This is a genomic window from Phyllobacterium zundukense (genome assembly GCF_025452195.1).
GTDB lineage: Bacteria > Pseudomonadota > Alphaproteobacteria > Rhizobiales > Rhizobiaceae > Phyllobacterium > Phyllobacterium zundukense_A.
The window spans coordinates 57,672-115,141 of the sequence record NZ_CP104971.1; the positions used below are offsets into that span (position 1 = coordinate 57,672).

A 57,470-nucleotide genomic window follows, 5' to 3' on the forward strand; every position below is an offset into this window, starting at 1 on the left:
AATGCCGACGGCTCGATGACGGCGCTGACCTTCAATGCGACGGGTGGCCAGACCCTATCGGTCAGTCAGCTAAGCAAGGCCGGGGTGTTGACCTCGGCCACGCTCTACGATCCGCTCAATGCGCAGGGGTGGTCGCGGGTCGAGCAGGCGTTCGATGCGTTGGGCCGCAAGATTGGCGAAAACCAGTTCGGCGATGACGGCTCTCGCATCAACATCAGCTTCGATGCAGCGACCGGCCAACAGATTAGTGTCAATTTCTTCAACACCGCCGGTCAGCTGACGGCGCATACCGGCTATGATTTTAGCAATGCCAATCCCTGGGCCAAATACGAGCAGCAGTTCGATTGGGCTGGACGCGTGACCTACCAGCTCAACAGCAACGATGACGGGACCAAGGTTGCCTATACATACGACCAGGCCGGCGCGCAGACTTATTGGACGGTAACGCAGGTGTTCGACGTCTATGGCCGTCTGACGGTGCAGTACAATGCCAATGACAATGGCAGCCAGGACCATTACGGCTGGGATGTCAACAATACCTCGGACCGCAGCTGGTGGGCGGTGCACTACGATGTCTATGGCCGCCAGGAAGCCGCGACCATCTTCTATGACGATGGACGGCGCGACGACAATGGCTGGGACATCAACAATACCTCCAGCATCAGCTGGTGGGGTACGCACTATGACGGCAATGGCCGACTGGTCAACCAGGACGTGTTTTATGACGATGGCGGCCGCGATGCCAACGGCTGGGATGCCTATAACACTTCGGCCTATAGCTGGTGGGGCACGCACTACGATCCCAATGGCCGGCTGACCAATCAGACCGTGTTCTACGACGCCGGCGGGCGCGACGAAAACGGCTACGATGCCTATAACACCTCGTCGTTCAGTTGGTGGGGCATCCACTATGATGGCAATGGCCAGCGCACCAACGATACCTACTTTTACGATAACGGAGAAAGGTCGACCATTAGCTGGGACCCTTACAACAGCCAGGCATGGTCGCGCGTCGACAACGTTTACAACAGCGCCGGAACGCGGACATTTTCGGTCGAGTACTACGATGATGGCACGCGGCGGGAAACGACCTATAACAGTAACGGCAGTGTCAAAGAATGGATCAGGTACGATCGGCAAGGCAATGTCTCCAGTCGTGGTCCGTGGGAGGGTGGAAACCATCCTGTGTTGCTGGACCTGAACGGCGATGCTCATATCGATCTTCGTCCGTTTGACCCTGCCGAGTTTGCCAACAACACCAGTCCGCTGTTCAACTGGGATGCTGATGACGTCAAGGACGGAACGGCTTGGGTCGGTCCACAAGACGGATTCCTCGCGATCGATCTTGGTACGGGTGGTCAAGCCGGACCAGACGGTCTGATCGATCAAGCCCGGGAACTGGCATTTTCGCTTTGGCCGACAGATGAAGAGATTGCCGAACGGGGTTCTGTGACGGATCTCGAAGGTCTGAGGCTTGCCTTTGACACCAACCACGACAACGCTTTGGATTCACAGGATGCCCGCTGGAACGAGTTCCGTGTCTGGCAGGATATCAACCAGGATGGCGTCACCGATCAGGGCGAGCTCAGGACCATGTCGGAGGCGGGCATAAGGTTGGTCAACCTACTGCCATCGTCGCAGGGAGCCGCGCAGTTTGCAGATGGGTCGGCTATTACCGGCACGAGCTCCTACGAGATGACAGATGGAACGACAAGACTGGTTGGCGATGCGACGCTCGCATTCCGCTCATCGGTTTCAGCCAACAATGCCGCATAGCCCGATCGGCTCGACATGGAGACGACGACGCGATGTGGCGTCGTCTCCGGTCATCACATTCTGCTGAATTCGACCGTCTTCTCTCCGGTGCTCCCAACTCGAAACCTCGGAACACCACCTATGCAGCTGGTATTTTGCACGCGACGCTTCACCGCCGCCTCGCCGCGTGAACTCAGTCGGCTTTTGAAGAGGTTGGGCAAAAAACGGTTGCCTGTCGTGCTCGAATCTCCCGGCGGAGACGTCGCCGCAGCTATGGAAATAGGTCGGATGATCCGCAAAAAAGGCTTGGATGTTACGGTCGGCAAGACCGGTTTTGATGCCTGCACCGTTGCACAAACGAAATGCGGGGCCTCGAAATATGCTGATGGCTCAACGGCTGGCTTTCCGTCCCCAAGCAATGCCTATTGCTATTCCGCGTGCCCGTTCATCCTTGCTGGCGGGGTGCATCGTTTCGTGGGGAACGCGTCCCAGATCGGCGTTCATCAGATCACCAGAACCTATAGCGAGAAAAAGGTGAGCGTTCGCGAACGATACGTCGTGCGCCGCGGCAAGAGAATGCTGGAAAGGACGATCACCACGACCAAGTTCCTCGGAAATCTAACGACAACGGAAATAAGCATGGCATACCGGCGCAAGCTCAATGCCTATTTTAAGGGGATGGGGACCGACCTGCCATCGTTGATCGCATGCTTGCGACGCCGGCATCGGACATTTCCATTTTGTTTTATACGGACATGACGAAATTCAAACTTGTTACGGCGCAGTTGATTTGATGTCCGCGCATATTTGTGACCCGCGGGACAAGGCATACAACTGCATCGAGTTGAAAACGAATTGACCCAATCCGTGGTGAGAAATGTGTGTGCGGTGCATGCGCATTAACGCTCCTTTGCAATTGGCCCGGGCAATCTTCTCGGCTTTGTTTCAATGATTTGGCCGCAGTCTTGCCGCCAAAGAATAGAGTCCGAGAAATAAACGCTCACATCTTGCTGTTTACATCATATTTTCTTGCAAATCGGGTGGCTGAAGTGCTTAAGCTGACTTGGGTAGTAATTGGGCGTTAAACTGAGCCGCGGGGGCGTGGATATCTTCAATGGACAGCATTGCACCGGAGGAAATCGATTCCTCCGTATCGAGTGGTGCGTCCGGCGCAGAGGTGCCGGACACCGGTTTGATCGCGTTGACGGCGATTGCCGGATACTACCGCATTTCGGCGCGCGCTGAGACCCTTGCCCGCGAATTCGCCCTGAAAGGGAGTGCCGGACGTGAGGATATTTTGCGCGCGGCCAGCTCCATTGGCCTAAAATCCCGCATCGTTGATGTTCGAGGCGAACAGCGCCTGAAAACGCTGCCAACGCCAGCCATCGCCTGCCTTGCCGACGGATCGTTCGCCATTTTCGGCGGGGCTGCGGGCGAAGAAGCCTTCCGTCTCGTCGATCCGGTGAACTTCAAGTCGCGCGACGTTACTGCCTCAGAGCTTTTATCGCAAACCGCTGGCAAATTCATTCTGGTGCAGCGGCGGTTTTCAGGGCCAGGAGTCTCGCGGGAGAATTTCGGCTTCAGTTGGTTTCTGCCGTCGATCTGGCGTTATCGCCGCTCATTGGGACATGTGCTTCTCGCATCGCTGTTTGTGCAATTGTTCGCGCTGGTGACGCCCTTGTTTTTCCAGGTCGTTGTCGACAAGGTCCTGGCGCATCGCAGCTACTCGACCCTGATCGTCCTGGTCGTCGGTCTCGCAACAGTCGGGCTGTTCGATGTCTTCCTGCAGTACTTGCGAACCTATGCGCTGTCGCACACCACCAACCGTATCGATGTCGAACTCGGCCGGCGGCTGTTTCGCCATCTTCTCAATTTACCGCTCAGCTACTTTGAAACCCGGGCAGCCGGGCAGACCGTGGCGCGCGTGCGTGAGCTTGAGACCATCCGCAATTTCCTGACGGGGCAGGGGCTGTTTTCCGGGCTCGATTTCATTTTCACCATCGTCTTTATCTTCGTGCTGTTCTGCTATTCGACGAAGCTCGCCTGGATCGTTGTCGCCTCCGTTCCCTTCTACCTCGCCATCGGTTTCCTCATCCGCCCGTTCCTCAAAGTGCGGATCGACGAGAAATTCGATCGTGGCGCCTATAGCCAGCAATTGTTGGTGGAGACGGTCGTTGGTGTGCAGACTTTGAAAGCCTCAGCGGTCGAACCCATTGTCGCCGCCCAGTGGGAAGAGCGGCTGGCTGCCTATGTCCAATCCTCCTTCGCCGCAACCATGCTTGCAGCGAAGGGGCAGAATGCCATTCAATATGTCAGCAAGGTCACGAGCGCTGCGCTGCTGCTGTTCGGCGCGCAGGCTGTCATCAACGGCGAACTGACCGTTGGGGCACTGGTCGCCTTCAACATGATCGCGGGGCAGGTGGCCCAGCCCATATTGCGGCTGTCGCAGCTTTGGCAGGATTTCCAGCAGGTGCAGGTTTCTGTTTCGCGGCTTGCCGATATTCTCAACGCGCCACAGGAGCCGCGACCCGCCATTGCCGTCAGCCTTCCCGCACCGAAAGGGGCGATCGAATTCAAGTCGGTCAATTTTCGCTATGCCCCGGAGGGCCAGGATGTCCTGAAGGATATCACGCTCGGCGTCAGACCCGGCGAGGTCATTGGCATTGTCGGACCATCGGGATCGGGAAAATCCACCCTGACCAAGCTGGTCCAACGTTTCTATATTCCGAATAATGGCCAGGTGTTCATTGACGGGCAGGACATCGCCCAGGTCGATCCCGCGTGGCTGAGAGCCAGCATCGGTGTGGTCCTCCAGGAGAACATGCTGTTCAACCGGACGATCCACGACAATATCGTTCTGGCCAACCCTGCGATGTCACGTGAAGCCGCGATCCGGATGGCGAAACTCTCCGGGGCGGATGAATTCATCTGCAAGCTTCCGCGCGGCTACGACACCTTAATTGAAGAACGCGGTGCCAATCTGTCTGGCGGACAGCGCCAGCGGCTGGCCATCGCCCGCGCGCTTGCCACCAATCCGCCTATCCTTATCCTCGACGAGGCCACCAGTGCGCTCGATTACGAGAGCGAGCGCATCATCCTCCAAAACATGCGAGAGATCGTGCGGGGGCGAACGGTTATCATCATTGCCCATCGCCTTGCCACGGTCCGTCACTGTCATCGGATCATCGGGATGAAAGAGGGGCGGATCGTCGAAGAGGGAACGCATGAACACCTCTTGACGCGGCGTGACGGCCTTTATGCCCACCTCTGGCACCTGCAGAACGGGAGCGCGGGGATATGAGTACGGCAACGGTGGCGGCCATCAAGGCCAAGGCACTCAAGGGGGCGGCAAAACGCCAGCGCGCCGACAATGAATTTCTCCCGGCAGCCCTCGAAATTCTGGAGACGCCGGCGTCGCCAATCCGCACCGCTTTCATCTGGTTCATCTGCATTCTCGCCACGGGTGCACTGCTTTGGAGCTACCTTGGGACATTCGACATCGTCTCAACTGCGCAGGGTAAGGTGCAACCGACGGGACGGGTCAAGGTCATTCAATCGATCGAGATGGGCAAGACAAGATCTGTACCCGTTTCCAACGGAATGGAGGTGAAGGCAGGAGATGTTCTCGTCGATCTCGACGATACCGAAATCGAGACAGAGCAAACCGCGCTTGTCGCCAGCCTTGCCGCATTTCAGGCGGAAGTGTCACGAAGAGAAGCGGTTCTGTCGACAGTTGCCGGGTGGAAACAAGACGACAGCAGGACTTCGCGTGTGGTGACCGAGGGAAAGTTGGTCTTTCCCGAAAATGTTTCCGATGTTATTCGCCGCCGCGAACAGCTCATTTATAGAGCGGATATTGCTCAGTTGCGTTCATCGCTGGACAATCTCGCTGCGCAGCGCCGGCAGCGGCAGACCGAGATCGATGCGCTGACTGAAACAATAACCGCACAAAAAGCTTTGGTTGTGACCCTCGCCGAACGCGTTGCCATGCGCACGGAATTGATCCCGACTGCCGCCGGATCGCGGGCGCAGGTCATCGATGCGCTGCAATCACAGCAGGAAGCACAAGCCAACCTCGTAACACAGAACGGCCAGCTGGCGGCCGCCCGTGCTGCCCTCAACGTTGCAGCAAGCGAGGCAGCAAAGCTCGTTGACGGCTTTGTCGCGGACAATGTCCAAAAACAATCTGACGCGGCACGCCGTGTCGACGAGCTTGAACAGCAACTGATCAAGGCAAACAAACGGCGTCAGTCGATGACGATCAGGAGCCCGATCGACGGAACGGTGCAGGCGTCGGCCATTACCACCGTCGGCCAGGTAGCAACAGCGGGGAGCGAATTGATGCGCATCGTTCCCAGCAATGGCACTCTCGAGATCGAAGCCTATCTTCCCAACCGCGAGATTGGTTTCGTCGCCGCCGGCCAGCCCGCCGTCATCAAGATCGAGGCCTTTCCTTTTACCCGCTACGGCACCATCGAAGGCCGCGTCACACGCGTGGCAACGGATGCCATTCCCGAGCCCGACGCCCAGCAGCTCGAGGGCGCAGCGGCGAAAGAACTGCAAAGCATCATTCCCACCGGCAACGTTCAGCGCATGCAAAACCTTGTGTTCCCGGTGACGGTCAAACCTGACATCACCAGCATCGAGGTCGACGGCAGGGAAATGCTCTTGTCGCCGGGCATGTCTGTGACCGTCGAGGTTAAAACCGGTAAACGGCGGATCCTGGAATATCTGTTTTCGCCGCTTGCGGAGATTTCGTCGCAAGCCATGCAGGAGCGGTGATGGTGGTTGCAAGTTTCGTCGCGAGCGCCACTTCCATCGTCGCAGCTGGCCGCACAGATGACGACATGCAAGATTCAAATTCTATCCGGAAGCCAGCAACAGAGCCGAACAATGAGAATTCTGCGAGCGATGATCACGGACGCCGTGAAAGATTACACAATCATTGTCTATAGCGAAGACGTGAACGACCCTGTGTATTGGGGCCGCGATGTGGATAAAACCATCGCAGCGATCAAGGCCCACAACGAAATCAACGTCCTGATCCGTGATGCCGGCCGGCCCGATGGCACGGTTGGCTGGGTGATGGTTTTACCAGGGCTCCTTGAACACGAACAGATCGCGGATTACAGCGGCCGCTGGATCCACGAATGGCATGTCGTCCGGGGCTTGGTATGAGTCCGTTGCAAATGTTCCGTCTGGAATCATGATAGAACTCGTCATCGAAGAGCGGTGTTCAGGGCGCAATGTCTGCGTCGAAATATGTCCGACCAACGTGCGTGGAATTGGCATGACAGCGTTCCGTTTATTGCGCGACAGAACGAATACCAGGCATGTTTTATGTGTGAACTTTACGCAATCTACACTTAGACCCGACAGCGGCCGGGCCGATCCGGTCGACAAGGAATCGATCCTCGCCTCAGGATTACCAGGTGAATACGTCGTTATCACGGTGGGATGAGTGGGGCGCGGATCCCCGTTATCGCAATGAACATTGGCAGATGGAGAAGGTGTTTTTGCGTGCGCGGGACATGGCGATTGCTACGGCATCCAAATCAGCAGGCCAACCACCTGTCGGCACTCTCGTTCCATGCCTGGGACAATGAAGCGGACCAGGCACTAACCAGAATAAGCCTTATCGGCATATTCAAACGAGTGTTTGCCACCATCGGTTGTCGCCACTTTTGAGCGTTAAATCGTCACCTATGTTCCTGATATGTACTTCGATAATCGCATAAGGTCTCATCGGGAACTGCTCCTCGGGGTGAGAAAGGCTGGATCTAGGAGGCAAGCAACACGCATTGCTTTTACTCTACTCCAAAACCCGGAAGTTCGTTCCTAACGGAAGGAGGCTTCAGATTGTGATTATGAAGCAATTTGGTGAAGTCAATGAACGCATCTCTTGCAACGACTGCTGGAACCACTCGCTTCAAAGTGGAAATGCAGGCCTCAAACGCATCGATCCTAGCGGCACAGTCGTGATTCGGCTTGCTAAGAAGAAGCGTCAACGCTTCTTCCACCGATGAGATAGGCGTGACTTCGCTGTCGAAAACAAGTAGTGGTTCAAACGGATGGTTCTTCATAAACATCCCAACCAAGATGCCCAGGAAAAGTTCCCAGCGCGCGCCAGGCATCCACGTCCAGACGCAAAGCACGTGTGCAGCCAATTTATTCGTAATTACCGCCAACATTCGCGTGGTGTAGTTGTATTTAATCGGCAAAAAACATTTCAGCTGTTGAATGACGAAAAATTCTACAACTAATAATTACTGGCGTGGCCCCTCAGTCGTGCGAAGTGTCGGCAATAAAAAACACTGGTTACTACTAACAAGCGCCCAGAACTCGCACGTTGGTCGGAACGGTAAAGGGACGAATTGTGACGTCCAAGATCGCGGTAGCCCTATCCAAGCTGGGGGAAGCGAGCGGTCCCGCCGCCTCAATGGAGATTGCACAGTTGGGATGACTTCTAGCGCGGCTTCTTGCTATTGTAAGGCGCCTGGTTGAGAGGGCCGAGAGTAACACCGAGTTCTGAAGCTTTCTTGTAGATTGAGCTTGGCGTTCGTCCAAGCTTCTGGCCTATGACTCGAGTCGGTGTATTTTCTTTAGCCAGCTCCTTCAGGTGTCCCTCCTGCGCCTCTGTCCAAGCTTTATTGTAGTTCTCAGGTGGCTTCGCCATTTTCCACACCTCCGCTCTCCGGAGCATTCAACATCATCTCGAGCTTGGCAAGAGAGTGCGGAGCCTGCTCAAACGGGAAGATCACCCGGCATCAGAGTCCGGCTCTGGTTCGATTTCTAACCGATCCAGGATTCGCTAAGACAGCAAAAAATAGGCCGATAAGTCTCCTATCGTCGGCCTGTCCCCGGCGGGGCGCTCCACCTAATAGCGCCTGGCGCACTCGGCGTCGCCAGCATTGCCGGCGCTCGGCAAGGAGCCCACGTGCCGGAACGTTCAATCGCCACTATTTTCTCGGCCGAAAAATTGACAGTTTGCAGAGCGGCTTTTTCGACGTTCTTGCCGTAAGCGAGTTTCTGCCAATAGCCGGCGGGTGGTCTTGCAATGTCGTAAAGATCGCAGGCCTTGGCGATCTGCAAATCGCGGACACCATAGTGCTTTGCAATCTGCGTGATCGGGTAGGACCAGACGAGCTCGTAAAGCACGGCACGGGTCAGCTTCATCAACTCATTCCAATTGCCTTAGCCGAGCTAGCTGCCGGCTCTGTCATCGTCATCGGGTTTGAACCAAATCAGACGCCCTTCATAACACAGCCCGCTGCCAGGATGATGATGGCGAGGAGCAGCAGCCAGTAGCTCCGGCCCCAAGGATAGCAACTGCGACCCCAAACACAGGCAGCAGTGATATTACTGCCAGCGTAATGCATTGTAGGCAATTTACAACCCGAAGTTGCGATATTTCGGTGCGACATCCCCTTCGTGGCCTTGATCAGGAATACGATTCATTCAAACATAGCCAGGGTTTTGCGCCTGACTTTTGCTCCGTCGCAAAATAGGAACTTCAGCAGAGTGTCAAAGTGAGTTCAGCGCTCTATTGCCAAAGGGATCGCTGTCGCAACGTCGGTCGTACCCTTCCAGCAGCTGATCTTCCTTCACCGGAAATCCGCGCCTTCCAAGAGCTGCGCAAGAGCGGAAAGATTCTCGAAGACAAATCCCGGATGGGCTTTGCTGGCCGGTGGAAAATTACTCCAAACCCCAAGATGCACCTTGAATGTCAATTCCGCACGGAACTTTGACCCTTATCGGCATCCAATTTTGCGTGCCTAACACCTCAAGTCCTTCAGATTGCAGTCAAAGCAGCGGCGATTCCTTTATATGGCAAACGAAGCTCAGCGGTTTTCGAGTCCATTCTTCTGACGTTGACCGCGAATTTCGTCTGCCTCGCCCCGCACACGATTGCGCAGCTTGACAAGGCCAGCGCGCTGTTGCCGCCACTGCTCGGCGTAGACGGTTTTGGAAGTAAAGCGATTTTCATGCTGCTCGTCCCAGTCTAGGGCTTGCTGCATCGCTTCGCTCCATCCCTCGACGTTGCCGGCCGCATACTCATTGATTGGGCGGCCGACTACCTCGGACAGCGAGGCGAAAAGCGCTGGATCGCCATCTGCGGGCAGGCCAGGATGGGCGGCGAGATGAAAGCGATAGCGCAACTGGCCCGCGTAGAACCAGACGACCGCTTCATCGCGCTTACCGGCAGCAAGGAGCTTGGAGGCGAGGATGTAGTAGGCGGAAGGATGGCTGGAGGAGATATTACTTTTGAGTTGCGTAGGCGTCATCGCCACATAATCGCCTTCAGCTCTGACCTCGCTCGCGCCGACAGCCGACAAGATAAACAGGAAGGTGCTCAATAAAGCCGCTGACGCGGCAGTGACGCGCAACAGATCTTTCAGCCTTGCTATCATAAGCCTGCGCTCGATGCTTTTGCCTTCGACATGCCATGTAGTCTATGGAAACAACACCCCCCGTTCCATACAAATCGACGGGGTGGCTCCTCTAGAAATAGGTGGCTTGGACGGAATATGATCTGCTTTTCCGCCGAAGCAGGCTTGATTCATGGCCGAATTCTGAACGACGGGTCGATCCATCACCAAGCAACCTCCTCTCCAAACACCTTCGCCATTCACCATGTTGGATCGTCGGAAATAAGCTAGGGACAATAGTCCTTGGATGTCGGCAGACCTTTTACTTCCGTTCATCCGGCCCTTCGTCGTTGTCGAGACCAACTTCCGCGTTTGGCTCGACAGAGCCTGGTGGCGGATCTTGAACGGAACAAAATGCCAGTGCTGCCAGTAGTGCAAACATTGTAACAAGTGCTGGGAGCACCACGTATCGCTGTCTCATAACCAACTCCAGCATTCTTGAGGCGTGCGAAAAGTTGCCAGCAACCTACCGGCGGTCTCGGCGGTTGTGCCCTGAGGCTACGCGACCAGCTCCAAACCTGATCGATTCACCAATGTTGCCGACTTAGGAGCAGCCATAGGTGAGGCGCAAATGCCCTACCTGGGCTCGGAAGTGGGCGCCGGGGCCTGTGCCAGCCCTCTTCAGGCCAGCGCCTCCAACACCTGGTTGACCATCTGCGTTCCACATCAGAAACGATTGAGAGGCCCGGCGCTCGTCAAGGGCTTTGCTTTCGCGTCGGGCCTCAGCCGAAGACTGGCGTTTTCTGCTCCCTCAAGCTCAGTAAAGGTTCAGTCGGTCCTCACTCAATGCTCTGTCCGCCGCGGACATCGCGAACCTGGGCAACCTGAAGCCGACGAAGTTGACCCTCGCATCGAAATATCGCAACCTCGGGTTGTCAATTGCCGACAATGCATTACGCTGACCTCGGTTGACCCAATACCCCTCGGGTCGGCTCCCCTAGGCCGGACTTGTAGTCCGGCTTTTTCTTTTTGAGCCATTCGAGAGGGCGAACTCCGATCGCCGGTCATCTTTTAGATTGAGGCTTCGCCGCTTTGCTCACCAATAAAACACCTCGGCTTCAGATCGAACCACACCACGCCCTTCGCGGGACATGGTACCGAGATGATATTGCGCTACAGCGCTTCCCCTTTCGGCTTCAGACTTCAATAGATTTTGTTGTGTCTTGTTTGCCCCCGCTGCAACTGAATGGCGCCGACGATAATAACGATAGCATCAACAATACGAGTGCGATTCTCTTTTTTGCCAACTGAAACCACCTTAAGCTAATCACATGGCAGTCTTTTGCCCGATCAAAAAAGTTCGGCTGCCACACTTAGTCAATACGCCCTAGCGTTGCAGCCGCACCTTCATCGGCGTTCTTTTGTGCCACTTCGACATGATAACCGTCAGGTGGCTCTCATCAGAAAAACTGCTCAGATGAGCCACTTCCGCGATCGGCAAACCGTCTTTGGTGACAAATCTTATGCGAAATCAAGGCGCCGTTTGACGAGATAACGGTGCGGCGGATCGCCGAAGATTTTGTAAACTGGATGAAATGGTGTGGGAAAAGCCGCGAGGTCGGCCACCAACAATTTGCGGGTGAAATTCTCGTCCAAGAACCGTACTATCCGCGCGCTGCCAACCGAAAGATCGCCCTCATGGTGGGTATCGGCTTTTAAACCGCTTGGTCAAAGTTTGTTAACGCTAACAACGGAATAAACGACCCATAATTGTTCTTCCAAGTAATATGTGAGGAATAATCGTTCGGCGCATCGTACCTTTGCGAAGTGGTTGCGGTACGGACGAAGACGTTTTATGGGATACTTCCAGCAAAATCGAGGCATTCGCACTGCAATAACTTACCCTTGGATGGTTCCATTGCGCACCGTGTCGTTTATCGATCGACCTCTACAACAAATCGCCGGGTGTTAACCTATCGTCAGCGACGGAGTATTTTCAAGTTGTGCCCCGCAGCGTATTCGATAATCACGAACAAGGTAAAAAGAATGAAACCGCCGCTTTTTGCAGCCGATCACGGCAACAAATCTAAGATGTTGCACTATAGACACATGCACAGCATGATTTCTACTATAGGGTCGAATCATCGTGGGGGAGCGAGCCGGAATGCAGCGAAAATTGGTGCGACAGCAGTTACAAATGGGCCGCCAAAAACTACTCCGTCTATGGCGAGGTGTTGGTGAGCACCAGTCTCGCTGCAAGCAACAGCCTTCAGGGCAGTTCCTAATCAACGGTGAGATGGTAAATGGACAAAGTACTTAAATTTCCGGCCCTGTTTCTCGCAATCCTAGCGGCAACTCCGGGGTTCGCCCAAGCCCCCGTCTCAGCGTTGCCCGGGGGAGCGACATCCCTACAGGAGACCTATCAAGACTGGCGGGTTTCCTGCATACAACAGGCTGGATCAAAGCGTTGCGCACTATCGCAGCAGCAAACACAGGAAAACGGACAGCTGGTGCTTGCCATCGAGTTGCAACCGGGCGCCAAAGCAAACGAAGTTACGGGCAATCTCATGATGCCCTTTGGTCTTGCCTTGGCCAATGGCGTGACGCTTCAACCGGAAGAGGGTAAGCCATTGCAGCCGCTGCAATTCAAAACATGCGTTGCGCAGGGCTGTATTGTCCCTCTGCCCTTGGATGCGGCAACGGTTTCGGTACTTCGAAAAGCATCAGAATTAAAGGTTGGTGCAACAGCCGCCGACGCTGCGCAGCCGGTCCAGCTTAGAATCTCCCTGAAGGGTTTCGCGCCTGCGCTGGACCGGACGATAGAACTTGCGAAATGACAAGCAATCGCAGAATCGCTGACGCCCGCGAACATCAGAATGTGTTTGACTTCAGCAAGCGTAGCAAACCGAATTCGCAATCGCTGGTTTCGGGTGGTGAAGCTTGCGGGGCGACTCGTGACCGGTTTCAGCTTTTTCTGCTTTCGCCTTCCGCGGGTTTGCGCCAGCAGTCATCGCGAGGCAATTATGCGGCACCGATGCACAATAGTAACACGGCTTCCATCAGCACTTCTGATAAGGACGGTTTTTCTTGAAATACGCATGCGGCGGCCTGTGATTACCTAGCTAGTCTCGGGTTTTCGAGAACGTCTTATTATGCATTGACTTGGGGGGCAAAGCGACATGATGAGATCGAGCGGCGGCAAGACAACTCACGACTTTGCGCTGCCGGACAGACGCGAGCTGGGACCAGGCTCGGCAGCCTCGAACATCTGGGGGCATGACCCCGCACTTTCCGGGCGCGCATCCTCTCTGAAGGGCCCGGTCGGAGCAGGTAGGGCGGCTAGTCGTTCGCAAAGCTCCACGTTTGATTGGCGAATGATGCGTGGCGGCCGCATGACGAAGTGGAAAGGCGAGGTGGCGAGCTGCGCGCCTGCTGCGGCGCCGCTCGTTTCGTCCATGGTACGCGCGTGGGGCGCCCGGCTGCTGCCGGCAGCGTTGCTGATGGGACTTGCCGCGGGTTCGGCCAGCGGCGCCGACTTGTTCTGGGATGCCAACGGCACGAGCGTGGGGGCCGGTGGCGCCGGCACCTGGAACACCAGCACCGGCAATTGGAGCCTCAACAATGACGGGGTGAGCGGCCCGTACAATCCCTGGAACAATGGCGCCCTGGATAACGCCTTGTTCGCGGGCACCGCCGGCACGGTGACGCTCGGCGTGCCGATTACCGTCCATAACCTCACCTTCAACACCAGCGCCTATACGCTCACCGGCAACACACTGACGCTCGGCGGCGTGACGCCGACGATCACGGTGACCAGCGGCACTTCGACCATCAATTCCATCATCGCCGGCGCCGCGGGTCTGACCAAGGCGGGTGCGGGCTTCTTGACGCTGGGGGGTGCGAATACGTTTTCGGGAGGCGTGAACGTCAATGCTGGCACGTTGTTCCTTAGCGCTGCCAGTTCGTTCACCGGCAATATCAACCTCAACGGCGGCGTGCTGCGCGCCACCAACAACGCTGCCCTTGGCGCTGCCGGCAATACCATCACGACCACTGCCGACGCCACGCTCACCGTCGACTCCGGTACGACGAACAGAAATGTGTCGATCGCCGGCGGGAGCAGCCTCACCGTGACCGGGGCGGGGGTCGGTTCGGCGCTGTTCACCGGAAGCGGCAATCTCATTGTTACCAATGGGGTAGCGATGAGCAACGCCGCCAGTAACTACACCGGCACCACGACCTTCTACGCGGCCCCGGCCGGCCAGTTGGTTTTCGCGTTTAACTCGATCGGGAACCTCGGCGAAGCGAGTTCGCTGGGGGCTCCGACGACGGTGGCCAATGGCACCATCTCCTACATAGCCGGCCAGTTCGCCGACAATGTAAACTACACCGGGGACGGCGACAGCTCGAACCGCAACTGGTCGATCGCTCTCGCCAACTACGCGGCCTCGCTGAACAATAACGGCACGGGCACGCTGACCCTAACCGGCGACATTGGCATTGCGAATTCGGGAGCAGCAGGCTTCAGCGCGAGCCTTGCAGATTTGCAACTGCTAGGGGTGATCAGCGGCGGCGCCGGAGCAGGGGTGAGCTTCGGCGGCGGGGCCGGGCGCACGGTTACGCTCGGGAGCAGCAACAGCTTTACCGGTTCCGTGAGCATCGGCGGAGCCACCATCGTGGCGCCGACGCTTGCCAATTCGGGCATCGCCAGTTCGCTCGGGGCTGGCTCGATCGTTGCCCTGACCGATCGTGGCACCCTTAGCTACACAGGCGCCGGCGCGACCAGCAATCGTACCTGGACCAGCGATGGCGCGACCGCGATCAGCAACGACGGCACGGGCGTGCTGAACCTTGCCGGCAATCTTTCGTTCGTCGCCGGCGGGGTCGACACCCTTACCCTCGGCGGCGCCTATGCCGGCACCAACAGCCTCAATGGCGTGATTTCCGGTAGCGGCGGATTGGCCAGCAGTGGATCCGGCACCTGGGTGCTGAGCGGCGCCAACACCCGCAGCGGCACGATCACCATGAACGGCGGAACGCTGCGTGCCGGCAACGCGTCGGCTTTCGGCACGACGACCGGCCTGACGATCAATAGCGGCACGCTGGACCTCAACGGCTTCAACATGAGCACAGCAACGCTCGAGGGGACGGGTGGCACGCTCGCCCTGGGCAGTGGAAATCTGACGCTCAACGCTGCTTCCGGCAGCAAGACCTTCGCCGGCAGCATCACCGGTAGCGGCGGCCTCACCAAGCTGGGCGCCAGCACGCTGACCCTGACGGGTCAAAGCACCTATACCGGCGCCACCGCCATTGGTGGCGGCAGCACGCTGGCCCTGAACTTCGCCACAACAGCCGGAGGACCGACGAGTAATCTCCTTTCAAGCTCGTCCGCCCTGAATATGGGCGGCGGCACGCTCAACATCGTGGGCGCCGCCGGCGAGGCCGACAGCCAGACCTTCAACGGGCTGAACGTTACGTCCGGCAACAACCGCATGAACTCCACCGCCGGCGCCGGCGGGACGATGACCGTCAACCTCGGCGCGGTGACCCGCACCGGCGGGTTGATGGATTTCAGTTTCAACACCGGCGGCAGCTTCACAACCAGCAATGCCGACGGCGCACTCGGCGGCTGGGCAACGGTGAACGGCGAGGATTATGCGCAGGTTGCCGGTGGCGTCATCGCCGCATTCACGACCTATCAGAACAAGGACAATGCCGCGACCTGGGCGAATGGTGACATCGTCTCGGACGAGGGCGGCGCTGTCAACACCGCCTATAGTGGGACTGTAAGCGGCAGTGTCGCGCTGGGCGGTCTCAAATATACGGCGGCCGCCAATTCGACAGTGACAGTCGGCTTGGGAAATACGCTGAGCGTCGACGGCGCCATCATCGTTGCAAGTTCCGTCGGCAATTTCAACCAGACCATTCAGGGCGGCTCGATCACCGGCGGGCCGGGCGGCGGCACGCTGGGCGTCATCCAGAACAGCACGGGCACGGGCACCTTCACCATTGCTTCGACCATCGTCGACAATGGCGGGGCGACCGCCTTCGCCAAAGCCGGCACCGGCAAGGTCGCACTCTCAGGCGCCAACACCTACACTGGCGGCACGACGATCAGCGGCGGCACGCTTTCCGTCAACAGCATCGCCAATGGCGGACAGGCAAGCGCCATCGGCGCGTCCGGGAGTTCCTCGGACAACCTCGTCATCGAGGGTTCGACGCTGCAATATTCCGGCATCACGACCACGAGCGACCGGGGATTCACGCTGGTCACCAGCGGTGCCATAACGGCCGGGACGATCGATGTCGCCAACGCCGGTGCCAATCTGACATTTTCCGGTCTAGTGACCAGCCCGGACAATGCCGGTCTCACCAAAACCGGCGCCGGCACGCTGACGCTCGCCAACGCCGGCAATGACTATGTAGGCGTGACGACCGTCGCCGGCGGCACATTGGCGGCAACCACGCTCGCCGATGGCGGCGCAAACAGTTCCATCGGCGCGTCGAGCAGTGCCTCCTCCAATCTCGTGCTGCAAGGTGGCGGCAAGCTTGGTTATATCGGGGCCACCACCAACAGCGACCGCGGCTTCACGCTCGGCACCGGCGGTGGCGGTATCGACGTGAGCAGCGCGGCCACGACACTGACGCTTAGCGGCACTGCGGTGGGCACCGGATCGCTGACCAAGACCGGAGCCGGCACGCTGGTGCTGTCCGGCACCAATACATACAGCGGCGGCACCACCATCAGCGCCGGTACGCTACGCGCCGGGTCGGCTCAGGCCTTTGGCACGGGCCTCGTGACGCTGGCCAACACCAACAGCGCGACGCTGGACATCAACGGCTTCAACACCACATTCAGCGCGCTTCAAGGCGGGGGGCCTAGCGGGGGCAATGTGGCGCTGGGGGCAGCGACGCTGACGCTGAGCGGGGGGACCGGCACTTATGCCGGCGTCATCAGCGGCACCGGCAAACTGGCGCTCATCGCTGGCGCCAACCAGACGATGACCGGCTGCAACCACACCTATACCGGCGGCACCACCATCACCGGCAGCACGTTGAACGTCGATTGCCTGGCAAACGGCTTGCAGCCGAGCGGCATCGGCGCATCGGGCGCCGCATCCTCCAACCTGTCGATCGGCGGCGGCGGGGTGCTCCAATACTCGGGCCCCAGCATCGCCATTGACCGCGGCCTCACCGTCTCCGGCGGCGACGGCTACGTCAATGTCGCGGCCGCAACGACCCTCGGGCTCGGGGGAGCGGTGGTCGGTCCGGGCAGGCTGCGAGCCAGCGGCGGCGGCGTCCTGGTGCTCTCTGGCGTAAATACGTTCAGTGGGGACCTCGTCGTTGACGCAGGTGTGATGCGTGCCGGCTCGAACAGCGCGTTCGGCACTGGGTTCGCCACCGTGCGGTTTGCCGGATCGCTCGACCTGGCCAACTTCAACAATAGCGTCTACGGCCTATCGGACGGTGCCACCGCCGGTGGCTCCGTCACCCTGGGTTCGGGCACGCTGACTATCACTAACGGCGGCAGTGTAAGCTACGGCGGCGTGATCAGCGGCAGCGGAGGCCTGATCAAGAACGGTGCCGGAATACAGGGAATTTCAGGGTGCAATAACAGTTACTCCGGCTCTACGGTGATCAACGGCGGCGCGGTTAACGTCTACTGCCTGGCAAACGGAGGAACAAACAGTTCGATCGGCGCCTCGGCGGCCAGCGCCACCAATCTCGTCCTCAATGGTGGACTGCTGCGGTACTTCGGAGCCGCCGCCAGCACAGACCGGCAGTTCACCTTGGGGACGACCGCCGGCAGCGGTCTGGACGCACAGGGGTCGGGCCCGATCAATTTCACCAGCACCGCGCCGATCACGCTTACAGGGACCAACGCGGCCCGCACCCTGACGCTCACCGGGACGAACACGGCGAACAACTCCCTGGGCGCCCTTATCGCCGACAACGGCACGGGCAAGACCGCGCTGACCAAGAGCGGCACCGGCACGTGGATCCTGACCAACTCCAACAGCACGTATACTGGCGTCACCACGATTAGTGGCGGCGTGCTGGGCGTCGACAAGCTCGCGAACGGCGGCGAGGCAAGCAGCATCGGCGCCTCAGGCGCCGCAGCCACCAATTTGATCATCGGCAGCGGCTCGACCTTGCGCTACACAGGCGCCGGCGACACCACCAACCGGCTGTTCACGCTCCAAACCGGCGTCACCTTCATCGAGTCTTCCGGCACCGGGGCGATCGTCTTCACCGATACGGGTCCCGTAACGCTGCAAACCCCCAATGTGGCGCGCACGATCGCGCTCGGCGGCACGAACAATGGCCTCAATACGCTGGCCGGTTCGATTGGCAATGCAGGCACCGGCGTCACCACGCTGGCCAAGAACGACAGCGGTACCTGGGTGCTGACCGGCAACAACACCTTCACCGGCAACACCGTCATCAATGACGGCAATCTGATGATCGGCAATGGCGGCACATCAGGCAATGCCGGCGCCGGCAACGTCATCGTCAATGCCGCGAGCTCGACGTTGTCGATCAACCGCAGCGACACGTTCAACTTCACCGGTACGCTCAGCGGTCCCGGAGCGCTGGCGCAGATCGGCACCGGCACCACGGTGCTGACGTCGGCCGGCAACGCCATCGGCGCCACCAGCGTCAACGCCGGCACGCTGCAAGTGAACGGCGCCCTGACCACGGCGACGATCGCCATGAACGGCGCCGGCATCCTGACCGTGAATGGTACGGTGGGTGCGACCGCCGGCGGCACGACGAGCTTCACCGGCGATGCCGGAGCAAGCACGATCAACGTCAATGCCGGCGGCACGCTGCGGGGCAACGGCGATCTCGGAGGCGGCAACGACGTCATGAACGTGTCGGGTACGCTCGCCACCGGCGGCGCAGCGCTCAACCTGGGCGCCGGCAACGATACGCTGGTTCTCAACGACACTGCCGTGCTCAGCGGCGTTGGCTTCAACGCCGGCACCGGCGGCGAGACCGGCACTGGTGATACCCTGCAGGTGGTCACCACCGCGGGGCGGACCCTCGATGGCGCCAACGTCACCAGCTTCGAGAGTCTGCTCAAGCAGGGCAACGGCATTCTGACGCTCACTGGCGCGTTCGACTTCTCTGCGGGGACGACGGTCCAGGCAGGCGTGCTGGCGCTCGGCAACGGGACAACGGCGGGTTCGGTTGCAGGGGACATCGTCAACAACGCGCAGGTTTCGTTCAACAGCCCGGGCTCGCAGACCTATGCCGGAACGATCAGCGGGACCGGCAGCGTGGTCAAGAACGGCACCGGCACGATGGTGCTTACCGGCGATAACGCCTATTCCGGCACTACGGACGTGTTCCAGGGCGCTCTGATCGTCAATGGCGATCAGTCAGGTGCGACGGGCAATACCCTGGTGACCAACTCAGGAACACTGGGCGGGTCGGGCGTGATCGGCGGGAATGTGAATGTGGCGTCCCTCGGCCGGCTCAGCCCAGGAGATCCGGGCAACTCGCCCGGCACGCTCACGATCAACGGCAACCTATTGCTCGGATCGGCGACGAAGCTTGACTTCGACTTCGGCCAGGCGAACGTACCCGGCGGCGCGTTCAATGACCTCATCAATGTCGGCGGCAATCTGACCCTCGATGGTACACTCAACGTGACACAGAGCCCCGGCGGCAATTTCGGGCCGGGCGTCTACCGCGTCATCAGCTATGGCGGCGCGCTGACCAACAACGGTCTTAACGTCGGTTCGTCTGACTATTTCGTCCAGACCTCGGTCGCCAATCAGGTCAACCTGGTCAATTCGGCCGGGCTGGCGCTCAGCTACTGGGACGGCGACGCCGGTCCGCACTCCAACAGCATCGTCAATGGTGGCAACGGCACGTGGCGCGCTGCCGGCGACCAGAACTGGACCGATGCCACCGGCGTTTTCGCCGCTCCGTTCGCCAATGCCAGCTTCGCTGTTTTCCAGGGCGTCGCGGGCACGGTGAACATCGACAACACCAACGGCCAGGTACAGGCCGCGGGGATGCAGTTCGCTACCGACGGCTACCTGGTCCAGGGCGGCCCGATCGACCTGGTGGGTGGCTCAAGCATCATCCGCGTCGGCGACGGCACGGCAGGCGGCGCCTTCTATACGGCGACCATCGCCTCCAACCTTACCGGCAGCAGCCAGTTGGTGAAGACCGATCTCGGCACGCTAGTTCTCTCCGGAACCAACAGCTACACCGGCGGCACGATCATCAATGGCGGAACAGTCCGGATTTCTCTGGACACCAATCTCGGCGACGCGGCGGGCGGTCTGTCGTTCGGCGGCGGCACGCTGAACACGGTTGCCGACATGACGACCGGGCGAGTTGTTACGCTCGCCGGTGCCGGCACGTTCCTGACCAATGCCGGCACGACGACCACATTGACCGGAGGCATCACCGGGGCAGGCGGGCTTGCCAAGGACGGCGCCGGCGCGCTGGTGGTTGCCGGCGATGCCGTGCATTCGGGCGGCACGACGATCACGGCGGGCATCCTGCAGGTCGGCAACGGGGCGACGACCGGCACACTGGCCGGGGATGTAACCAATAACGCCACGCTCGCCTTCGATCGTTCCGATGCCCTCATCTTTGCAGGCGCTGTTACGGGAACCGGCGCTGTCGACCAAACAGGAACCGGCACCACGATTCTAACGGCCAACAGCAGCTACAGCGGCGGCACGACGATCTCCGCCGGCACGCTGCAGCTCGGCAATGGCGGGGCCACGGGCTCGATTACCGGGGATGTGGTGGACGACGGTACGCTGGCGTTCAACCGAAGCGATATCCATACGTTCGGGGGCGTGATCTCCGGCAGCGGCGCGGTGAACCAGATCGGCACCGGCACGACCATCCTGACCCAGAACAACACCTATGCCGGCGCGACCAATGTGCTGGCCGGCAGCCTTCAGATCGACGGCGACCAGTCCGCGGCGACCGGGCTTACCTCGGTAGCCAATGGCGGCACGCTCGGTGGCACAGGCATCATCGGCGGCGATGTCGTTGTCGCCGATGGCGGTGCAATGAACCCTGGCGATCTCGTCGGTGCGCCGGGAACGCTCACCATCAATGGCGGTCTCACAACCAGCAGCGGCTCGAGCTTCAACTACGATTTTGGTCAGGCGAATGTACCCGGCGGGGCCTTCAATGACCTGACCGAGGTCCAGGACGACCTCGTGTTGGATGGCACGATCAACGTGGCCGTTTCTGCCGGGGGAACGCTCGGCCCCGGCCTTTACCGGGTGATCAGCTATGGCGGCACTCTCACCGACAACGGCCTGGACATCGGCACCATCCCTTCGCCGGACTTCTCCGTGCAGACCTCGGTCGCCCAGCAGGTCAACCTGGTCAACACAGCCGGACTGACGCTGAACTATTGGGACGGCGCCGCCGGACCGAAGAACGACAGCGCGGTCAACGGCGGCGACGGGCTGTGGCAGAATTCGACAGGCAACGACAACTGGACCGACAGCGCCGGTAGCCTCAACGCTCCCTTCAGCGACAGCGCGTTTGCCATTTTTGCCGGCGCCGCGGGAACCGTAACGGTCGACAACAGCCTGGGCGGCGTCAGCGCCCTGGGCATGCAGTTCGCCACCGACGGCTACCTGATCCAGGGCAATGACATCGCCCTGGTCGGCCCGCAGTCGATCATCCGCGTCGGCGACGGTACGGCCGCTGGTTCGACCTATGTCGCGACCATCGCCTCCAGCCTGACCGGCAGCACCCAGCTGGCGAAGACTGATCTCGGCACGCTGGTGCTCTCTGGAACCAACAGCTACACGGGCGGCACTTCTATCGACGGCGGCACTGTAAGGGTCGCCGCGGACGCCAATCTCGGCGACGCGGCCGGCGGCTTGGTCTTCGACAGCGGCACGTTGCACAACACCGCGGCCTTCAGTTCCGCGCGCGGCGTGACGCTCAACGCCGGTGGCGGCACGCTTCAGACCGATGCCGACCTGACCTGGTCGGGCGTGATCGGCGGCACGGGGGCGCTTGCCAAGACCGGCAACAGCACACTCGTTCTCACCGCCGGCAACAGCTACACCGGCCCGACCACGGTCTCGGCGGGCAGCCTGTTCGTCAACGGCAACCAGAGCGGGGCGACCGGGCTAACCTCGGTCAGGAACAGCGCCACGCTCGGCGGCACCGGCACGGTCGGCGGTAACGTCACGATCGCCGACGGAGCCATCTTGTCGCCCGGAGCGGCCGATGGCACCCCCGGTACGCTCGCCATCGCGGGCAATCTGACGCTCTCCGGCGGTTCGACCCTGAACTACAGCTTCGGTGAGGCGAATGTTGCAGGCGGCTCGCTGAACGACCTGACCACGGTCGGCGGCAATCTCTTGCTTGACGGCACGCTCAACGTGTCGGTTTCTCCAGGCGGCACGTTTGGCCCCGGTGTCTACCGGGTGTTCAGCTACAGCGGCGCGCTGACGAACAACGGTCTTTCGATCGGCACGATCCCTTCGACCGACTATTTTGTCCAGACGGCAATCGCCAATCAAGTCAACCTCATCAACACGGAAGGCTTGACGTTGAACTATTGGGATGGCGCTGCAGGTCCGCAGAACAATGGCGTCATCGATGGTGGCGACGGGCTGTGGCAGAACGCAACCGGCAACGAAAACTGGACCGACAGCACAGGCGCGGTCAACGCACCCTATACGGATGCGGCCTTCGCGATATTCGCGGGCGCGGCCGGCACGGTGACAGTGGACAACAGCCTTGGCCAGATCTCGGCTTCAGGCATGCAGTTCGCAACCGACGGCTACCTCATTCAAGGCGGCCCCCTTGAGCTCGCCGGTCCATCATCGATCATCCGTGTCGGTGATGGCACCACGGCGGGAGCCGGATACACAGCGACAATCGCATCGGCGCTCGGCGGTAGTTCGCAACTTGTAAAGACTGACCTCGGGACGCTCGTTCTTACGGGCGCAAATACATATACGGGCGGTACGACAATCGAGGGCGGTACGCTTGAGGTCTCCAGCGATGCAAATCTGGGCGCCGCCGCAGGCGCTCTCACTCTCGAGAACGGCGCGCTCCACACGACCGCCAGTTTTGCCAGCGCTCGTTCGATCAGCCTGGGAACACTCGGCACCATAGTGACGGATCCTGGAACGGTGCTGACATTAAATGGAGCACTCTCTGGCGCCGGGAACCTCGTCAAGGACGGCTCCGGCACGACGATGCTGGGCGCCGACAGTTCCGGCTTCACCGGCACGACGTCCGTCGAGGCTGGCATCCTTGCCGTCAATGGCAGTTTGTGCGGCGACGTGAATGTGCTGGCCGGCGGGCGGCTGCAAGGCATCGGTACAGTCTGCGACACCAACAATGCGGGCACTGTCGCGCCGGGCAATTCGATCGGTACGCTGACCGTGGCTGGCAACTATGTCGGCAATGGCGGCCAGCTCGAGATCGAGACCGCGCTTGGCGGCGATGCCTCACCCACAGATAGGCTGGTGGTTACCGGCGACACGGCCGGCAGTACCAATGTAAAAGTAATCAATGTCGGCGGCATAGGGGCGCAGACGGTCGAGGGTATCAAGATCGTCGATATTGGCGGCGCGTCGAATGGCGCCTTCAGCTTGCTCGGCGATTATGTGATCAATGGCGAACAGGCGGTCGTTGCCGGCGCCTATGGCTATACCTTGCAAAAGAATGGCGTGAGCACGCCGAGCGATGGCGACTGGTACTTGCGATCGGGCCTGACATCGCCGAGCGCACCTGGCGAGCCCGGAAATCCTGGCGAACCCGGCGGTCCGATCTACCAGCCCGGAACGCCTCTCTATGAAGCTTATGCACAGGTGCTGCAGAGCCTCAATGGTGTCTCGACCTTGCAGCAGCGTGTCGGCAATCGCTATTGGGCAGGCGCAGGCAACAGCGCACTGGCACAAGGCGATGGCCCCGGAACGCTGGAAGCTGCTCCGGCACCTTCGCAAGGTGGTGACGTCGCTATCGACCAGCGGGGGATCTGGGCCCGCATCGAAAGTGCGCATGGCAAGTTCGAGCCAAGGACATCGACCACAGGCGCCGATTACGATATCGACACCTGGAAGGTAGAGACCGGCATTGATGGGCAGTTCTACGAGAGCGACGCCGGCAAGTTGATTGGCAGTCTGACTGCTCATTATGGCCATGCCTCGGCCGACATTACCTCGTTCTTCGGCGATGGCTCGATCGACACCGACGGTTATGGCCTGGGCGGCACGCTGACATGGTATGGCCAGAACGGCTTTTATGTCGACGGACAGGCACAAGCGACCTGGTATGACAGCGATCTGACTTCAAGCACACTCGGCACCAGCCTTACCGACGGCAACAATGGCTTCGGCTATGCCTTCAGCCTTGAGACGGGAAAGCGCATCGATCTTGACCAGAGCTGGACCCTGACGCCGCAGGCGCAGCTTGCCTACTCCAATGTCGATATCGACGACTTCACCGACCCGTTCGGTGCAGACGTGTCGTTTGGCAGCGGCGACAGCCTCAAGGGCAGGATTGGACTTTCCGCCGATTACCAGAATGCCTGGGAAGATGGCGCCGGCAAGCCAACCCGCACCAATCTTTATGGCATCGCCAATCTTTATTATGAGTTCCTCGACGGCAACGAGACCGATGTCTCGGGTGTGAACTTTGCCACGGCCAACGACCGCACCTGGGGTGGTATCGGTGCTGGCGGCAGCTATAACTGGAATGACGACAAATATTCGCTCTATAGCGAGGTTTCCATCAACACCAGCCTGTCCAACTTCGCCCACAGCTACAGTCTCAATGGCACGGCGGGGTTCCGGGTGAAGTTCTGAGGTACAGCCTGAGTGAAAACCCTTGGTGTAGCTCAGGAGTTTCCTGAGCTCCGCCGAGGGCACATTCTCCTACGAGTCCGTTCCGGGCTCCACCTCATCTTGAGACCGTTTCAAGCTCCACATGGCGCGCTGAATTTCATGGTCGGTCCAGCCGACAGCTACGGCATCCCGGACTAATCGATATATCGCCGCGGCTGACAGATCATTTTTAACGATCGCGTTAAATCGAGGCCCAATAGCTTTCTCGCACTCAAACCATCGGTTGGGATGTTCGATAGGAAGGAGAGGACGATCTATCTGAGCCATAGGCCTCTAAACCTCAAAGAAGGTCCTAGTCTTCAAATCAATATCGGCATCACTTAGAGCCTTGGCAACCAAAAGATTGCGCACACCGTCCCGAACTTCATCCTTGTTCCAGCCAACGGCCAGCGCCTCGTCTAGAAGGACCATCAGCTGCCGCTTTTCCATCAATTCGAAGAACCGCACTTCGAGAGCTTCCTCGCACAAGCCACGCCGATCTGGGTGGTCGACAGAAACGCGAGGTCCACGCATTACCATAGTCTCTCTCCAACTCTTAGCCGGCCCGACGTTCGTGCGAAATTTCGATGCTTTATTCGCCGAAACAAAGCATTCCCCTCACTCGCCATACGCTTTTTATTTTTTGGTGAATTTCGTCCGCAGTACGATGGGGAAAGTCCTTGCCGAGGGCCGCGGCCATTATCGATGCGTTGGTTATCTTGGGGCGGGATTCATAAGCGATTCTGGCCTGCGCCTTGATCTCAACCATAAGTCTTCTGTCGTCGTCGATCATGCTGTCGCCCCGTTGATTTTGCTACCATATCAGATGCTCCCCCTGTCGCCCAGCGGACGATGCCATATTCTCTAGCGCTGTTCGAGTGGCGACGAGGCAACGGGGACCCCAGGCACGAAAAAAGTCAGGGGCCGGCGGCTTGCGGGTGAGAATACCTACAATGGGAACGTGAATATGACGTTCACATTGTCAAACTAATCCGTCTAAAAATGACCTATTTGGAAGAGTCGGCGGGCAACCCGGGCATACGCCCCTCCGATATGAGCCGCATTTGTTAGCTTCAGAAACAGATCAAACCAAAACTGAAACTCGAGCGATTTTCGACCGTCATCCACCGCCACCGTACAATAGGCAACCGACGTCGTCGGGTCTTTGCCATATTTATCGATCGCAGTCTTGATCGCTTCTTCTTCGGTAAAGACATTCCAGCCTTCAACTACTGCCATGACATCTCACGCGGCCCGTTCCTGACTATTTCTCACACTGGACTTATTATTCACCTTCTGCTGGAGCAAAGATTTGCTTCCACCTTAGAACTTTATGTGAGACACGTTTGCTGATCGCACAAAAGGACAAACAATTGGCTGAACGATTGCAGACTCTTCAGGACCTTTTTCTGGATTCGGTGAGCAAACAGAAGAGTTCTCTGACGATTTTCCTTATTAATGGTGTGAAATTGACCGGAATTGTCACGTATTTCGACAATTACTGTGTGTTTTTGCGCCGTGACGGCCATTCACAGATTGTCTACAAACACGCTATCTCGACAATCATGCCGAGCCAGCCCGTGCAAATGTTCGAAGCTGAAGGCGACTGAGACAAATTTCACAAGAGAACTGAGGCGTAACGCACAAAAATTAGCGACAAAGTCCGTTCCCTGCTATTGCCTGCCTGACATTTCTAACGCTTTGGCTGACCGGGTAAACCGCGCTTGTCATATAAAATAAGAGCGACGGACCAGGTCTTTTGATAGATTTCGAGGCGGTGAGGTTTGGCCTTGGGCCAAGCCTTGGTACGGGTAAATACGTCGCAAATGTAAGAAGGCTGTTTTCTTCGTTGCCCGCGATCTGGTCGAAATTAATGGTCATGGTCGGTCGTTCGAGACTTTGAGGTTCAGATGCAAGCAATGCGATATAGTAGATTGCGAACGCCATGGCCGTCTCCCTCAACACAATCGGTGCGTTGATCGACAACGCACGCGCGTGGCCGCATGCCATTGGGTGAAACTGAATCTGGCTAGCGGCAGTCTTCTGACCCGACGGCAGAGATGTAATTGGCACGCGGCCATGTTAGTGTTTGGAGTTCGGTCCTGATTTCGATGGAGGAGAGCGATGGACGCAAAATCAAAGCCCACCTGCCGTATTGTTAAGCCGCATCACACCTATGGCGGCAAGCAGGGTTTCAACTATTTCGAGGGCATCGCCGCGGAGACAGTCGGATCAACGGGTATCTGCATGCATTTGCTCACTATCCCGCCAGGCGCGCGCGCCAAGGCGCATCTTCACGAGGCTCACGAGACGGCGATCTATGTGCTGTCCGGCGAAGCGCATACCTGGTATGGCGATCGGCTGGAGGAGCATGTCGTCGTGCATGCCGGGGAGCTTTTCTACATTCCGGCCGGCGTCCCGCATCTTCCAGCCAATCTCAGCAGTACGCCTTGCACGGCGATCATCGCCCGCACTGACCCCAACGAGCAGGAAAGCGTTGTACTGCTGCCGGAGCTGGATGCATTGGTGCCCGCTTAAGCCGCTACATCAATCAATGAATTCCGAGCGGTGAGGCTTGGCCTCATTGCGATTTGGAAGAATATCTTCGGACAGGTCTGTAAGCGTTGCGCTGTTAGCGGAAGACTGGCGGTAAAACTAAAAAACCTAAAGCCGCTTGTGTGTAATGTAAATGCCTGCCTCTTTGGCGGCTTGAATGAAGGGGTCTCGACAGGTCGTGTCAAGTGACGTTTCCAGCAAGCGCATTGAGACATGCTTGTTTTGCTGCTTGGAGCTCGTCGCCGTTCCTTATCGGCCAGCGCGCAACGAGCCATACCGCTGCTTCCCTCACAGACACAATATCTCTCGCTTGACCAAATTGATCGGCAATGGTCACAGACGGGAACGGAAACTCGCGCATGCCCATAAATGCGCGGTCACGTGTGAGACCGGTAATTTCTCTGGGGTGACTCAGCCACCAATTATTAACGTCGTAGGTTTCACCATCGTCGCATCACTCACGGAGGCGGCGATGGCGATGGAATGGACGATGACAATCGAGGGGAAGAACGAGTTCGGCGACGTTTCTAAGCGAACCGGCGAAACAGCGCCGGCGTGAAAGTCGATGTAGACGCATGTGCGCTCATCAACGTTTCTGTCGCTTCGGAACGAAACATCTGCAACGAAACTGCATAGCAACTGGTGTCCCAGCTTGATACGAAATTGTTGAACAAAATCTGCTAGCGCTTGCCAATTTGCGTCGGCGTCGCCGAGCACAAGCGGTGTTTCGCTCATTTCACGACCTTCACCTCGGATTGCAGGCTGCGCCAAGCCTCAAGGAAACGCGTAAAAACACAACGCACTGGGCAAGTGATGGTTGCGGAGCCTACGGGGTGTTATGGGATTTTGTCCAGATCGCCTCATGAAGCCTTTGCGCGAATTGAGGGTCGCTAGTCCGAATTCATCCGGTATCTGCTTTTCATGTATCAGACAGCAAGGCTTTCAGGATTGCCCGGTGCCCGCAAACTATCAAGGGATAAGCTTCCCGGTCCAACCGAGTGAAGATGCCTGGCTGGTTCTTAGCCGCCCGGATGTAATGGGCGACTGTCGCGGCGTTCACCGCGAACAGCCGGTCATTTGCGAAGCCAGCACGTTTTCGTGAATGAGATCCCCCAGCCATATCGTGATTGGACTTCACGATCCGCTGGAGTCACGCTTGGCTCGGGTATAAGTCGATAATGGGCGGACCAACTATCGTTCGAATAGGAGGCCAAAATGAAGCACCATGCACTCGAGCAACTGCTGAGCGTCGCCGCGGTCGATCAGGACTACCCGCGCCAGACTATGTCGCGAGGTGAACGTCTTGAACGCTGGGCGGAGCTCCTCGAACGGAATCCCGACCGGCGCCTCGCGACGCTGCACCAAACCGAGTATCAGCCGGCAAGAGAACGCGCGGCCATGCGCGGAGACAGCACGCCGATCTCGGTCGCTTTCGCGGATCCTGTCCTCCGCGCAGCCGGGTTGGAAAACGACAGTTACGGCGAAGCGAAGCGGTTCTTCGAACTTTCCGACGAGCAATTGCACGAGGTCATCTGCTATTGCCATTACGGTGCGACGGTGAACGCGGCGACGGCCGCCCGTCACATCCGAGAAGCCAGGTCCGACTGGTTGTAGTTGAATTTTGATCCGCTGGCTCGTGACTGAGCGTAACAATCTCGCCGGTCCGTGCGCGAGTTATTGAGCGATCGATCAGCGAGGGTTAGGTTGTCGAACGCCGCTGAACCGACTCAGCAACTGAATCATTTCTTCCGTCGGCTCGGCTGTGTGGACAAGAGTGAGCGTTATTTCTCCTTTGAAAGAGGATCAGCATGTTGGTGGCTATTGCAGCGATCAAGGCCATGATGGTTGAGCGCCGGAATTAGCCGATTGAACTGGCGGACGGATGGCTCGTCGTGGCGATGCTGAGCGTCGGACTTGCGTATGTTGAAGGCGGACGCGTTTCGCGCGAATTCGGCGGGACGGCGACCCTGTGCTGGGCTCAGCCGCTGCCTTCCGGTGAATGGGTAGTGTCTCGGTTTGAATTTCCCGATACGACACTAGCGGATATCGAAGCGTCGGATCAGGCCGTTCTCTATCCGAAAAATATGGCCGCGGGCTTGCAGTCTGTGGTTGCGAATTTTGTTAGCGGAAGGTTTTGTGCGATCTGGAACGAAGAGATTGCGGACGGCGGAGAACAGCGAAACGAAATGCTGCAAGCTTCCGATTGAACGGAAGCCCTGTCGCATTCGTTCCCGCTTTCTAAACGGCAGATGAGAGTTCTCCGCCCGGTTGTTCAAGCCTTTGTGTGAGCGATGCTCGACATCCGGCATGACCTGGCGCTTTGCTGCTCCATAGGAGCGGAGTTTATCGGTTATTATCCGCTTGGGTGAAAGGCCTTGTTTCTTCAAGAGCCGGGTCAGCAAACGTCTGGCAGCCTTGGTATTGCGGTGAACCTGCACGATTTCGTCAAGAACATAGCCATCTTGATCGACAGCCCGCCACAACCAGCATTTCATGCCATTGATGCGAACTGCAACCTCGTCGAGATACCAGACATCACTGCCGGAAGGTGGCTTTCGGAGAATGCGTTAAGCATAATCGGAGCCATGTCTCCTGCCCCACCGGCGGATCGTTTCATAGGAGACAGCGATCCCGTGCTCGAGCAACATTTCCTCAACGTGGCGCAGGCTCAACGGAAACCGGTAATAGAGCCAAACAGCGCGGGCGATAATCTCTGGCGGGAACCGGTGGTTTTTGTAATGGGCGATGGGCTGGCTCATCCAGAACCGTCTAACGATGTTCTCTTAAGCTAAAAACAATGTGACAGCACCAGGCAATCACCTGGCCGGCCCGACAGATCGCGAACAATGCCCGCGTTGAAGGCTCGGTCGTCATCGCCAAGATCCTCGAAAACGACAACAAGGCCTATGGCTACGATGCCCAATCGGGCGAGTACGGGGATCTGGTGTCGAAGGGCATCATCGACCCGGCCAAGGTGGTGCGTACGACGCTCCAGGGCGCGGCCTCGGTGGCGGGCCTCCTCATCATGACGGAAGCCATGGTGGCGGAACTGCCGGGCCCACCGCCGCCAGCGCTTCCCGGCCACGATTACGATCATCATCACGAGATGGATTCTGAGCGTCTTGCGGCCGGCGGAATCGCAGAAGTGTCCGGGTTTGGATCGCCGCGCCAAGCCCGCTGGAACAATTGATCAGACACAGGGTTTCATCATCGACGCTACCGAAGGAGGAACCAATGACCGCCGCCGACAATACCTTGAACGACTGGTTGCGTGACGCACACGCAATGGAGCAGCAAGCCTTGACAATGTTGAAGGCGCAGCAAAGCCGGCTCGAAAACTATCCGGAGGTGCGCAAAAGGATCACCGAACATATCGGGGAAACCGAACGCCAAGCTGAACTCATCCGAGGCTGCCTGAAGACCCGGGGCGAGGACATCAGTGCGCTGAAAGATACCGGGGGTCGCTTGATGGCGCTGGCTCAGGCGCTGGGCGGAATCTTTTTGAGCGACGAAGTCGTCAAAGGCTCGCTTGTCAGTTACGCGTTTGAACATTTCGAAGCCGCCAGCTATCGCATGCTGATAGCAGCGTCAGAGCATGTCGGTGATCAAAACACGCAACGTGTCTGTGAAGGGATCTTGGCGGAAGAGGAAGCGATGGCGCAGTGGCTTGCCGAACACGCCGACAGTGTCGTCGATACGTACCTCACGCGAGAGGCTCAGGGTTCTGACGCTGCCAAACGATGATGCCCGAAGCACGATTGGCCGATGATCGAAACGGGCGAGCCCCGGACCATGCAAAGTGAGGTGGACCATGATCGACGACTTCAGGACGTTCATTGAAAGGCGCAAGATCATTGCGCAGGCCTATGTCAACGGAGATGCCGAACCGCTGGCGAAAATCGCTATCAAAAATTCTGCCGCGACCTTTTTCGGTCCGATGGGCGGTGTGGTCGAAGGCGCGGCCGAAGTTATGTCGCGGTATGAAAGCGACGCCCGCTCTTTCGATACTGGCAGCGGGAGTGACCTGGAGATTGTGCACATGTCCGCTAACGGCGAAATCGGTTACTGGGCGGGCTTTCAGAATGCCAAAGCGCGGTTGAAGGGAAGAACCGAGACAATCCCGATGCGTTTGAGGGTTACAGAAATTTTCCGCAAGGAGGAGGGTGAGTGGCGCTTGATCCACAGACACGCTGATCCTCTTTCAAAGGAGAAGTAAAGCTCTCTCTGTCCGCACCGCCAAGCCGAATTTGGCGATTGTGATATTCAAAAACCTGCTGGAGGGCGATTCATGGTGCTATCCTTCCGGCCGGTGACCACGCAATCCGTAACGCGATCAAAGGTTTTGCCTTCGAACTAGGGCGATTGTAGAATTTTTGGCAGCAATCGGATTCAACAAAAAACAGCTCTTATCGGCATTTTCAAAGGAACGGTTTCTCGTAACTTCCGATTGTGTGCACTCTGTTTTTCTAAACCTTAGTCCACCGACTGTCTTCTGTGACGTTTTTCGGTGAATGGCATCACTTTAGGCTATCGTCGCACCCCAACTCGAAGCATAGGCTTCGCGGTGAGCTGATCCACGTTCGATTGGCTGTAACCAACAGTGGGAATAGATGCGCTATTACGCAATAACGGCCACAACTTGCTTCGCCATCTTGTAGTGGGCAATGGGCTGATTCATGCCCTGATCAATATCGACAATTCGTTAAACCCAAACAAGGTGACAGCGCCGCGCTTGTCCTCTTTCAAGCACTTCAGCCACGAATTCAGATAATCGGCATGCCGCACGGTAGGCTCGATCCCCATGGCGACGGCAACGTATGCGCTGCCGATCTCGGCCACATACCCTGACAGTCAAGAGAGAAACATGCCGTTTCGATCTCTGTGCACATTCGTGCGGGGAGTGGCGAATTCCCGGTTCGAGCCCATCTGAGCCGCTTCTGCGGCGCAATGAATGGCCGATCGTTCATGTCACGGTGGAACGCCATACTGAAATCACTGTCCGCCGTGACAAGTTTGCGCTTAAGCGCTGGTGTCGGCCTTTTCGCGATTCCACCAACGGTTCGGATTGGTGTTGTGCGGATCATAGCTGGCACGGCTTGCCCAACAATCCTTGATGAAGATCAGCGGCTCTTCATAGTGATGAACATCGCGGATTGCGTCCAGAACACGCCCAAGAGTTTCGCGGTTTTGCTCCACCGAGATCACGATCAAGACGCTTGGGAAGGTCTGAGCCCTGTTGGCCGCACCCAGATGGATGGCACTGGTCGAGTTTTCTTCCGGCAGATAGGTTTCACTACCAACAGCCGTCACAAACGCATTGCGCCGATATCGGCCATAGATCAGTGGATCGACCTCCATGACGCTGTCGATGATCTTGTCGACATCTTCCGGTGTCGCTTGAATCTCAATCTGCCAGACCCGTTCGACCTTGCCGGTTCGCGTCTCAAGGTTATCGATGTCGTTGAATCGCACTTTATCGGTCCTTTCGGTTCCATAGTTCACTTGTCGGCCTGGAATTGGCGGCAAGCGCCAATCCTTACCGGTGGCCGAATTGGCCAAGGGAGCGATGCGTGTCGTTAGGAATATCGATTGAGCAAACACGGCCCTCCCAGGAGGAAGGTAGCTCCAGTGATGTGATTTCAGAAACGAATTATATTGCTAATCGTGATGAGATATCGCAATCATGCACTATGAAACGTGACCTCGAAATCGACCTGCTTCGATCATTCGCAGCCGTTGCCGCACACCGTAACTTCACACATGCGGCGCGGGCGATCGGCCGCACACAGTCAGCGGTCAGCCTTCAGATCAAGCGGCTCGAAGACATCGTTGAGAAGCGCCTTTTCGAACGGAACCGCCAGTCCGTCTCCATCACACATGTCGGTGAAGCGCTGCTGGTCTATGCAAACCGCATACTCGCGGCAAACGACGCTGCCCTTTCTCACCTTCACCGACCCGAAGCGGAAGGCCTGGTCAGGATTGGAGCCCCCGACGACTACGCGACTTTCCTGCTACCGCCCATTCTTGCTGCCATCGCAAAGGAATATCCCCGCCTGCAGTTCGAGGTGACATGCGACAACGCCAGCGACCTGTTGCCGATGCTCGACCAGGGGCAGCTCGATGTGGTCGTCGCGACCCACCGTCCAAACGCCGTTGCGGGTCAGATCGCGAGATATGAACAGCTTCACTGGGTTGCCTCGCCCGATTACATGGATGACCCGGACGCGCCGCTTTCGCTTGTTCTTTTCCCCACGGGTTGTGTGTGCAGGGAAGTCGCACTGGACACGTTGAAACGCATCGACCGCTCATGGCGTATTGCATACTCCACCCGCAGCATAGAATTGATGGAAAAGGCAATATTGGAAAGCGCCGCCGTATCTGTGATGGAGGCGTCGATAGTACCGGCCAGTCTCAAGATCATCGATGGGCAAATAGGTTTACCCCCACTACCGGAGGTCGTGATCTCCGTTCATCAATCGAACACAAGCGAACCGCATGTTTCCCTCGTGACGGACTTCCTTTTGGAAAAGCTGGGGCGCGTTGAGTGGCGGGAGGCCTCTTAGAGGATTTGCGACTGGCGGCATCAAAAGCCGATTTAATCACCATAAGCTGCCATTGATCCGAGGTCGGCAATGTCCCGGACCCTCGTCATAATCGTTGCTCCTTCTCCGCCGGGGCCAGGCGTCGCGCGCTCCGATCAAGCCGGGTGGGCTAGCCTCGAAACACAGAGTCCCAGAAAATGTCATCATTTCCCTTGGCCAAACGGCCAATGGTCATTGGGTAAGGATCGAGTGGAAACACGGCGTCTTTTCCCGGTAACCATTTGCATGAAAAGCCCAGCATGTAACCGCTGTCTGGCTTACCGGCTCACCTTGAGAAAATCGACGAAGGCCCGCATCGCTGTCGGAAGCTGCCGTCGGCTGGGATAATACAGAAAGAATCCCGGATAGTAGGGGCACCAATCCTCAAGAACCCGTTGCAGACGCCCTTCGGCAACATGGATCTGCACCTGATCTTCAAAAAGATAGGCAAGGCCAGCACCATCCAGTGCCGCGCCTATCATCAGATCCTGATCACCAAGCGTTAGTGGTCCTGTGACTTCAATCTCCAGTTCGATTCCGCCTTTTTCGAATTCCCACTGATAGAATGACCCGCCCGCGAAACGATAGCGGATACATGGCTGCCGACTCAGATCATGCGGTGTTACCGGTTCGGGATGCTGTTCAAAATAGCCAGGTGATGCAACCACAGCGAAGCGGTGTCTTGGACCGATTGGCACTGCAATCATGTCTGCCGCAACCATCTCGCCGAAACGAACACCCGCATCACAGCCCTCGGCAACCATATCGACCAACGCATCATTGACCAGAAGTTCGACCTCAACTGCGGGATATGCCTGTAGGAATTTCGAGACTATTGGCAAAAGCACCAGTTTCGCCGCCGCCCTTGCTGCATTGATGCGCAGTTTGCCGGAAGGCTGACCACGAAACGCATTCAAATCATCAAGCGCATCTTCGATGTCAAGAAAGGCCGGTTTGACTCGGCTGAACAATTGCTGCCCGGCATCTGTCAACGCCACGCTTCGGGTCGTCCGGTTGACCAGCCTGATTTCAAGCCGCTCCTCGATGCTCCGCAATGCATGGCTTAGCGCCGAGGCCGTAACGCCAAGCTCGACTGCAGCTTTCCGGAAGCTGCTGTGCTGGGCAATGGCCAGAAAGGTGGCGAGGTCGGCCGGACCAATCTTCCGCATTGATGAAGGCTCCTCATTAGCTTGTGGAAATTTAAGGCGATTATTTCATCTTCTTTCATGCGGTAAAACTTGGGTGCATTCAACTGGAAAGGAAAAACATCATGCGTATCTGGTTCATTACGGGAGCATCACGCGGCTTTGGCGCACTGATCACCGAGGAAGCTTTGAAGGCCGGCGATGCCGTTGTTGCAACCGCCCGCAACCCTGCAACAGTCACTGCCCGGTTTGGCGATCATCCGAACCTGCTTCCAGTCGCACTGGACGTCACCAATGAAGAACAGGCCAACGCGGCAGCCGAGCAGGCAATCAAGCGCTTCGGCAAGATTGACATTCTCCTGAACAACGCCGGTTTCGGCCTGCTCGGAGCTGTTGAGGAGGCAACAGCATCTGAGATTGAAAAGCTCTATGCCACAAACGTCTTTGGCTTGCTCAAGGTCACCCGCGCTGTGCTTCCCCACATGCGCAGACAACGTTCCGGCCACATCATCAACATTTCGTCCATCGGCGGCTATGTCAGCCATCCCGGATGGGGCGTTTATTGCTCAACGAAGTTTGCGGTGGAAGGCCTCTCCGAGGCTCTGTCGGACGAACTCGCCCCGCTCGGCGTTAAGGTCACTGTCGTCGAACCCGGTTTCTTCCGCACCGACTTTCTCGATGAAAGCTCGCTTTCAGTCAGCCACAGCGCCATTTCCGATTATAACGATACCCCCGCAGGCGTTATGCGATCCGCAGCTGCACAATTCAATCACGCCCAACCCGGTGATCCGGCGCGTCTGGCAAAGGCGATGATCACTGTGGCCCACTCCGACAATCCACCGCTTCGCATGCCATTCGGCTCGGACACGGTGGCAGCGATCGAAAAGAAAAATACCGCCGTTGCCGGAGAGCTTGCCGCTTGGCGGGAGCTGGCGATCTCTACTGATTTCCCGGCGGGCAGCTGAGCGAAATCCAACAAAATGGGACGTACAGGGAAAACTCCAGTTTCCGGCGGATGGCGTTAGCGATACCGTTCCGTCGTTCTCGGCGAGGTTCCACTTGGCAGGGTTGAGAGGGGTGACAACTTCTCGACCGCAGCCGCAGCAGCACAAGTGCGAAGCTGTGGAGTATCGTCGCGAAACATAGCGTACGCCCTACTATTGAGACGCAGGATAAGCGAGGGGCCAGCTGTCGGCGCGAACGCGAACCTTCTCCGAGAGGTGGGGAGGTTTGCTGTGGCGCTTGTTCGTGCCCGGCATTGCGCCGGCGATGCCATGCGGCCTACCTCGTCGTCAGCGCCATCATGCATTGAGGTTTCGCTACACCGCCACAGCAAGTCGCAAGGTTGCGTTCAACGCGCGTTCAAGTTTGGGCGGCGCTCGCATTCGTTTGCTGCACTCGGTTCCGTTCAATAAACGAGCCGATTGCGGCCCTGGTCTTTCGCCGAATAAAGGCATTGGTTGGCTGGGGAATGTCACGTTGATTTCGGGTTAAGAGATTGTCGATAGATGATGCGCCATGAATCAGCCCATCGCCCATTACAAGAACCACCGGTTCCCGCCAGAGATTATCGCCCGTGCCATCTGGCTCTATTATCGGTTTCCGTTGAGCCTGCGCCATGTTGAAGAAATGCTGCTGGAACGAGGGATCGTCGTGTCTTATGAGACCATCCGTCGGTGGGGCAGAAAACGTGGCCCTGAATATGCCCGACGTATTTGCCGAAAGCCGCCTTCCAGCAATGATGTCTGGCACCTTGATGAAGTCGCGGTGCGCATCAACGGCAAGCGATGCTGGCTGTGGCGGGCGGTTGACCAAGACGGCTTTGTGCTCGATGAGATTGTCCAGAACCGCCGCAATACCAAGGCGGCCAGGCGATTGCTGATACGTCTGATGAAGAAGCAGGGCATGGTGCCGAAGCGGATGATCACCGACAAGTTGCGCTCCTATGGCGCAGCAAGGCGTCAGGTCATTCCAGACGTCGAGCATCGTTCTCACAAAGGCTTGAACAATCGAGCAGAGAATTCGCACGTTCCGTTTCGAAAACGCGAGCGAACGCGCCAAGGCTTTCGATCGATCGGCAGCTTGCAGCATTTTGTTTCCGTCTTCTCTGCTGTTCGCAATCTCTTTGTTCCGTCCCGTATAAATCGCTCAGCATTTCAGATCCGAAATCACCGCTTGCATGCCATGGGTGGGTGGAAAGCAATCAGCGGCCAGGTTGCCTGAAAAGAGGCCCATGCCTTTCGCACGACTTGCCTCCAAACAATGTGACAGTGCCAGTCAGCCACCTTCCGGCGGGATGACGAGATGCTGCAGCAAGGGTTCGCCGGTCTCGGCTTCACGATCGAGCAGGTGGACGCGTTCTTTACGGATGCTGCCGGGCTTTAGAGCCTACGACACAAAAAACCAGCATAGAGCCGACATCGATGCGATACCAGAAATGATGGCGATCACGTCAAGAATTGAAAATTGCGTCACATCGTTACGCATTACACACTCCTTGAAGTTTCCGACCTGCGACCAACGCAAATACAAAGGCAGGTCGGGTTGCTGACATTGGGGCTCAGCCTTTCAAGCCTGCACTCGAGTGGTTAACAAACGGTGAGGCCCGACGCGCAGGGTTCCATTGGGCGGTAACACGCCGAGCCCCTGCCGGGGAGGTGTGGGCTCTCCGACCAAGGTCCAACGTCTTCGATGGATGATCGCTCCGATATTAATCCTAAGGAACTAGGTGAGACCCCGACGCCTTTCCTTGGGCTCGGAACGACAGGCGTGGGGGCCTCTGTCGTTCCTCGCGGTACGACCTGGCTACAACACAGATTTCAGGATTTGTGTTCCAAGAAAGCGAACCTGAAAACAGAAATAGCAAAGCCCGATCTACCGGAACGCAAATAACCGATAGATCGGGCTCAAAGTCGCTGACGCGTGAAAAAGAAGCGGTGTGCTCTTCGTCAGCCTTTCATCGCCAATCAGGGGGCTGTGGCGTGGAACCGCCTTTCGAATGTTTCCTTCGATTGCGGAATGCCACGGCCTTACTCCTATCAACTGTTGGAAGATTGGAGTGAGGTCCTTCCGCCTAGGTTCCGCAGGGAAGCTACGGTGAAGCCTGATTCGGGTAAATAACTACATCGATCTAATTTTGATCGTCGCGTGAACGCAAACAGCGAACGACAAAGCCCGATCTATCAGAACGCCAATACCGATAGACCAGGCTTCTGCTGAACAATTGGGCATCTTCAGCACCTCAATCATACGCCAATCCACAAACAAGGAAATGACCATGCGTCTCATAGACGAGTGGCGAACTGTGCTGCGCAAAGCGTGGTCAGTGCGCTTGATGCTGCTTGCCGGTGCGTTGTCCGGCATTGAGGCCGCTCTTCCGTTGCTCGACGGCCTTCTCCCAATCCCGCAGCGCCTGTTTGCCGTGCTGACCCTCTTCGCGGTCGCCGCTGCCTTCGTTGCCCGCCTCATCGCTCAAAACAATCTGAAAGGTAATGAAGATGCCAATCAACAAGATCAGGTCAAGCAGCCGCGCAAAGGCCGCCATAGCCGCAGTTATTTTATCCGCTTCTGCCAGTGGCTGGTTAGCGTTTTTCTCCCCTGAACGGATCACCCCGGCAAGTGTCCATACCGCGATCGAGCAGGGCATCACGCCTCCGGCGGTTGAACTTGCGGTCAACAAGCTGATCATTCCGTGGGAAGGCCTGGTTCTCCAATCCCATTGGGACAGCTTCGCCAAGATCTGGGACATCTGCTACGGCGAGACCCGGATCAACGGCAAGCCTGTCACAGCCGGCATGAGTTTCACGCCGGCCGAGTGCCTGGCAATGCTGAAGGTCCGTATCATCAATGACTATTACCTTCCGCTGGTTGACGGTGTGAAAGGCTATGTCGAGGCGCCTGTATCGGTTCAGGCATCGTTGCTCTCCGGTGCCTACAACTTTGGTGTTTTCGCGGCCAAACGATCGACAGCGGCGAGGCTCACCACGGCAGGCAAATTTCGACAAGCCTGTGAAGCCCAGACGGCGTTCAACCGCGCCGGCGGTCGCATTGTCAATGGCCTGGTCCTGCGTCGTGAGATGGGTGACAAGCAGCGCCTTGGTGAAGCTGAACTCTGCGTATCGGGGCTTTAGCTGATGGGTATCCTCGAATCCATCAGAGCCGCCGCATATGGCGCGCTAGGCGCTGCAGCGTCCTTTCTCCTCATGCTTGGCATTTATGAGGGTGTGCCTCTCGTACGGGACATTCCTTACATCGGTTCCATCCCGATCATTGGCCAACTCGCAACGGGCAGGGTGGCAACGGAGTCGGCCAAGGCAGCAACAGCAGCTCGGGCCGGTTACGTCGAGCTGTCTGAAAAGACCGCCCTACAGGCACAGCTTGCCGAGGAGAGGCGATCGCGCCTTCGGGCATCCCAACTCTATGACGAAGCACAGAAACGCGCCACGGCAGCGGCGCAGGCAAACAGGATTGCAAATGAAAAGCTCCAGAAAGACATCAATAAGGATACCGGCGCTGATGGTGCTGTTTGGGGCGCTGATGATCTCGACTGGTTGTCAAACCACTGAAGAGAAGCAAACGGCAAGGGTGACCGCTGCCGCCCAGGCCATCGGCATCATGCGGGCTGAACCGATCCGCCCGCCGCTGCCACCCGAATGTCGCGAGCATATGGGCCGCGTCATCCCCAAACTCGGCGAGAAAGCTCGCTGGACACAGAAACGTTGGGAATACAGCGCAGATCAGGTCGATGCAAAGATCGATCGATGCGCGCAGTTCCATGACGATCAAGCATCGTAAGCGCAGGCGCAGATAGGGCATGGCTATGGATAAAGATGCAATCGCGGTTCAGCGCTGGATCGAGCTGCCTGACAAAACCAAGCGCTTCTTTGAGCAACTTGAAGCGCAGAACATAGAAACCCTCGAAGTCGTCGCAGATGCGCCAGCGGAAGATGTCACGGAAATATTCGTGATGGTCCGCAATGCCAAGGTGATCGGCAAATTCTTCAAATGGCTCATCGTCGGCGTCCTCGGGATATTCCTCGGAACAATCATGTTCTGGGAAGGAATGTTGAAGGTGCTTGCATGGTTCAAGATCTGAAATCAATGAGCGTATGGGCAAAGGGTGTCATGGCGCTCTTTGCGGCGTTTGCCTTCTATGGTGCTATAAGTCTCGGGATCATGGTTGCTGACCGGCATCCGCCTATCTCGTATGTCAGCGCCGCGGCCATAGGGTCAGAAGTGTCGCAAGGCGGTTCCATCGATATTGAATATGAGGTTATCCGATCGCGGATATGCCTGTCGGTCCTGAAGCGGTGGCTTGTGGATTCAGCCGGCGACCGTCACGCGATCACGAACTACACGGTCGGGACAGGAACCCGGAAGGGCAGGGAGACGTATCGGCGCTCGATCACTATCCCAGACAATGCCGCCGTTGGCAGGGCTCACTACGAAGTGAGCATCGAATACACCTGCAACTTGGTTCAAAGGCTCGGCTGGCCGGTAAAGCTTACGTCGCCGCCGATCTATTTCGAGATAACGCCCGGCGTGACTGTTGTTCCGTTCAGCTAACAATCGCCCTGCCGGTCAGGGCTGCCGGGAAAGGGGCTTTGTTTCATCACTGCCCGAGTAGAAAGCTTGTCTCTATGGCAGCTAATCGGTTCCCGCTGGGCGTTCTGTCGTGCCCCTTTGTATTGCATCTTGGCGATTTAGGAGATCGACCAAATCTTCGGCCCGCTCTCGGGACATGTCGATAGTGAAGAAGGCGTTGACCAGAGTTGGATAGCCGCTGACCGAGTCATAGACGGACCACCTTCCATCGCTTTGCTGCTTGGCTTCGTACCTTATATATGCCGTCCCCACCATATAGGTCACGAGCGGTCTGAGGTCATTTTGTATCAGCCCTGCGCTGGTTCAGGGAACGTTGGCTGCCAAGCGTTCCAGGTGTAAGAACCAGCCAATCGCGATAGCGATGGCAAGCGCAGCAAAGAATGCCAAGCCGTAGAGGAAGTAGGGCAGGCCGTTCCGCCCTTTTTCCGGATCGTCCTCAAAATGTATTCGCATGGGATCACTCCTTTCGAATGATCTGACCGTCATGCATTTCAAAAATGCCATGCTGTCCGCCTTGCTGGTTAAAATCGAGTTCGAGCTCATCCCAGCGGCCGAGGAGATCCCCGCATGAACTGCAACAAATCAGGGTGTGGCCCTGAACGCCTTCAGGGATTTCCAAATAGATCGTACCGCAGGCCTTGCAGTCCAGTTTGTGATCCAAGCGTTGCATTGTGACACCTCCGCCAATGAGAATACTCTCTGGTCGGTGGCAAGTCCATTTGATACATGGCGCGCCTCTCTGTCCTTCTGGATGGGGAGGCGCGTTTTGTTTATGTTTTGCATAATTCAGCATCTACGGCTGGCTTCAAGACAGGTACTGCATGTCGGCTGCTTTGGCCGCGATCATATCTTCGTCTCGAAGTCCGTCATCGAATAACCTCATGACAGTTCGCGCGATACGATTGGCATCTATATGGGAATATGGACAACGATCAAGCAGAACCGAGGCTTTCGCGTGAGCCCGCTGGATAATAATCCAATCGGAGGGCGAATGTATCGTTGCACTGAGTAAATGAAGCATACTCGATCTCCCAGTTAAAAGCGGGAGCACAGAGTGTCTCTCAAGCGCCAATAGCCAAGCTATGCATGTTCCCGGCGCTAGCTTTTGTATATACATCATTGGTGGCCGAGTCGACAGTCAATCATTCTTTCAAGCGTGTGCTGCCCCGGTAGTGTGGATCCGCAAGATTACGCTCTGCGTCGCGGCTTGCTCTTGTGCCACCGTGTCAGCTTTCCCGTAGGCGGTGGCCGCTCCGGCTCATCCACATAATTGCCGGCTTCCTTGGCCGCCTGGATGAATGCAAAGCGTGCCGATCCGGGTGAGAGGTTCCCTTCCAAACAGGCTAGCAGGGCGTGTTTCGCAGCGGTCAGTATTTCGCTTTGCTCGATCGGCCAATCTGTGAGAATCATTTCTGCGGCCTGAAGTGCCGAGGTGATGACGCGCATCCGGCCCGGGCTGTCATGATGCGAACTTCTTTGAAGTATCGTTCTTCCATCGCGGCCAAGCGACTCCCCTTAGACTCAGTTCCGAACGGCCGGATAATCAAATTTCATTATCCGCCCTTTGCCTTGGCGTAAGCATTTGAACCTGGCTTCCATCCGTTCGGGTTCAATCCCGCGCCGCCGCCCTTGCCGGAGGGATATTCGAGATAGCGCGCCAGAAAGAAGCAACCGGCGATTTCCGCGACGGCGGCGCCGGCATAAACGAGAATCGTCAACATGGCTCACATCTATGGATGGTTCCGCAGTGCGGGCTAGAGGCATCGCCAACTGCATCGGCCATTGCGGAACATTCTTTTCTCCACCAAGCGGCTTGACCGAATACTGAAAGTGACGCTACCGTTATTGTTGGTAATATCTCGGTTCAACGGAGTACGGTGATGCCCAGTGTCGACGACTTTGCCCAACAGAACCCCACTCTGAGCGCGGGTGAAGCCGCCGCACCACCCAGTGCCGATGACCTAAAGCTTCCGGTTGAAATAATCGAAATTTTGCCGGAAGCAGTGAATTTCGCTTACGCGGGAATCGTATACTCAGTCGCTCGCAACCGAGTTTCTGACATTTCGGTCATCCCCCGTAGCCTCGATAACCTGCCCAGCCCGCCATACGCTATCCTGACCATCAGTCATGGCACCCAGTTGACCACAATACATTCCATCGCTGCTTCGGATTTGGTCGGAGCCGTTCCGTTCAGCATGCTGGGCAATATGGAACCGAAAGCGTGCAGCAAGGGCCCGAGCGAGCGCGAGATCGCTTGGATTTCGAAGACTGGGTATGTGTCTCGGGGCGACGTTGCTTTCTCGAGCAATAGCGGGACGAGGAGTGGCGGATCTTACGATGACTCCGGGATTGATGATTGGTGCCACGCGGTCTAACGACGATCAATGGGCACTGCAGTAATCGTAGCGCACTCCGATGATTTACATGCTCACGCTGTCAAGGTCGCGACCGAGCAGCTCGGCGGGAATGCATACATTCTCGACGTCCAAGAATTTACGAGTTCGTATGACTTGCTCGCGACCGTAGGCAAAGGTGGTTTTGACCTTCAAGTCTTAGACCGTCGAGGGGCTGCTGAATCGTTACAGCTTGCCGACATTGCCGGGCTATGGTGGCGGAGAACCGCATACCCTATTAGTATTTCCAACGAGCGCGCAAAGACAAGTGCCGAGCGCTCAAAGACAAGTCCGCTCTCGGTAGCTCATACAGAGCGCCAGGTAGCAATTACAGGAACTCTTCACGGACTGGTTGCGAACTCTTTCAATGACCCGGGCAAGAGCCTGCTGGCTGCGTATAAGCCTGCTCAGTTAACGCGTGCCCAGGCATTGGGATTGCGAGTTCCCGAGACGCTCATAACTAACGACCCTGTCGCCGTCAAAAATTTTCACGAAAGAATGGGTGGTGAAACAATCTACAAGATGTTTCACAGCCCTCGCGTGGGCATATATCCAACTCGACGCCTTCGGACTGAGGACCTCGAGTCGATCGACAGATTGATTACATGCCCGGCAATCTTCCAGGAGCGGATCAGGGGCGAATTCGACATTCGTGCCACAGTCGTAGGCGACAGGGTTTTTGCTGCGCGAATCATTTTCGACCCTTTGGAGGATGTGACTGACACACGATTCGTGGAGACGGAGGTCACCCCCTGGACTTTGCCCGCCGACGTGGAGGAGGCCCTGATTCAGATGGTGGCGGATTTCGGGCTCGTCTACAGTGCTGTCGATATGCGTTACTCCGATGATTTAGGATACGTCTTCTTCGAGTCGAACCCCGAGGGGCAATATCTTTGGCTGGAGATCGAGGCGAACTTAGAGATAAGCCATGCGATCGCCAGTAGACTGTTGCGCAAGAACTGCTGAGGCCCCTACCTAACCCCAAGATGGTCTACTCACGTTTGATATTGAACCGAATTTCGCCCCAGAGCTTGAAACGACGCATGAGGACGAAACCATAGACGCACACCGATAAAGCCAACAGGCGAGTGGCAAAAATCCAGGCGTCGCGAGCTTCGCAGGAATATCCGAACCATTGGCCTTGATCGAGGATGTGGAGTGGTTCCAATGATATTTCCTTGTGCCAAAACGCTAAAGATGCCAGGAAGGTTGGCGACAATTCAAGACAAAGCTATCTTCCTCTCTTATTCATAATAGCAACGGCTGTTCTTCCTCTGCCTTCGGCTGTGGCAAAACAATCAGTTCATTATCGGGCAGGGGTCTTTGCAGTTGCAGCGCTTCCTCGGCCGGCGCATTCATCCAGATGTCTATTTCCTCGGATGTACGCAAAATGACCGGCATTGCCTGTTCATGGATCGGTTTGACCACGGCATTCGGGGAGGTCGTCAGAAACGCGAAGATGTCGGCTTGAACGGGCCCTTCCTTCTTTTTCCGCACGCTGTACCAGCTCGTCCAGATGCCAGCGAACCAGAACAGCGGTTTGTCCTCGTTGAGGGCAAACCAGTACAGTGGCTTCTTCTTCGTCACCGGATCCGGAACCTTGCCGTATTCGGAGAAGCTTGTCGCAGGAACAACGCAACGGTTTGCCGGGCCAAGCCAGGCTTGCCAGTGTGGTGATTTGACGTTGCGGATATTGGTTACACCGTAATCGACTTCGCCTTTCAGAAACTGCGGCGGCGTCGGCATGCCCCAGCGGGCAATTGCCAACTCGCGGTCGCCATTGGCGTCCTTGCGGCCTATCGGTGCCGGATAGTCGGGAAAGACATCCATCTGCGGTGTCAGCCGGTTGGTCAGGTCATTGATCGGCAAGAAGAGTTGCCGCATCGCTTCATGGGTTGTTGTGGCATTGTATAGATTGCACATGACCCTAAAGATAATCGTTCATCGGACGTTCGCAAGCCGCGTACTGCGGCGTCTTCGATCTTGACGGCCTCGCATCATGTTCCCATTTTGTTCTCATGGCAAGAACAATAAAAACATTGGGCCAGGCTGCCGGACACCGGATGCTCGTGCGATCCCGCTGCCGGAAATGCAACAAGGCTGCGAGCTTCACTGCTGGAAGCCTCGCCGACATGTTTGGCCATGGTCGTGAAATCAGAAGCCTCAAATTTAGGTGCAAGGATTGCAACAGCACGGATTGCGAAGTGCTCCCGTACGAAGACATCTTCGAACGGAAAGCGAAGCCGCAACCCGTTCAGGTGCAGATTGACACCAGCGAAAACGGCACCATCGGTGGGTTGATCGACCACGGATATACACTTTGGGTATTTTGTCACCGGCTAGGATGCAAACACCGGTCAAAGATCGACCTGGGCTTTTTGGCGGAGAAGCTCGGACGAAACCATAGCGCCATGCACAAGGACCTTGCGCCGAGGTTGAAATGCTCGGAGTGCGGTTCAAAGCAGCTTGGTCTCAGCGCCACGCCTTACTGAGCTGAGCTGTGGATTTAGTGCATAAGCCCGGTGAGCTCGTTGCATTGTTCAAATCGGTTTGCGACCTTGCGATGGGAGCAAAACCATGGACTTTCGAACGGTTGCAAAGAATGCGGCCTCGGCACAGCGAATGCGGAATAAGCTGCTGAAGACCGGGATTTCATTTAACGGCTATCCACTATGGACGGAGGCCGAAGTTAGCGTGCTAAGGCAGTTCCACCCAAACTATTCGGAAGTTTCCAGACGCCTTCCACAGCGCACGCGTGCCGCTATCAAGCGAAAATGCGCGGATTTGCGGATTGTAAAAGACGGACCGAGAAGGTGGTCGGGCGAAGAGTATGTGCAACTGAGAAAGTCATATGCAACCTCGCCGATAAGTCAGGTTATGAAGCTTTTTCATGATCGAACGAGCGTTGGTCTGAGGTCTGTTTTATATCGACGTAGAATCCTTAAGAAATCAGTTCCCTATAAGCTATGCGGCAATCTGATAGCCGATAGCATTCGGCAGCGATGCTTCGACCTCAACTACACCATTCGCGATCTGGACATAATGGCCGGAACGAACCAGTATTTCAAAGACATCTGGCGTTCCCATAAAAATATCGATCTGTCGAAACTGGCAAGGGCAGCAAAACTGCTTGGTGGTCGGATTACGGTAAAATGGCCCAATGAGTAGCGCCAGGTGGTGGACTGACGAGGAACTACAGGTTTGTCGAAGACTGTACCCGAATTATGATTTGATACTTGCAGCGTTGCCGACGCGGACCAGAGAGGCCATCCGTGCGAAATGCAGAGGCCCACAAGAGCAACGGGAGCGGCATATCTGGAAAGGTCGAGAAATCGCACTTCTCCGAAAGCTCTATGCGAAAGGCGATTGGAACGAGCTGCGGAAAGCATTCCCATTTGCAAGCGATGCTATGGTGCGTGCTGCTGCCAAATCGTACGGGATAAAGGGTGCAAAATCCTACAAATCGTCTGGCGTCCATCTGATCGATGAAATTCGAGAGCGTTGTCTTTCAATGGAAATTACGATGCCAATGTTGGACACAATGAGTGGCACGGGCAGATATTTTACAAGGCCCGGGTGGTTAGGAGCGAATCCAAACTATAAAGCGATTGGAAAAGCCATCAAAGCCTTAGGTGGTGAGATTTCAATTGAATGGGAGCCACTCGATTGAGGATATAAAACCATGGTGGGACCCACAGTCTTTACGCCTAGAACGTTGGCGCAACGTTGGCAGTGTTCAGAGCGACATGTCAGGACCATGATTGCTACCGGCGAACTGCCTTCGTTCCGTCTAGGAGGCAAATTGCTGCGCATCCGGGCAGAAGAAGTAGATCTGATCGAGCAGAAGCAGATTTCTGCGCCCGCGAGTGCAGAGAGTCCGCCTCAAGTGGAAAGCCCGGTTATTCCCACAAAACGTCCCCGAGCAGCTCGCATTGATGACGATCCAATAATGAGGGCCAGACTCACCCGACTACGCGAAAGTTGGGAAAAGGAATAGGTTCTAGCCGGGCTCTAGACCGGCTTGTGGTGGCGCTCAGTCGTCGCTAGGTGCGTCTGGCGGAAACTTTATCGGCGCCAAACCCTCCAAAGCACGTAGCTTGTTTGCTGTTGATACTGAGAGGTTCGTCCAGGTGTCGGCAATGTCTGCTGCGGCTTCGAAAAGATCGTCTTCCACGTCATGTTCGTCCATTTCATCGAGGATACTATCGAAGGTGGACGCGCCCTGTTCGACCATAAGGTGCAGCCTCAAGGCTTGGGCATCACTCAGATCGGGAAGCTCAAGTGTACGGGCTACGTCTTCCGCTACTCGTGCGACGACTTCCGCTTGTTCTTGAACCGTGGATATCCAATCGATGGCCATGATTTTCTCCAAAGACAAATTCGCAGAGCCCGAAGAAACCGTCAAATCTCCGTCTCTTCGGTTGGATGCGCTAGTTGTGTCTCATCCCCGTCAATAGTTCAGCAGGCCGTTTAGTATCCTTCAGAATCAAATCAGCCCAAATCTGAGCAAGCTCCTTTCTCTTTGGCAGATAAAGAGCACGGTTATAGGCTGCCTCGACTTTGTCTTTCGGAATGTGCGCGAGCATGAAATCGATCACGTCTTTATATTCCGGGTATCGCTCGTTCATCTCGGTTGAGAATGTTGAACGCCAGCCATGCGGCACATGCCGGTGATGATAGCCAGCACGATTCAGCAGATAGCCAAGTGCGTTTTCGCTCATCGGTTTGTGCGCGTGCCGGGTATTCGGAAAGACAAGCGGACCTTTGCCCGTGATCTGGCGCAATGTCTCTATGGTCTCCAGCGCCTGTTTCGCCAAGGGCACAAGATGGTCGCGCGCTTCATCTTCTTTGTGGGCTAGACGGAGTTTCATGCGCTGCGCTGGGATCTGCCAGACAGGATTTTGCTCGCTGACATTAGCGAATTCTGTCCATGGTGTAGTAATTAGCGTTCCCGGCCTCACAGCTGTCAGTGCCAGCAATCGCATTGCAAGCTTTGTGACGGGGTGAGCGGCCTCATTGTCTACCTTCTGCAGAATTTCTCGGGCTTGGTTGAGATCAGTAATCGCTGGTTGTCTGCTCTTCTTGAGAGGGGCCATAGCGCCTTGTACAATGGCCGCTGGATCGTCCTTGGCTCGACCGGAAGCGATGGCATAAACGAACACTGCCGACATGCGTTGTCGTACCCGGCGCGCGGTATCGATGGCCGGGCGCGCCTCGATGGTCCGAAGCACAGACAAGACTTGTGAAGCCGTGATTTCCCTTATTGGCAATGAGCCCAAAGAGGGAAAGACGTGCAGTTCCAGGCTCTCTATGACCTTCTCAGCATGCCTTGCTACCCACTGTGATTTCTGAAGCGCAAACCATTGCCGGGCTATCAGTTCAAACGTGTCTCCGGCCTCCTGACTCACCGTCAGTCTCTCAATCTTCTTCGTAACGCTCGGATCACGGCCCTTCTTTAGATCGGCCTTCGCTTTGTCGCGGGCTGCCCTTGCGTCTAATAGTGACATGTCCGGGTAGGAGCCTAAAGAGAGCAGTTTTTCCTTGTCGGCGAACATGTACCGGTAGCGCCAAAGCTTGCCACCAGCCTTGCTGACATAGAGGTGCAACCCCCTGAATCAGCCATTTTAAAGGGCTTTTCGGCTGCTTTCGCTTTTCTTATCTGGACATCGGTTAGCATCTGTCATCCCAAAATACCCGTACGCGGCCATGCTATACCCGTAAAAATACCCCGTTTTTTCCGGGTATAGGTGATTGAGCACGGTAAAGTATGGAAAAGAGATTGGCCGCGAAAGCCAGCATATACAAGGGCTTTAGTGATGATAGGGAGGATGTGGGACAAGAAAATGGTAGCGAAGGAGGGATTCGAACCCCCGACACAAGGCGTTAGTGAAGACGCGCAGGGTGCCACAGGATGTTGGCCACCCCTGTTGCCACGCAAAGCAGGCTTTGTGGAATCTAGAATATCATCAAGTATTTCTCACGATCGATGCAGTGATTGTAGAATTCCAGGCGACAATCAAAAAATGCGGAAAATCCGCGATTATCGGCATTTTCAAACGAACGTTTATCAATAACTCCCGCGTTCGTACGATATCATTGAGAAATCGAGGAAGCCGTCCCCACTCTATTGATTGACGTGGCAGAACCCAACCATGTACCATTCAAGCGCCGGTTGTCGACGGTGGCGCTTTCCGGGGACCGGTCAGGGAGGAACGGCCATGTTACGTTCAGTTTTGTTTGCATTTTTATTATCGCTTGTCTCCGCGACCGCCTTTGCTAATTCTTGCCCCAGCATCATGGCCGCGATCGATGCGGCCGTGCCAACCGCAACCCTCTCGGAGGCCGATATGACGAAAGTCAAGGCGCTGCGTGTCAAAGGCGAAGAATTGCATGCCGCTGGCGATCACGCCGGATCAGAGGCTGCACTCAACGAAGCCAAGAAGATGCTCGGCATCTGAGCCTCTCGTCGAGCACGGAACGCACCGGGCCTGATCTGCGCGGTTGACCTCACATTGCCGGCAGCGCACATAGCGGCGTTGTCACATTGTGATTTAACGGTTCTTGGATAGTTCGTTGCACCTGAACACGTCAATCGGAGTACATCAATTCGAGCACACGGATTGATGGGCCTCGGCGCAAACCGATGTCGCGCAGGGTATGATCATCAAGCTGATCGAGCAGGCGATGATCGGAAACCCTTTGCTCCCGACGCGGCCGCAAAAACCGGAAGGCTCTAACGAGAAATGAGGTCATCATAGTATTGGCCTTTCTTCTATGGTTGCATCAGTATTGGCGTTGCCTTGCGATGCCGGTTTTCCCACGGGCACGTTCGTCGCTCGCAAAACGCCCGTGAGAGCATCGTTAAAAACGCAAAACGAGTGGCGCATGGCCTTTTCTGGTGATCCGCGCGCCCGAAGCCCCTGGTCAGAAATACTGGCAGTGATCCGCCTTGACCGCCTTCTCCGTTAGAAACCAGCCAGGATCGATGATCCCGTCCGCCTCTGCAATGAGATCATCGGGCTTGACCTCGAAGGTCTGCGCCGCATACCGGCATCCGTAGAGACGAACATTCCCGGTGCTGACGAGAAGCTTCAGGAAATCTTCGATTTCGGTGGGCTCGCCGTCCTTGGTCATGCGGGCTCGTAGCCAGTCGGCGTCGTCCTTATGCCGGCCGTCCATTGTGAGTGAGGCCGCTCCGTCGCTAGTCAACGCTTTCACCGCCCAGAGCAGAAACAGCATGTCGACCTTCACGCCGTTCCGGGCCTGGGTGTAGGCAAAGGTCAGCGGGGTGAGCATCTTGTCGTAGGAGTCGTCCCGGACGATGATGGCGAGATGGTTCATGGTTTTGGGGGCGACTGTTCGTTCAACTCGCCCGAACGATGAGTGATTGGGTGCGGCCGCCTCACGAGCCTTCCTGTCCGGCGATGCACTAGTCCCGGCCCGCGTCAGGAAGCTCCGGTTGACCGGACTGTGGGGCTTCAGCGCCAGGCGTTCGCTGGCGATGGCCTCGGCCATGCCGGTAAGGCCGCCGCGAACGGTCGCCTCGGCCAGCGTCCAGTCGATGATGTCGCGCTGGGCATGGCTGCCGCCGAACGAGTTGGCGATGAAACGCACGCCGTGCAGACGGTCGGCTGCGGTTTCATAGTCGCCGTGCCAAAAGGCTGCGAATCCTTCGACCAGAGGCACGGCGGTGCGCCGGCCCCATTCGGCGACATCGGACGCAACGGGGCTGGCCCGATAGCCTTCGATGATCCGCTCGACCTCGCTGAACCGGCCTGTCCCGAGATAGGCCATCACCGCATGCCAGTCATTGAACGGATAGGTGCGGCCGTCGGCGTGGCTGTCCCAACTTGTCGCGAGTTCTTTCCAGCGGTCACCGACGTCATTGCCGGAGAGATGAAGCCGCCACAGAAGCGCCGAGGCGTCGACCATGTCGAGCGCCACGATGCTACGGTCCTGCCGGATCGGTCCGTCGTAGAGCGCGAAGACCTCGTCGGTCTGGCCGAGGTCGAGATGATACAGCGACCGATGCCACCAGTTGTGGACCTTGAAAAAGTTGTCGTCGCCGGACCAGTGCGGTTCGCGCGCGATCATCCAGCCGATACCGTCTTCGGCGCGGCCCTGCATCTCCATCACATGGGCGACGGCATGATGCGCCCAGCAGTCAAGCGGCTGCAGGTCGACCGCACGGCGGCCGGCTGCTTCGGCCCGCCCGTAGTCGCCGGTTTCCTCAAGGCCGAACGAATGCATCCCGAGCAGAATCGAGTAGCCCGGCATGTCCGCCGACCACTTCGGCAGAACGCGCGCGATGCGGTCGCGCAGGTCGCGGGCATTGGCGCGATAGAAATCCATCAGATGACCGGACTGGAGCGCCACAATGTCATGCGGATAGTGTGCATTGTGCCGATCGAGCGCAACGGCGGCGGCGATCCAGTGCCCCTCGACAAGCAGGCCAAGCGCGGCGACGTGTGAGGCCTCGCGTTCCGAGAGGCGCAGCGCCTTCACTTTCCCGAGGATGTCTTTCGCGGCCTTTGTCGCCTCTGGCTCGGTCGCCAGGCCGAACAGGTGCGCTTTCATGATGTGCGCCATCGCGAAGTCGGGTGCGGTCTCGATGGCGCGATCAAGTAAGCCGACAGGGTCGCCACGATATATGTTGAAGGCTTCCACCGCCTGATCGAAGAGATCTGCGGCTTCGTTCGTGGCGCCCGACAGGGCGTTTCCTTGCTTGTCCATTCTCATGGCTGGTCATCTCCATCCGGTTAATGCCTCCGTCGCATGCGGAATCCAGAACATTCGTCTGTGGCCGCTGCCCGAGGCGGGGCTTCGGTGCTAAACTAGACTTGCGGAGAAGCCGGCGGAATGAGCGGGACGCCGGAAGACTTGACCGATCCGCCAACTCAGCCGGGAATTGGATGGACGCTATTCTGGATATGATGCGCACCATGCGCTTTACGGGCGGCATCTTTCTCGATGCGGATTTCACCGCGCCGTGGTGCGTCACGGCAAAGGTCGGTCCGGAGGATTGCAGCCCGTTCACGCCCGAGCCGCGCCACATCATCGCCTACCACTATGTCACCGCAGGACGTTGTCTTCTGAAGGTGGGCAATCAGCCGCCGGTGCCCGTCGAGCGCGGAGAGATTGTCGTTCTGCCGCGCAATGACGGTCACGTCCTGGGAAGCGCGTTGAATCTCCGGCCCGTGGGCGCGGAGCATCTGATTCAGGCCGATCCGGACGGCGGGCTGGCGAAGATCGTGTATGGCGGTGGCGGAGAGCGGACGCTGATACTGTGCGGCTTCCTGGGCAACGATCTTCCGCACAACGCCTTCATCGCGATGCTGCCGAGCGTCTTGAAGCTCAACGTCTCCGACGGGGCCTCGGGGGGCTGGATCGAAAGCTCGTTCCGCTTCGCCGCGAAGGAACTTGCGGAGGGTCAGGTGAAATCGCCGCCGATCCTCGCAAAACTTGCGGAACTCCTGTTCATGGAGGCCGTCCGTCGCTACTTCGCCTCCCAGCCGCCCGCCGCCCATGCATGGACCGCGGGTCTGCAGGACCCGGTCGTCGGACGCGCATTGGGACTTCTTCACGGCCAGATTTCCCGGCGTTGGACAACCGAGGATCTTGCGCGGGAGACGGCCTTGTCGCGCTCGGCCTTTGCGGAAAGGTTTACCCGGGTCATCGGCGAGCCGCCGATGCGCTACCTGGCGCGTCAAAGGTTCGAGCAGGCCTTAGCGCAACTCAAGGGTTCGTCTCACTCCGTCGCGCGGATCGCGTTCGATGTAGGTTACGAATCCGAAGCCGCGTTCAACAGGGCGTTCCGACGCGAATATGGCATTCCGCCCGCGGCGTGGCGTCGGGAGAATTCGGTTGGCAAGGCGTTGCGCTCGTAAGGACCGTGGAAATCGGAGTCTGGCTCCCTCTGTCGCACTGCACTTTATTGTTAGAATGTGGCCGTTCACGCTGAACTGCTGCGCTTAACGTGAGAATGAAGTCGCAAAGAGTCTCAAATTAATTGCAATGCTGAGAATTCAGACGCTGCGTGGCTCGCGACGGTTATCTACTGGAAATTTGTCAGATTTTCTGAAGAGAGCAACGCCTGGGCTCGGCTAGGGAGACTGACCTGCCTTTTGCGGGTGGATTGCCCGACGCCGCCGTTAATACCAATTGTGTCGCGTATTATCGGTCAGGGCTCGTCCAACCAGTACGCCGAAGAGGAATCCCAGGACGCCGACGACGCCAAGAACCGACGTTGTCGTCCCTGGGTTGTCGCGCGCCAGCTCGGAAACGGTGTGCGACCGCGCGCGCAGGCCTCGTGTCGCCCTTGACACCATCGTCACCGCTTGGTCGGAGAGGTCAGAGGATTTCTGGCGCGCGTGGCCGACAACCTTGGCCCCCTGATTTCGGATGGGTTTTTCACTTTTTCTGATCTTTTTCCGGGGAGATGCGATTGGATTTTCCGGATTTTTTCGAAGGTCCTCGGCAGCTGCAAGTTCAGGCTTGGAAGGAGGAGTTTCGACCATTGGATTTGTCCTTGATGCATGACTGTTAAGCAACGATCCGGAGGCAGGTTGGTTCCGAAGGAAGCCGCAAGCGTCGGGAATCTTGCGAGCGCGGCCCTCCCCCGGTTCCGCTGATGGGAACATGCTGAGCCATGCGCTTCTACGAGTACCATGAGGCTCGACGCTTGCTCACTGCCGTGACGGGCCCATCCTCGCTCTTCGCTCAAGAACGTGCCAAGGACCCGTCCCCGTCGACAGAGGTGGCGTTTCTCAAGTCAATAACCGTCATGCCTGGCAGCCTGCTCGCTGCAAGGTCACTTCTACCGAAGCCCAAAATAACCGAGTACGAAAAGCACAATGACGACTGCTCCGACCAGCCATATGAGGTTGTTCATGATATGCTCCTTTTGGACGGCATCTCAACAATGCCGATAAACAGATCCGGTATCTGGTTGATCAACGCGGCAGCTTGGCCGGGCCGAATGGAATTGCTCAATACCAGTGTCCACGGCCGTGCCAACCGCTTCCGGCTAGTAGAACAATGAGAAGAGCTACGATTAGAAGGGTGGTGATATCCATGGACGGTTCCTAAGAGTGCTCTTAGCCGCTGCGCGGCTCATGCCCTGAGCAATGCGTGTTACTCGTGATGGCACTCCAATCTAAGCAACGTGCGGCACCGCGGTATTGTTCCAGTGGAAGGATCTGAAATCCCGATGTCCGTTTGTGAAAGATGCTGAGGGATCATGCGGTCGGCGAGGAGGGGCGGCGGGAGCCATATTAATGAAGCCTAGCACTAAGGAGATCTCAATGAGCGGAACTGAATCGCCACGTAAATTTGTAAGGGATTGGGTTGGGCGGAATGTCCATTACTACACATTTGACGATATCGAAGAGCAAGGCGAGAGACTGGCTGACGAATTGATTGCGGCAGCTAAGGCGGCTGGTTTCGGAGAAGACGAGCTCGAAGAGGCAATCGGTGACGATCTGGTCGATTATGTGATTGAGGCTCTTAGGAATGACCACGATCCGAAAGTTGGACATCGCGATAGCAACGACTGATGTCGATTTACACTTCAAACTGAGACTCTGGGAGTTTTTGCCAGACTTCGACACTTCAATTGAGATTTTTTGAATTGGAGTCTCAATTGAAGTGTAATTTCCGGCGGTCCAGGCGAACGCGGCTTCTTGCGTGCCGCGCTTCTTCGGTCCGAGAGTTGGAGTGCATTGTGTCTTTCGGAAAAGCGCCACAAGTTGCCGCGACATTACGGTCGATCGACCGGTCTATCAATCCCATTTTGAGTATCTGAAATACCATCTGCAGTCTCACTTGAAGTGCCCAAAATTGCACGTCGGTCTCACGTAAACTATTGAGAACATTCAATGCCTGAGTCCCAGTTTCAAGTGTAAATCGACATTCGGCAGTCAGAAGATGCCTGCCTGTATCAAGCGCGGACGCGTCATAGAAGCAGAGATGATCAAGCGGGGCCTATGATCGCAGAAAACCTCTAGTCCACACCGTACGTACATGGGGTCTCTTTGCCACCCTCTTGTCGCTGGGCAATCTAGTAGACCTTCTGGCGTGAACCAAAACTGCTCGTTTTGTGCTCCGAAAATCGCATAACGTCTCATCCGGAACTGCTTCCATTCCCTGTCCGAACCATACGCTGCGCAGCCTCGCACTCAAGCATTAGCGACGAGCTTGGGCATTCGACTGTCAAATCTGTGGGGCGATGCTCACATCGACATTGCCCAAGTTGGGTAAGGGCGTCTTGCCTCAAAAATTGCTTCAGCACGCACGGACTGGGTCGGTTCTGCTTGAGCAAGTGGTAATGCACAACAGCATCCGCCAAATTCGACGGGCAATACGGGGCGTTACCTTTGCGATGGCGCTAAAGAATGTCAGCGGAGATCCAGCTTTGGCACTAGCGCCGTGACCACTAACGATTTGTTAACCACACAAAGTGAGGAAGACCCTGGTTAACTGCAGCGTGACATCAAGGCGACATTTTCAAGGCCAACAGTTGCTGTTGCCTGTCCGCTAATACCAGGATGGATAGATGCCGGATCGCGTATGCGCTCTACGATGCTGCTCCAATAAGAGTTCCCTAATGTCTGCCGCCGAGACCGGTTTGCCGAAGAGGTATCCTTGACCGAACTGACAACCGAGCTCGCTCAGTTGGCGCACCTGCTCAAGAGATTCGATACCCTCTGCAATCACACGCATGTCTAACCGGTTCGCCATGTCCATGATAGCTGCGACAATGACTGAACTTGCTTTTCCATTGGCCAAAGCCCCCACGAAGGACCGATCGATTTTGATGACATCAACCGGGAAGCTTATCAGATGGGTAAGGGAAGCGTATCCCGTGCCGAAATCATCAAGTGCAACAAGCAGTCCTTTATCGCGGAGCCGCTTTACCGCTTTGGCCACGAACTGGTCGCTGCCGCCCATAAATACAGACTCGTTAACCTCAAGCACAATGTGCTTGAGCGGAACGTCTTGCTTTGCGAAGCATGCCTCGATCTTCGCCTGGAGATTTCCATATTGAAAATCCCCGGTCGTCACGTTGATCCCGACGTGCTCCACGGGGATACCGAGATCCAACCATTCGCGAATGTCGGATGCAACCTGGTTCAGCATTTTCTCAGTAACACGCGAGGCTATCTTGGTATCGGAGAACGCAGCAGCAAAATCGCCTGCAGGGGATACGCCGCCTTGTAGATCAGTCATGCGGACCAAAGCTTCCAGGCCGACAACTTCTGATGACGCCAGCTGCGCGATTGGTTGGTAATATGCCGTTATGCGGCCCTCTGCCAATGCAGCGTCCACATTGCGGATTGCGCGGATACGGTCGATGATCGAGGTGCGAAGCTCGGGACGAAATTGAACATAGCCTCCCCGGTCTGTCTCCTTTGCGTGATAAAGCGCAAAATCCGCATTCTGCCGCAACATATTTGCTTCAACGCCATCGGCTCCGAACAGGGCTCCGCCGATGGTGACGCTGGGAAAAAGTGTGTCCAATCCGGCAGTTACGGGACCACTGGTTCTATGAAGAATGCCTTGAGCAGCGCCAGCCAGACCCTCTGCAGTTGTGACACCATCAATGATGACTGCAAATTCGTCCCCGCCCAGCCGGAACGCTGTCTCTCCTGGACGGTCCTTGCCAATCATGTTGGCCACACTTTTGATCACGAAGTCGCCCACCAGGTGTCCCATAGTATCATTGACAGATTTCAAGTGATCGATATCTACCAGAAGTAGCCCGAAAGCGGCTTGGTCATGAACCCGCCGGCAAAGCATTTCATCAAAGCGGGTTCGATTGGATAGCCCGGTCAGCGCGTCAAAATAAGCGAGCTTATAATCGCGCGCCTGCACCTGTTCATGCTCAATGGCGATTGCGCACAGATGAACACAGGTCTGGACGATTCGCCTCTCCAGTTCATCAGGTGTCCGGACTGTTTTGTAATAGAAAGCAAATGTACCCACCACGCGTCCATCGCGCGACTTTATAGGAGTAGACCAGCAGGCTCGAAGTCCAAGTGGCAGCGCCAGAGCTTTGAAATCAGCCCAGAGCGGATCGGATTCTATGTCAGAAACGATGACGGGTTCGCCTCGGTAAGCCGCAGTTCCGCACGACCCGACCGTGGGGCCGGCTTCGATTCCGTCGAGTGCCTCAGAGTAGGCGTCAGGCAGGCTTGGCCCAGCCAGCGGGTGAAGCTTTTGG

General features: G+C 57.1%; 51 protein-coding genes and 3 pseudogenes (2 of these 54 cut by a window edge). 30 read left to right on the forward strand and 24 right to left on the reverse strand.

Annotated features, from left to right (window positions below):
• The 5 genes from N8E88_RS04740 to N8E88_RS04760 form a co-directional block, all read left to right on the forward strand.
• Window positions 1–1,776: the 3' portion of an SPM autocatalytic domain-containing protein gene (locus N8E88_RS04740; RefSeq protein WP_262291371.1), read on the forward strand. 729 nt of this gene lie to the left of the window's left edge; the window shows 1,776 of its 2,505 coding nt (coding positions 730–2,505); the start codon falls outside the window, past its left edge; its stop codon occupies window positions 1,774–1,776.
• Window positions 1,777–1,896: 120 nt separating this feature from the next.
• Window positions 1,897–2,514: a hypothetical protein gene (locus N8E88_RS04745; protein WP_262291372.1), complete on the forward strand. Its 618-nt coding sequence runs from the start codon at window positions 1,897–1,899 to the stop codon at window positions 2,512–2,514.
• A 355-nt stretch (window positions 2,515–2,869) separates the two neighbouring features.
• Window positions 2,870–5,056: a type I secretion system permease/ATPase gene (locus N8E88_RS04750; RefSeq protein WP_262291373.1), complete on the forward strand. Its 2,187-nt coding sequence runs from the start codon at window positions 2,870–2,872 to the stop codon at window positions 5,054–5,056.
• Window positions 5,053–6,537 carry an HlyD family type I secretion periplasmic adaptor subunit gene (locus N8E88_RS04755; RefSeq protein WP_262291374.1) on the forward strand — a complete coding sequence of 495 codons (1,485 nt, stop codon included), beginning with the start codon at window positions 5,053–5,055 and terminating at the stop codon, window positions 6,535–6,537. Before N8E88_RS04750 ends, N8E88_RS04755 begins: the two co-directional genes overlap by 4 nt.
• Window positions 6,538–6,648: 111 nt before the next feature.
• Window positions 6,649–6,933 (forward strand): hypothetical protein, encoded by a 285-nt coding sequence (locus tag N8E88_RS04760; RefSeq protein WP_262291375.1) that lies wholly within the window; start codon window positions 6,649–6,651, stop codon window positions 6,931–6,933.
• A 629-nt stretch (window positions 6,934–7,562) separates the two neighbouring features.
• On the opposite strand, the gene N8E88_RS04765 is transcribed toward N8E88_RS04760, so the two are convergent.
• From N8E88_RS04765 to N8E88_RS04780, 3 genes are all read right to left on the reverse strand, one after another.
• A complete protein-coding gene (locus N8E88_RS04765) occupies window positions 7,563–7,976 on the reverse strand; it encodes a DUF982 domain-containing protein (protein ID WP_262291376.1) in 414 nt (137 codons plus the stop codon).
• A gap of 622 nt (window positions 7,977–8,598) precedes the next feature.
• On the reverse strand, window positions 8,599–8,931 hold the full coding sequence (locus N8E88_RS04775; protein ID WP_262291378.1) for a hypothetical protein: 333 nt from the start codon (window positions 8,929–8,931) through the stop codon (window positions 8,599–8,601).
• A gap of 665 nt (window positions 8,932–9,596) precedes the next feature.
• Window positions 9,597–10,142 carry a hypothetical protein gene (locus N8E88_RS04780; RefSeq protein ID WP_262291379.1) on the reverse strand — a complete coding sequence of 182 codons (546 nt, stop codon included), beginning with the start codon at window positions 10,140–10,142 and terminating at the stop codon, window positions 9,597–9,599.
• A gap of 1,539 nt (window positions 10,143–11,681) precedes the next feature.
• Here N8E88_RS04780 and N8E88_RS04785 point away from each other — a divergent pair.
• The 3 genes from N8E88_RS04785 to N8E88_RS04795 all read left to right on the forward strand — a co-directional run bounded on the left by N8E88_RS04785 (window position 11,682) and on the right by N8E88_RS04795 (window position 24,952).
• Window positions 11,682–11,843: a hypothetical protein gene (locus N8E88_RS04785; protein ID WP_262291380.1), complete on the forward strand. Its 162-nt coding sequence runs from the start codon at window positions 11,682–11,684 to the stop codon at window positions 11,841–11,843.
• 584 nt (window positions 11,844–12,427) lie between these two features.
• The gene (locus N8E88_RS04790; RefSeq protein ID WP_262291381.1) at window positions 12,428–12,961 is read left to right on the forward strand and encodes an invasion associated locus B family protein; all 534 of its coding nucleotides are present in this window, start codon (window positions 12,428–12,430) and stop codon (window positions 12,959–12,961) included.
• 555 nt (window positions 12,962–13,516) lie between these two features.
• The gene (locus N8E88_RS04795) at window positions 13,517–24,952 is read left to right on the forward strand and encodes an autotransporter-associated beta strand repeat-containing protein (RefSeq protein WP_262291382.1); all 11,436 of its coding nucleotides are present in this window, start codon (window positions 13,517–13,519) and stop codon (window positions 24,950–24,952) included.
• Between the two features lie 312 nt (window positions 24,953–25,264).
• Here the strand turns inward: N8E88_RS04795 and N8E88_RS04800 are convergent, their stop codons facing one another.
• The 3 genes from N8E88_RS04800 to N8E88_RS04810 all read right to left on the reverse strand — a co-directional run bounded on the left by N8E88_RS04800 (window position 25,265) and on the right by N8E88_RS04810 (window position 26,209).
• A complete protein-coding gene (locus N8E88_RS04800; protein WP_262291383.1) occupies window positions 25,265–25,510 on the reverse strand; it encodes a hypothetical protein in 246 nt (81 codons plus the stop codon).
• A gap of 52 nt (window positions 25,511–25,562) precedes the next feature.
• A complete protein-coding gene (locus N8E88_RS04805; protein ID WP_262291384.1) occupies window positions 25,563–25,763 on the reverse strand; it encodes a hypothetical protein in 201 nt (66 codons plus the stop codon).
• 203 nt (window positions 25,764–25,966) lie between these two features.
• Complete coding sequence (locus tag N8E88_RS04810) at window positions 25,967–26,209, reverse strand: Y4oE-related protein (RefSeq protein WP_262291385.1); 243 nt, start codon at window positions 26,207–26,209, stop codon at window positions 25,967–25,969.
• Window positions 26,210–26,343: 134 nt separating this feature from the next.
• On the opposite strand from N8E88_RS04810, the gene hfq reads away from it, so the two are divergent.
• Window positions 26,344–26,580: an RNA chaperone Hfq gene (gene hfq, locus N8E88_RS04815; protein WP_262291386.1), complete on the forward strand. Its 237-nt coding sequence runs from the start codon at window positions 26,344–26,346 to the stop codon at window positions 26,578–26,580.
• A gap of 40 nt (window positions 26,581–26,620) precedes the next feature.
• On the opposite strand, the gene N8E88_RS04820 is transcribed toward hfq, so the two are convergent.
• Entirely contained in the window at window positions 26,621–26,917 is a 297-nt protein-coding gene (locus N8E88_RS04820; RefSeq protein WP_262291387.1) for a hypothetical protein, read from the reverse strand.
• A 177-nt stretch (window positions 26,918–27,094) separates the two neighbouring features.
• Between N8E88_RS04820 and N8E88_RS04825 the strand changes: the two genes are divergently transcribed.
• Window positions 27,095–27,508, forward strand: a complete 414-nt coding sequence (locus tag N8E88_RS04825; protein ID WP_262291388.1) for a cupin domain-containing protein — start codon at window positions 27,095–27,097, stop codon at window positions 27,506–27,508.
• 199 nt (window positions 27,509–27,707) lie between these two features.
• Here N8E88_RS04825 and N8E88_RS04830 read toward each other — a convergent pair whose 3' ends face one another.
• Window positions 27,708–27,893 (reverse strand): DUF982 domain-containing protein, encoded by a 186-nt coding sequence (locus N8E88_RS04830; protein ID WP_315975207.1) that lies wholly within the window; start codon window positions 27,891–27,893, stop codon window positions 27,708–27,710.
• A gap of 44 nt (window positions 27,894–27,937) precedes the next feature.
• Window positions 27,938–28,261 carry a hypothetical protein gene (locus N8E88_RS04835; RefSeq protein ID WP_262291390.1) on the reverse strand — a complete coding sequence of 108 codons (324 nt, stop codon included), beginning with the start codon at window positions 28,259–28,261 and terminating at the stop codon, window positions 27,938–27,940.
• A gap of 480 nt (window positions 28,262–28,741) precedes the next feature.
• On the opposite strand from N8E88_RS04835, the gene N8E88_RS04840 reads away from it, so the two are divergent.
• A complete protein-coding gene (locus tag N8E88_RS04840) occupies window positions 28,742–29,140 on the forward strand; it encodes a hypothetical protein (protein WP_262291391.1) in 399 nt (132 codons plus the stop codon).
• 422 nt (window positions 29,141–29,562) lie between these two features.
• Here the strand turns inward: N8E88_RS04840 and N8E88_RS04845 are convergent.
• A pseudogene (locus N8E88_RS04845) lies at window positions 29,563–30,285 on the reverse strand (IS6 family transposase).
• Between the two features lie 62 nt (window positions 30,286–30,347).
• Here N8E88_RS04845 and N8E88_RS04850 point away from each other — a divergent pair.
• From N8E88_RS04850 to N8E88_RS04860, 3 genes and pseudogenes are all read left to right on the forward strand, one after another.
• Window positions 30,348–30,605 (forward strand): annotated as a pseudogene (locus N8E88_RS04850) (TCP-1/cpn60 chaperonin family protein); the annotation flags it as partial.
• A gap of 155 nt (window positions 30,606–30,760) precedes the next feature.
• Window positions 30,761–31,270 (forward strand): ferritin-like domain-containing protein, encoded by a 510-nt coding sequence (locus N8E88_RS04855; RefSeq protein ID WP_262291392.1) that lies wholly within the window; start codon window positions 30,761–30,763, stop codon window positions 31,268–31,270.
• 67 nt (window positions 31,271–31,337) lie between these two features.
• Window positions 31,338–31,742, forward strand: a complete 405-nt coding sequence (locus tag N8E88_RS04860; protein ID WP_262291393.1) for a YybH family protein — start codon at window positions 31,338–31,340, stop codon at window positions 31,740–31,742.
• Between the two features lie 458 nt (window positions 31,743–32,200).
• Here N8E88_RS04860 and N8E88_RS04865 read toward each other — a convergent pair whose 3' ends face one another.
• Entirely contained in the window at window positions 32,201–32,365 is a 165-nt protein-coding gene (locus tag N8E88_RS04865) for a zincin-like metallopeptidase domain-containing protein (RefSeq protein WP_410010541.1), read from the reverse strand.
• Between the two features lie 180 nt (window positions 32,366–32,545).
• The gene (locus tag N8E88_RS04870; RefSeq protein ID WP_262291394.1) at window positions 32,546–32,998 is read right to left on the reverse strand and encodes a hypothetical protein; all 453 of its coding nucleotides are present in this window, start codon (window positions 32,996–32,998) and stop codon (window positions 32,546–32,548) included.
• Window positions 32,999–33,216: 218 nt separating this feature from the next.
• On the opposite strand from N8E88_RS04870, the gene N8E88_RS04875 reads away from it, so the two are divergent.
• Window positions 33,217–34,089, forward strand: coding sequence for a LysR substrate-binding domain-containing protein (locus tag N8E88_RS04875; RefSeq protein ID WP_262291395.1), 873 nt, complete (start codon window positions 33,217–33,219; stop codon window positions 34,087–34,089).
• 296 nt (window positions 34,090–34,385) lie between these two features.
• Here N8E88_RS04875 and N8E88_RS04880 read toward each other — a convergent pair whose 3' ends face one another.
• Complete coding sequence (locus tag N8E88_RS04880; protein ID WP_262291396.1) at window positions 34,386–35,276, reverse strand: LysR family transcriptional regulator; 891 nt, start codon at window positions 35,274–35,276, stop codon at window positions 34,386–34,388.
• A gap of 101 nt (window positions 35,277–35,377) precedes the next feature.
• Between N8E88_RS04880 and N8E88_RS04885 the strand changes: the two genes are divergently transcribed.
• Complete coding sequence (locus N8E88_RS04885; protein WP_262291397.1) at window positions 35,378–36,217, forward strand: oxidoreductase; 840 nt, start codon at window positions 35,378–35,380, stop codon at window positions 36,215–36,217.
• Window positions 36,218–36,238: 21 nt separating this feature from the next.
• On the opposite strand, the pseudogene N8E88_RS04890 reads toward N8E88_RS04885, so the two are convergent.
• A pseudogene (locus N8E88_RS04890) lies at window positions 36,239–36,364 on the reverse strand (DUF6527 family protein); the annotation flags it as partial.
• A 406-nt stretch (window positions 36,365–36,770) separates the two neighbouring features.
• Between N8E88_RS04890 and N8E88_RS04895 the strand changes: the two are divergent.
• The 7 genes from N8E88_RS04895 to N8E88_RS04925 all read left to right on the forward strand — a co-directional run bounded on the left by N8E88_RS04895 (window position 36,771) and on the right by N8E88_RS04925 (window position 40,817).
• Entirely contained in the window at window positions 36,771–37,475 is a 705-nt protein-coding gene (locus N8E88_RS04895) for an IS6 family transposase (RefSeq protein WP_262291398.1), read from the forward strand.
• Between the two features lie 1,054 nt (window positions 37,476–38,529).
• Entirely contained in the window at window positions 38,530–38,853 is a 324-nt protein-coding gene (locus tag N8E88_RS04900) for a DUF7940 domain-containing protein (protein WP_262291399.1), read from the forward strand.
• Window positions 38,750–39,382 (forward strand): lysozyme, encoded by a 633-nt coding sequence (locus N8E88_RS04905; protein WP_262291400.1) that lies wholly within the window; start codon window positions 38,750–38,752, stop codon window positions 39,380–39,382. The genes N8E88_RS04900 and N8E88_RS04905 overlap by 104 nt, the downstream gene beginning before the upstream one ends.
• Window positions 39,383–39,385: 3 nt before the next feature.
• The gene (locus tag N8E88_RS04910) at window positions 39,386–39,817 is read left to right on the forward strand and encodes a hypothetical protein (RefSeq protein ID WP_262291401.1); all 432 of its coding nucleotides are present in this window, start codon (window positions 39,386–39,388) and stop codon (window positions 39,815–39,817) included.
• Between the two features lie 19 nt (window positions 39,818–39,836).
• Window positions 39,837–40,046 (forward strand): hypothetical protein, encoded by a 210-nt coding sequence (locus N8E88_RS04915; RefSeq protein ID WP_262291402.1) that lies wholly within the window; start codon window positions 39,837–39,839, stop codon window positions 40,044–40,046.
• A gap of 19 nt (window positions 40,047–40,065) precedes the next feature.
• Window positions 40,066–40,347, forward strand: a complete 282-nt coding sequence (locus tag N8E88_RS04920; protein WP_262291403.1) for a hypothetical protein — start codon at window positions 40,066–40,068, stop codon at window positions 40,345–40,347.
• A gap of 5 nt (window positions 40,348–40,352) precedes the next feature.
• Window positions 40,353–40,817, forward strand: coding sequence for a hypothetical protein (locus N8E88_RS04925; protein ID WP_262291404.1), 465 nt, complete (start codon window positions 40,353–40,355; stop codon window positions 40,815–40,817).
• 342 nt (window positions 40,818–41,159) lie between these two features.
• On the opposite strand, the gene N8E88_RS04930 is transcribed toward N8E88_RS04925, so the two are convergent.
• From N8E88_RS04930 to N8E88_RS04945, 4 genes are all read right to left on the reverse strand, one after another.
• Window positions 41,160–41,309 (reverse strand): hypothetical protein, encoded by a 150-nt coding sequence (locus N8E88_RS04930; protein ID WP_262291405.1) that lies wholly within the window; start codon window positions 41,307–41,309, stop codon window positions 41,160–41,162.
• A 4-nt stretch (window positions 41,310–41,313) separates the two neighbouring features.
• Window positions 41,314–41,649 carry a hypothetical protein gene (locus N8E88_RS04935; RefSeq protein WP_262291406.1) on the reverse strand — a complete coding sequence of 112 codons (336 nt, stop codon included), beginning with the start codon at window positions 41,647–41,649 and terminating at the stop codon, window positions 41,314–41,316.
• 395 nt (window positions 41,650–42,044) lie between these two features.
• Window positions 42,045–42,302 (reverse strand): DUF982 domain-containing protein, encoded by a 258-nt coding sequence (locus tag N8E88_RS04940; RefSeq protein ID WP_262291407.1) that lies wholly within the window; start codon window positions 42,300–42,302, stop codon window positions 42,045–42,047.
• Window positions 42,303–42,409: 107 nt separating this feature from the next.
• On the reverse strand, window positions 42,410–42,577 hold the full coding sequence (locus N8E88_RS04945) for a hypothetical protein (protein ID WP_262291408.1): 168 nt from the start codon (window positions 42,575–42,577) through the stop codon (window positions 42,410–42,412).
• Window positions 42,578–43,240: 663 nt separating this feature from the next.
• Between N8E88_RS04945 and N8E88_RS04950 the strand changes: the two genes are divergently transcribed.
• Window positions 43,241–44,215: an MvdC/MvdD family ATP grasp protein gene (locus N8E88_RS04950; RefSeq protein WP_262291409.1), complete on the forward strand. Its 975-nt coding sequence runs from the start codon at window positions 43,241–43,243 to the stop codon at window positions 44,213–44,215.
• Window positions 44,216–44,497: 282 nt separating this feature from the next.
• On the opposite strand, the gene N8E88_RS04955 is transcribed toward N8E88_RS04950, so the two are convergent.
• Window positions 44,498–45,172 carry an SOS response-associated peptidase gene (locus tag N8E88_RS04955; RefSeq protein ID WP_262291410.1) on the reverse strand — a complete coding sequence of 225 codons (675 nt, stop codon included), beginning with the start codon at window positions 45,170–45,172 and terminating at the stop codon, window positions 44,498–44,500.
• A 654-nt stretch (window positions 45,173–45,826) separates the two neighbouring features.
• Between N8E88_RS04955 and N8E88_RS04960 the strand changes: the two genes are divergently transcribed.
• Together N8E88_RS04960 and N8E88_RS31715 are read left to right on the forward strand one after the other, a co-directional pair.
• Complete coding sequence (locus N8E88_RS04960) at window positions 45,827–46,417, forward strand: hypothetical protein (RefSeq protein WP_262291411.1); 591 nt, start codon at window positions 45,827–45,829, stop codon at window positions 46,415–46,417.
• Between the two features lie 514 nt (window positions 46,418–46,931).
• Window positions 46,932–47,246 carry an excisionase family DNA-binding protein gene (locus N8E88_RS31715; RefSeq protein ID WP_410010542.1) on the forward strand — a complete coding sequence of 105 codons (315 nt, stop codon included), beginning with the start codon at window positions 46,932–46,934 and terminating at the stop codon, window positions 47,244–47,246.
• A 36-nt stretch (window positions 47,247–47,282) separates the two neighbouring features.
• On the opposite strand, the gene N8E88_RS04965 is transcribed toward N8E88_RS31715, so the two are convergent.
• Together N8E88_RS04965 and N8E88_RS04970 are read right to left on the reverse strand one after the other, a co-directional pair.
• Window positions 47,283–47,609 carry a hypothetical protein gene (locus N8E88_RS04965; protein ID WP_262291412.1) on the reverse strand — a complete coding sequence of 109 codons (327 nt, stop codon included), beginning with the start codon at window positions 47,607–47,609 and terminating at the stop codon, window positions 47,283–47,285.
• Window positions 47,610–47,679: 70 nt separating this feature from the next.
• Window positions 47,680–48,855: a tyrosine-type recombinase/integrase gene (locus N8E88_RS04970; protein WP_315975208.1), complete on the reverse strand. Its 1,176-nt coding sequence runs from the start codon at window positions 48,853–48,855 to the stop codon at window positions 47,680–47,682.
• 612 nt (window positions 48,856–49,467) lie between these two features.
• On the opposite strand from N8E88_RS04970, the gene N8E88_RS04975 reads away from it, so the two are divergent.
• Window positions 49,468–49,707, forward strand: a complete 240-nt coding sequence (locus tag N8E88_RS04975; protein ID WP_262291413.1) for a PA2433 domain-containing protein — start codon at window positions 49,468–49,470, stop codon at window positions 49,705–49,707.
• A 466-nt stretch (window positions 49,708–50,173) separates the two neighbouring features.
• Here the strand turns inward: N8E88_RS04975 and N8E88_RS04980 are convergent, their stop codons facing one another.
• Window positions 50,174–51,988, reverse strand: coding sequence for a tetratricopeptide repeat protein (locus tag N8E88_RS04980; protein ID WP_262291414.1), 1,815 nt, complete (start codon window positions 51,986–51,988; stop codon window positions 50,174–50,176).
• 173 nt (window positions 51,989–52,161) lie between these two features.
• On the opposite strand from N8E88_RS04980, the gene N8E88_RS04985 reads away from it, so the two are divergent.
• Entirely contained in the window at window positions 52,162–53,136 is a 975-nt protein-coding gene (locus tag N8E88_RS04985; RefSeq protein WP_262291415.1) for an AraC family transcriptional regulator, read from the forward strand.
• A 264-nt stretch (window positions 53,137–53,400) separates the two neighbouring features.
• Here the strand turns inward: N8E88_RS04985 and N8E88_RS04990 are convergent, their stop codons facing one another.
• A complete protein-coding gene (locus N8E88_RS04990) occupies window positions 53,401–53,766 on the reverse strand; it encodes a hypothetical protein (protein WP_262291416.1) in 366 nt (121 codons plus the stop codon).
• 131 nt (window positions 53,767–53,897) lie between these two features.
• Between N8E88_RS04990 and N8E88_RS04995 the strand changes: the two genes are divergently transcribed.
• A complete protein-coding gene (locus N8E88_RS04995) occupies window positions 53,898–54,290 on the forward strand; it encodes a hypothetical protein (RefSeq protein ID WP_262291417.1) in 393 nt (130 codons plus the stop codon).
• Between the two features lie 262 nt (window positions 54,291–54,552).
• Entirely contained in the window at window positions 54,553–54,804 is a 252-nt protein-coding gene (locus N8E88_RS05000; protein WP_262291418.1) for a DUF768 domain-containing protein, read from the forward strand.
• 979 nt (window positions 54,805–55,783) lie between these two features.
• Here N8E88_RS05000 and N8E88_RS05005 read toward each other — a convergent pair.
• Window positions 55,784–57,470, reverse strand: partial view of a putative bifunctional diguanylate cyclase/phosphodiesterase gene (locus N8E88_RS05005; protein WP_262291419.1) — the 3' portion only. The gene runs 161 nt beyond the window's last position; 1,687 of the gene's 1,848 nt are visible here — the last part of the coding sequence; its start codon lies off the right edge, out of view; it ends in the stop codon at window positions 55,784–55,786.

Excerpts from the sequence above, each read along its gene's own strand:
- N8E88_RS04745 (WP_262291372.1), top strand. The coding sequence starts at position 1,897 with ATGCAGCTGGTATTTTGCACGCGACGCTTCACCGCCGCCTCGCCGCGT.
- N8E88_RS04750 (WP_262291373.1), top strand. The coding sequence starts at position 2,870 with ATGGACAGCATTGCACCGGAGGAAATCGATTCCTCCGTATCGAGTGGT.
- N8E88_RS04755 (WP_262291374.1), top strand. The coding sequence starts at position 5,053 with ATGAGTACGGCAACGGTGGCGGCCATCAAGGCCAAGGCACTCAAGGGG.
- N8E88_RS04760 (WP_262291375.1), top strand. The coding sequence starts at position 6,649 with ATGAGAATTCTGCGAGCGATGATCACGGACGCCGTGAAAGATTACACA.
- N8E88_RS04775 (WP_262291378.1), bottom strand. The coding sequence starts at position 8,931 with ATGAAGCTGACCCGTGCCGTGCTTTACGAGCTCGTCTGGTCCTACCCG.
- N8E88_RS04790 (WP_262291381.1), top strand. The coding sequence starts at position 12,428 with ATGGACAAAGTACTTAAATTTCCGGCCCTGTTTCTCGCAATCCTAGCG.
- N8E88_RS04795 (WP_262291382.1), top strand. The coding sequence starts at position 13,517 with ATGACGAAGTGGAAAGGCGAGGTGGCGAGCTGCGCGCCTGCTGCGGCG.
- N8E88_RS04800 (WP_262291383.1), bottom strand. The coding sequence starts at position 25,510 with ATGGTAATGCGTGGACCTCGCGTTTCTGTCGACCACCCAGATCGGCGT.
- N8E88_RS04805 (WP_262291384.1), bottom strand. The coding sequence starts at position 25,763 with ATGATCGACGACGACAGAAGACTTATGGTTGAGATCAAGGCGCAGGCC.
- N8E88_RS04810 (WP_262291385.1), bottom strand. The coding sequence starts at position 26,209 with ATGGCAGTAGTTGAAGGCTGGAATGTCTTTACCGAAGAAGAAGCGATC.
- N8E88_RS04820 (WP_262291387.1), bottom strand. The coding sequence starts at position 26,917 with ATGGCGTTCGCAATCTACTATATCGCATTGCTTGCATCTGAACCTCAA.
- N8E88_RS04825 (WP_262291388.1), top strand. The coding sequence starts at position 27,095 with ATGGACGCAAAATCAAAGCCCACCTGCCGTATTGTTAAGCCGCATCAC.
- N8E88_RS04830 (WP_315975207.1), bottom strand. The coding sequence starts at position 27,893 with ATGGGCATGCGCGAGTTTCCGTTCCCGTCTGTGACCATTGCCGATCAA.
- N8E88_RS04835 (WP_262291390.1), bottom strand. The coding sequence starts at position 28,261 with ATGAGCGAAACACCGCTTGTGCTCGGCGACGCCGACGCAAATTGGCAA.
- N8E88_RS04840 (WP_262291391.1), top strand. The coding sequence starts at position 28,742 with ATGAAGCACCATGCACTCGAGCAACTGCTGAGCGTCGCCGCGGTCGAT.
- N8E88_RS04855 (WP_262291392.1), top strand. The coding sequence starts at position 30,761 with ATGACCGCCGCCGACAATACCTTGAACGACTGGTTGCGTGACGCACAC.
- N8E88_RS04860 (WP_262291393.1), top strand. The coding sequence starts at position 31,338 with ATGATCGACGACTTCAGGACGTTCATTGAAAGGCGCAAGATCATTGCG.
- N8E88_RS04875 (WP_262291395.1), top strand. The coding sequence starts at position 33,217 with ATGAAACGTGACCTCGAAATCGACCTGCTTCGATCATTCGCAGCCGTT.
- N8E88_RS04880 (WP_262291396.1), bottom strand. The coding sequence starts at position 35,276 with ATGCGGAAGATTGGTCCGGCCGACCTCGCCACCTTTCTGGCCATTGCC.
- N8E88_RS04885 (WP_262291397.1), top strand. The coding sequence starts at position 35,378 with ATGCGTATCTGGTTCATTACGGGAGCATCACGCGGCTTTGGCGCACTG.
- N8E88_RS04895 (WP_262291398.1), top strand. The coding sequence starts at position 36,771 with ATGAATCAGCCCATCGCCCATTACAAGAACCACCGGTTCCCGCCAGAG.
- N8E88_RS04900 (WP_262291399.1), top strand. The coding sequence starts at position 38,530 with ATGCGTCTCATAGACGAGTGGCGAACTGTGCTGCGCAAAGCGTGGTCA.
- N8E88_RS04905 (WP_262291400.1), top strand. The coding sequence starts at position 38,750 with ATGCCAATCAACAAGATCAGGTCAAGCAGCCGCGCAAAGGCCGCCATA.
- N8E88_RS04910 (WP_262291401.1), top strand. The coding sequence starts at position 39,386 with ATGGGTATCCTCGAATCCATCAGAGCCGCCGCATATGGCGCGCTAGGC.
- N8E88_RS04920 (WP_262291403.1), top strand. The coding sequence starts at position 40,066 with ATGGCTATGGATAAAGATGCAATCGCGGTTCAGCGCTGGATCGAGCTG.
- N8E88_RS04925 (WP_262291404.1), top strand. The coding sequence starts at position 40,353 with ATGAGCGTATGGGCAAAGGGTGTCATGGCGCTCTTTGCGGCGTTTGCC.
- N8E88_RS04930 (WP_262291405.1), bottom strand. The coding sequence starts at position 41,309 with ATGCGAATACATTTTGAGGACGATCCGGAAAAAGGGCGGAACGGCCTG.
- N8E88_RS04935 (WP_262291406.1), bottom strand. The coding sequence starts at position 41,649 with ATGCTGAATTATGCAAAACATAAACAAAACGCGCCTCCCCATCCAGAA.
- N8E88_RS04940 (WP_262291407.1), bottom strand. The coding sequence starts at position 42,302 with ATGCGCGTCATCACCTCGGCACTTCAGGCCGCAGAAATGATTCTCACA.
- N8E88_RS04945 (WP_262291408.1), bottom strand. The coding sequence starts at position 42,577 with ATGTTGACGATTCTCGTTTATGCCGGCGCCGCCGTCGCGGAAATCGCC.
- N8E88_RS04950 (WP_262291409.1), top strand. The coding sequence starts at position 43,241 with ATGGGCACTGCAGTAATCGTAGCGCACTCCGATGATTTACATGCTCAC.
- N8E88_RS04955 (WP_262291410.1), bottom strand. The coding sequence starts at position 45,172 with ATGTGCAATCTATACAATGCCACAACAACCCATGAAGCGATGCGGCAA.
- N8E88_RS04960 (WP_262291411.1), top strand. The coding sequence starts at position 45,827 with ATGGACTTTCGAACGGTTGCAAAGAATGCGGCCTCGGCACAGCGAATG.
- N8E88_RS31715 (WP_410010542.1), top strand. The coding sequence starts at position 46,932 with ATGGTGGGACCCACAGTCTTTACGCCTAGAACGTTGGCGCAACGTTGG.
- N8E88_RS04965 (WP_262291412.1), bottom strand. The coding sequence starts at position 47,609 with ATGGCCATCGATTGGATATCCACGGTTCAAGAACAAGCGGAAGTCGTC.
- N8E88_RS04975 (WP_262291413.1), top strand. The coding sequence starts at position 49,468 with ATGTTACGTTCAGTTTTGTTTGCATTTTTATTATCGCTTGTCTCCGCG.
- N8E88_RS04980 (WP_262291414.1), bottom strand. The coding sequence starts at position 51,988 with ATGAGAATGGACAAGCAAGGAAACGCCCTGTCGGGCGCCACGAACGAA.
- N8E88_RS04985 (WP_262291415.1), top strand. The coding sequence starts at position 52,162 with ATGGACGCTATTCTGGATATGATGCGCACCATGCGCTTTACGGGCGGC.
- N8E88_RS04990 (WP_262291416.1), bottom strand. The coding sequence starts at position 53,766 with ATGGTCGAAACTCCTCCTTCCAAGCCTGAACTTGCAGCTGCCGAGGAC.
- N8E88_RS04995 (WP_262291417.1), top strand. The coding sequence starts at position 53,898 with ATGCGCTTCTACGAGTACCATGAGGCTCGACGCTTGCTCACTGCCGTG.
- N8E88_RS05000 (WP_262291418.1), top strand. The coding sequence starts at position 54,553 with ATGAGCGGAACTGAATCGCCACGTAAATTTGTAAGGGATTGGGTTGGG.